At 41.5% G+C, this 57,387-nt stretch carries 58 protein-coding genes, 2 tRNA genes and 2 rRNA genes; 59 read left to right on the forward strand and 3 right to left on the reverse strand.

Annotation, left to right across the window (positions count from 1 at the left end):
• The first annotated feature begins 99 nt into the window (after positions 1 to 99).
• The 12 genes from rrf to rsmI all read left to right on the forward strand — a co-directional run bounded on the left by rrf (position 100) and on the right by rsmI (position 8,184).
• Positions 100 to 215, forward strand: a 5S ribosomal RNA gene (gene rrf, locus AC1DVB_RS09775).
• A gap of 211 nt (positions 216 to 426) precedes the next feature.
• Positions 427 to 645 carry a sigma factor G inhibitor Gin gene (locus tag AC1DVB_RS09780; RefSeq protein ID WP_082609258.1) on the forward strand — a complete coding sequence of 73 codons (219 nt, stop codon included), beginning with the start codon at positions 427 to 429 and terminating at the stop codon, positions 643 to 645.
• A gap of 239 nt (positions 646 to 884) precedes the next feature.
• Positions 885 to 2,339: an aminotransferase class I/II-fold pyridoxal phosphate-dependent enzyme gene (locus tag AC1DVB_RS09785; protein ID WP_057276485.1), complete on the forward strand. Its 1,455-nt coding sequence runs from the start codon at positions 885 to 887 to the stop codon at positions 2,337 to 2,339.
• A 39-nt stretch (positions 2,340 to 2,378) separates the two neighbouring features.
• Positions 2,379 to 3,020 (forward strand): dTMP kinase, encoded by a 642-nt coding sequence (gene tmk, locus AC1DVB_RS09790; protein WP_034316371.1) that lies wholly within the window; start codon positions 2,379 to 2,381, stop codon positions 3,018 to 3,020.
• An 85-nt stretch (positions 3,021 to 3,105) separates the two neighbouring features.
• Positions 3,106 to 3,435 carry a cyclic-di-AMP receptor gene (locus AC1DVB_RS09795; RefSeq protein WP_477589112.1) on the forward strand — a complete coding sequence of 110 codons (330 nt, stop codon included), beginning with the start codon at positions 3,106 to 3,108 and terminating at the stop codon, positions 3,433 to 3,435.
• Between the two features lie 24 nt (positions 3,436 to 3,459).
• Positions 3,460 to 3,900, forward strand: coding sequence for a YaaR family protein (locus AC1DVB_RS09800; protein ID WP_057276486.1), 441 nt, complete (start codon positions 3,460 to 3,462; stop codon positions 3,898 to 3,900).
• An 8-nt stretch (positions 3,901 to 3,908) separates the two neighbouring features.
• Positions 3,909 to 4,913, forward strand: a complete 1,005-nt coding sequence (holB, locus tag AC1DVB_RS09805; protein WP_477589114.1) for a DNA polymerase III subunit delta' — start codon at positions 3,909 to 3,911, stop codon at positions 4,911 to 4,913.
• A 1-nt stretch (position 4,914) separates the two neighbouring features.
• Complete coding sequence (locus AC1DVB_RS09810) at positions 4,915 to 5,745, forward strand: PSP1 domain-containing protein (protein WP_095679968.1); 831 nt, start codon at positions 4,915 to 4,917, stop codon at positions 5,743 to 5,745.
• A 14-nt stretch (positions 5,746 to 5,759) separates the two neighbouring features.
• The gene (gene yabA / locus AC1DVB_RS09815) at positions 5,760 to 6,134 is read left to right on the forward strand and encodes a DNA replication initiation control protein YabA (protein ID WP_034316364.1); all 375 of its coding nucleotides are present in this window, start codon (positions 5,760 to 5,762) and stop codon (positions 6,132 to 6,134) included.
• A 176-nt stretch (positions 6,135 to 6,310) separates the two neighbouring features.
• On the forward strand, positions 6,311 to 7,054 hold the full coding sequence (locus AC1DVB_RS09820; protein ID WP_034316362.1) for a tRNA1(Val) (adenine(37)-N6)-methyltransferase: 744 nt from the start codon (positions 6,311 to 6,313) through the stop codon (positions 7,052 to 7,054).
• Positions 7,041 to 7,301 (forward strand): GIY-YIG nuclease family protein, encoded by a 261-nt coding sequence (locus AC1DVB_RS09825; RefSeq protein WP_034316360.1) that lies wholly within the window; start codon positions 7,041 to 7,043, stop codon positions 7,299 to 7,301. Before AC1DVB_RS09820 ends, AC1DVB_RS09825 begins: the two co-directional genes overlap by 14 nt.
• 1 nt (position 7,302) lies before the next feature.
• Positions 7,303 to 8,184 (forward strand): 16S rRNA (cytidine(1402)-2'-O)-methyltransferase, encoded by an 882-nt coding sequence (gene rsmI, locus AC1DVB_RS09830; RefSeq protein ID WP_057276488.1) that lies wholly within the window; start codon positions 7,303 to 7,305, stop codon positions 8,182 to 8,184.
• 46 nt (positions 8,185 to 8,230) lie between these two features.
• Here rsmI and AC1DVB_RS09835 read toward each other — a convergent pair whose 3' ends face one another.
• Positions 8,231 to 8,515 carry an AbrB/MazE/SpoVT family DNA-binding domain-containing protein gene (locus AC1DVB_RS09835; protein WP_034316356.1) on the reverse strand — a complete coding sequence of 95 codons (285 nt, stop codon included), beginning with the start codon at positions 8,513 to 8,515 and terminating at the stop codon, positions 8,231 to 8,233.
• A 618-nt stretch (positions 8,516 to 9,133) separates the two neighbouring features.
• Here AC1DVB_RS09835 and metG point away from each other — a divergent pair.
• The 30 genes from metG to AC1DVB_RS09985 all read left to right on the forward strand — a co-directional run bounded on the left by metG (position 9,134) and on the right by AC1DVB_RS09985 (position 38,906).
• A complete protein-coding gene (gene metG, locus AC1DVB_RS09840; protein WP_095679967.1) occupies positions 9,134 to 11,095 on the forward strand; it encodes a methionine--tRNA ligase in 1,962 nt (653 codons plus the stop codon).
• A gap of 209 nt (positions 11,096 to 11,304) precedes the next feature.
• Complete coding sequence (locus AC1DVB_RS09845; RefSeq protein ID WP_057276490.1) at positions 11,305 to 12,072, forward strand: TatD family hydrolase; 768 nt, start codon at positions 11,305 to 11,307, stop codon at positions 12,070 to 12,072.
• Between the two features lie 278 nt (positions 12,073 to 12,350).
• Positions 12,351 to 13,505 (forward strand): G5 and 3D domain-containing protein, encoded by a 1,155-nt coding sequence (locus tag AC1DVB_RS09850; protein WP_241637883.1) that lies wholly within the window; start codon positions 12,351 to 12,353, stop codon positions 13,503 to 13,505.
• Between the two features lie 244 nt (positions 13,506 to 13,749).
• Positions 13,750 to 14,313: a ribonuclease M5 gene (gene rnmV / locus AC1DVB_RS09855; protein ID WP_034316348.1), complete on the forward strand. Its 564-nt coding sequence runs from the start codon at positions 13,750 to 13,752 to the stop codon at positions 14,311 to 14,313.
• A complete protein-coding gene (gene rsmA / locus AC1DVB_RS09860) occupies positions 14,306 to 15,184 on the forward strand; it encodes a 16S rRNA (adenine(1518)-N(6)/adenine(1519)-N(6))-dimethyltransferase RsmA (RefSeq protein WP_034316346.1) in 879 nt (292 codons plus the stop codon). The genes rnmV and rsmA overlap by 8 nt, the downstream gene beginning before the upstream one ends.
• Before the next feature lie 202 nt (positions 15,185 to 15,386).
• The gene (gene yabG, locus AC1DVB_RS09865) at positions 15,387 to 16,265 is read left to right on the forward strand and encodes a sporulation peptidase YabG (RefSeq protein ID WP_048689999.1); all 879 of its coding nucleotides are present in this window, start codon (positions 15,387 to 15,389) and stop codon (positions 16,263 to 16,265) included.
• A gap of 314 nt (positions 16,266 to 16,579) precedes the next feature.
• Positions 16,580 to 16,831 carry a biofilm formation stimulator Veg gene (veg, locus tag AC1DVB_RS09870; RefSeq protein WP_034316343.1) on the forward strand — a complete coding sequence of 84 codons (252 nt, stop codon included), beginning with the start codon at positions 16,580 to 16,582 and terminating at the stop codon, positions 16,829 to 16,831.
• Positions 16,832 to 16,982: 151 nt separating this feature from the next.
• The gene (locus AC1DVB_RS09875; RefSeq protein WP_034316340.1) at positions 16,983 to 17,159 is read left to right on the forward strand and encodes a small, acid-soluble spore protein, alpha/beta type; all 177 of its coding nucleotides are present in this window, start codon (positions 16,983 to 16,985) and stop codon (positions 17,157 to 17,159) included.
• 323 nt (positions 17,160 to 17,482) lie between these two features.
• Positions 17,483 to 18,352 (forward strand): 4-(cytidine 5'-diphospho)-2-C-methyl-D-erythritol kinase, encoded by an 870-nt coding sequence (gene ispE, locus AC1DVB_RS09880; RefSeq protein WP_034316338.1) that lies wholly within the window; start codon positions 17,483 to 17,485, stop codon positions 18,350 to 18,352.
• A 61-nt stretch (positions 18,353 to 18,413) separates the two neighbouring features.
• Complete coding sequence (gene purR / locus AC1DVB_RS09885; RefSeq protein ID WP_057276492.1) at positions 18,414 to 19,238, forward strand: pur operon repressor; 825 nt, start codon at positions 18,414 to 18,416, stop codon at positions 19,236 to 19,238.
• A gap of 13 nt (positions 19,239 to 19,251) precedes the next feature.
• A complete protein-coding gene (locus AC1DVB_RS09890) occupies positions 19,252 to 19,626 on the forward strand; it encodes a RidA family protein (RefSeq protein WP_477589121.1) in 375 nt (124 codons plus the stop codon).
• A gap of 190 nt (positions 19,627 to 19,816) precedes the next feature.
• Positions 19,817 to 20,113, forward strand: coding sequence for a septation regulator SpoVG (gene spoVG / locus AC1DVB_RS09895; protein ID WP_034316332.1), 297 nt, complete (start codon positions 19,817 to 19,819; stop codon positions 20,111 to 20,113).
• 576 nt (positions 20,114 to 20,689) lie between these two features.
• A complete protein-coding gene (gene glmU, locus AC1DVB_RS09900) occupies positions 20,690 to 22,063 on the forward strand; it encodes a bifunctional UDP-N-acetylglucosamine diphosphorylase/glucosamine-1-phosphate N-acetyltransferase GlmU (RefSeq protein ID WP_057276494.1) in 1,374 nt (457 codons plus the stop codon).
• Between the two features lie 15 nt (positions 22,064 to 22,078).
• Positions 22,079 to 23,032, forward strand: coding sequence for a ribose-phosphate diphosphokinase (locus AC1DVB_RS09905; RefSeq protein ID WP_057276495.1), 954 nt, complete (start codon positions 22,079 to 22,081; stop codon positions 23,030 to 23,032).
• A 314-nt stretch (positions 23,033 to 23,346) separates the two neighbouring features.
• Entirely contained in the window at positions 23,347 to 24,327 is a 981-nt protein-coding gene (locus AC1DVB_RS09910) for a sulfonate ABC transporter substrate-binding protein (RefSeq protein ID WP_377331462.1), read from the forward strand.
• Between the two features lie 12 nt (positions 24,328 to 24,339).
• Positions 24,340 to 25,506: an FMNH2-dependent alkanesulfonate monooxygenase gene (ssuD, locus tag AC1DVB_RS09915; protein WP_477589124.1), complete on the forward strand. Its 1,167-nt coding sequence runs from the start codon at positions 24,340 to 24,342 to the stop codon at positions 25,504 to 25,506.
• Complete coding sequence (ssuC, locus tag AC1DVB_RS09920) at positions 25,481 to 26,254, forward strand: aliphatic sulfonate ABC transporter permease SsuC (RefSeq protein ID WP_221408431.1); 774 nt, start codon at positions 25,481 to 25,483, stop codon at positions 26,252 to 26,254. Before ssuD ends, ssuC begins: the two co-directional genes overlap by 26 nt.
• A gap of 13 nt (positions 26,255 to 26,267) precedes the next feature.
• A complete protein-coding gene (locus tag AC1DVB_RS09925; RefSeq protein WP_063574554.1) occupies positions 26,268 to 27,020 on the forward strand; it encodes an ATP-binding cassette domain-containing protein in 753 nt (250 codons plus the stop codon).
• A gap of 170 nt (positions 27,021 to 27,190) precedes the next feature.
• Positions 27,191 to 27,829 (forward strand): 50S ribosomal protein L25/general stress protein Ctc, encoded by a 639-nt coding sequence (locus AC1DVB_RS09930; protein ID WP_477589127.1) that lies wholly within the window; start codon positions 27,191 to 27,193, stop codon positions 27,827 to 27,829.
• Between the two features lie 263 nt (positions 27,830 to 28,092).
• The gene (gene pth, locus AC1DVB_RS09935; RefSeq protein ID WP_034316321.1) at positions 28,093 to 28,653 is read left to right on the forward strand and encodes an aminoacyl-tRNA hydrolase; all 561 of its coding nucleotides are present in this window, start codon (positions 28,093 to 28,095) and stop codon (positions 28,651 to 28,653) included.
• Between the two features lie 105 nt (positions 28,654 to 28,758).
• A complete protein-coding gene (locus AC1DVB_RS09940; RefSeq protein ID WP_034316319.1) occupies positions 28,759 to 28,989 on the forward strand; it encodes an anti-sigma-F factor Fin family protein in 231 nt (76 codons plus the stop codon).
• A gap of 152 nt (positions 28,990 to 29,141) precedes the next feature.
• Complete coding sequence (gene mfd, locus AC1DVB_RS09945) at positions 29,142 to 32,678, forward strand: transcription-repair coupling factor (protein ID WP_477589129.1); 3,537 nt, start codon at positions 29,142 to 29,144, stop codon at positions 32,676 to 32,678.
• Positions 32,679 to 32,865: 187 nt separating this feature from the next.
• Entirely contained in the window at positions 32,866 to 33,402 is a 537-nt protein-coding gene (spoVT, locus tag AC1DVB_RS09950) for a stage V sporulation protein T (protein WP_034316314.1), read from the forward strand.
• A 178-nt stretch (positions 33,403 to 33,580) separates the two neighbouring features.
• Positions 33,581 to 35,203 (forward strand): putative polysaccharide biosynthesis protein, encoded by a 1,623-nt coding sequence (locus tag AC1DVB_RS09955; RefSeq protein WP_063574549.1) that lies wholly within the window; start codon positions 33,581 to 33,583, stop codon positions 35,201 to 35,203.
• Positions 35,196 to 36,668 (forward strand): bifunctional methyltransferase/pyrophosphohydrolase YabN, encoded by a 1,473-nt coding sequence (gene yabN, locus AC1DVB_RS09960; protein WP_057276505.1) that lies wholly within the window; start codon positions 35,196 to 35,198, stop codon positions 36,666 to 36,668. The genes AC1DVB_RS09955 and yabN overlap by 8 nt, the downstream gene beginning before the upstream one ends.
• A 23-nt stretch (positions 36,669 to 36,691) precedes the next feature.
• Positions 36,692 to 36,955, forward strand: coding sequence for an RNA-binding S4 domain-containing protein (locus tag AC1DVB_RS09965; protein WP_057276517.1), 264 nt, complete (start codon positions 36,692 to 36,694; stop codon positions 36,953 to 36,955).
• Between the two features lie 76 nt (positions 36,956 to 37,031).
• Positions 37,032 to 37,340 carry a sporulation protein YabP gene (yabP, locus tag AC1DVB_RS09970; protein ID WP_034316308.1) on the forward strand — a complete coding sequence of 103 codons (309 nt, stop codon included), beginning with the start codon at positions 37,032 to 37,034 and terminating at the stop codon, positions 37,338 to 37,340.
• Positions 37,337 to 37,969: a spore cortex biosynthesis protein YabQ gene (gene yabQ, locus AC1DVB_RS09975; RefSeq protein WP_057276506.1), complete on the forward strand. Its 633-nt coding sequence runs from the start codon at positions 37,337 to 37,339 to the stop codon at positions 37,967 to 37,969. Before yabP ends, yabQ begins: the two co-directional genes overlap by 4 nt.
• Positions 37,970 to 37,982: 13 nt before the next feature.
• The gene (locus AC1DVB_RS09980; RefSeq protein ID WP_034316305.1) at positions 37,983 to 38,369 is read left to right on the forward strand and encodes an FtsB family cell division protein; all 387 of its coding nucleotides are present in this window, start codon (positions 37,983 to 37,985) and stop codon (positions 38,367 to 38,369) included.
• An 81-nt stretch (positions 38,370 to 38,450) separates the two neighbouring features.
• The gene (locus AC1DVB_RS09985; protein WP_034316303.1) at positions 38,451 to 38,906 is read left to right on the forward strand and encodes a S1 domain-containing RNA-binding protein; all 456 of its coding nucleotides are present in this window, start codon (positions 38,451 to 38,453) and stop codon (positions 38,904 to 38,906) included.
• A gap of 166 nt (positions 38,907 to 39,072) precedes the next feature.
• On the opposite strand, the gene AC1DVB_RS09990 is transcribed toward AC1DVB_RS09985, so the two are convergent.
• Both AC1DVB_RS09990 and AC1DVB_RS09995 read right to left on the reverse strand, forming a co-directional pair.
• A tRNA-Glu gene (locus AC1DVB_RS09990) sits at positions 39,073 to 39,144 on the reverse strand.
• 20 nt (positions 39,145 to 39,164) lie between these two features.
• Positions 39,165 to 39,238: transfer RNA gene (locus AC1DVB_RS09995), tRNA-Met, on the reverse strand.
• A 327-nt stretch (positions 39,239 to 39,565) separates the two neighbouring features.
• Between AC1DVB_RS09995 and spoIIE the strand changes: the two genes are divergently transcribed.
• From spoIIE to AC1DVB_RS10080, 17 genes are all read left to right on the forward strand, one after another.
• Positions 39,566 to 42,040 carry a stage II sporulation protein E gene (spoIIE, locus tag AC1DVB_RS10000; protein ID WP_057276507.1) on the forward strand — a complete coding sequence of 825 codons (2,475 nt, stop codon included), beginning with the start codon at positions 39,566 to 39,568 and terminating at the stop codon, positions 42,038 to 42,040.
• Positions 42,041 to 42,231: 191 nt separating this feature from the next.
• Positions 42,232 to 42,969 carry a VWA domain-containing protein gene (locus tag AC1DVB_RS10005; RefSeq protein WP_034316300.1) on the forward strand — a complete coding sequence of 246 codons (738 nt, stop codon included), beginning with the start codon at positions 42,232 to 42,234 and terminating at the stop codon, positions 42,967 to 42,969.
• Positions 42,935 to 43,933, forward strand: a complete 999-nt coding sequence (locus AC1DVB_RS10010) for a protein kinase domain-containing protein (protein ID WP_377332395.1) — start codon at positions 42,935 to 42,937, stop codon at positions 43,931 to 43,933. Before AC1DVB_RS10005 ends, AC1DVB_RS10010 begins: the two co-directional genes overlap by 35 nt.
• 93 nt (positions 43,934 to 44,026) lie before the next feature.
• Positions 44,027 to 45,421, forward strand: a complete 1,395-nt coding sequence (gene tilS / locus AC1DVB_RS10015; RefSeq protein WP_230134831.1) for a tRNA lysidine(34) synthetase TilS — start codon at positions 44,027 to 44,029, stop codon at positions 45,419 to 45,421.
• 32 nt (positions 45,422 to 45,453) lie between these two features.
• Positions 45,454 to 45,993, forward strand: coding sequence for a hypoxanthine phosphoribosyltransferase (gene hpt / locus AC1DVB_RS10020; protein WP_057276519.1), 540 nt, complete (start codon positions 45,454 to 45,456; stop codon positions 45,991 to 45,993).
• Positions 45,994 to 46,110: 117 nt separating this feature from the next.
• The gene (gene ftsH / locus AC1DVB_RS10025) at positions 46,111 to 48,171 is read left to right on the forward strand and encodes an ATP-dependent zinc metalloprotease FtsH (RefSeq protein ID WP_082609260.1); all 2,061 of its coding nucleotides are present in this window, start codon (positions 46,111 to 46,113) and stop codon (positions 48,169 to 48,171) included.
• Between the two features lie 166 nt (positions 48,172 to 48,337).
• Complete coding sequence (locus tag AC1DVB_RS10030; RefSeq protein WP_057276508.1) at positions 48,338 to 49,117, forward strand: type III pantothenate kinase; 780 nt, start codon at positions 48,338 to 48,340, stop codon at positions 49,115 to 49,117.
• A gap of 26 nt (positions 49,118 to 49,143) precedes the next feature.
• Complete coding sequence (gene hslO / locus AC1DVB_RS10035; RefSeq protein WP_057276509.1) at positions 49,144 to 50,025, forward strand: Hsp33 family molecular chaperone HslO; 882 nt, start codon at positions 49,144 to 49,146, stop codon at positions 50,023 to 50,025.
• 18 nt (positions 50,026 to 50,043) lie between these two features.
• The gene (locus AC1DVB_RS10040; RefSeq protein WP_095679959.1) at positions 50,044 to 50,940 is read left to right on the forward strand and encodes a peptidyl-prolyl cis-trans isomerase; all 897 of its coding nucleotides are present in this window, start codon (positions 50,044 to 50,046) and stop codon (positions 50,938 to 50,940) included.
• Positions 50,941 to 51,070: 130 nt separating this feature from the next.
• A complete protein-coding gene (cysK, locus tag AC1DVB_RS10045; RefSeq protein ID WP_063574543.1) occupies positions 51,071 to 51,997 on the forward strand; it encodes a cysteine synthase A in 927 nt (308 codons plus the stop codon).
• Between the two features lie 163 nt (positions 51,998 to 52,160).
• Entirely contained in the window at positions 52,161 to 52,997 is an 837-nt protein-coding gene (folP, locus tag AC1DVB_RS10050; protein ID WP_239859918.1) for a dihydropteroate synthase, read from the forward strand.
• Position 52,998: 1 nt separating this feature from the next.
• Positions 52,999 to 53,358, forward strand: a complete 360-nt coding sequence (folB, locus tag AC1DVB_RS10055) for a dihydroneopterin aldolase (protein WP_095679957.1) — start codon at positions 52,999 to 53,001, stop codon at positions 53,356 to 53,358.
• Between the two features lie 2 nt (positions 53,359 to 53,360).
• Positions 53,361 to 53,888, forward strand: coding sequence for a 2-amino-4-hydroxy-6-hydroxymethyldihydropteridine diphosphokinase (gene folK / locus AC1DVB_RS10060; RefSeq protein WP_034316285.1), 528 nt, complete (start codon positions 53,361 to 53,363; stop codon positions 53,886 to 53,888).
• Positions 53,840 to 54,052, forward strand: coding sequence for a helix-turn-helix domain-containing protein (locus AC1DVB_RS10065; protein ID WP_034316283.1), 213 nt, complete (start codon positions 53,840 to 53,842; stop codon positions 54,050 to 54,052). Before folK ends, AC1DVB_RS10065 begins: the two co-directional genes overlap by 49 nt.
• A gap of 24 nt (positions 54,053 to 54,076) precedes the next feature.
• Positions 54,077 to 55,075, forward strand: coding sequence for a tRNA dihydrouridine synthase DusB (gene dusB, locus AC1DVB_RS10070; protein ID WP_095679956.1), 999 nt, complete (start codon positions 54,077 to 54,079; stop codon positions 55,073 to 55,075).
• Positions 55,076 to 55,261: 186 nt separating this feature from the next.
• Positions 55,262 to 56,761, forward strand: a complete 1,500-nt coding sequence (gene lysS / locus AC1DVB_RS10075) for a lysine--tRNA ligase (protein ID WP_170946992.1) — start codon at positions 55,262 to 55,264, stop codon at positions 56,759 to 56,761.
• A gap of 422 nt (positions 56,762 to 57,183) precedes the next feature.
• A 16S ribosomal RNA gene (locus AC1DVB_RS10080) occupies positions 57,184 to 57,387 on the forward strand; the annotation flags it as partial.

Here is a 57,387-nt window from a genome sequence, read left to right on the forward strand (position 1 = left end):
GACGACTGATACTAATAGATCGAGGACTTAACCAACGCTTTTTAAAAAATGAAATACCTTCTTATTATCTAGTTTTGAAGGAACAACGTTCCTTTTATGTTTGGTGGCGATAGCGAAGAGGTCACACCCGTTCCCATTCCGAACACGGCAGTTAAGCTCTTCAGCGCCGATGGTAGTTGGGGGTTTCCCCCTGTGAGAGTAGGACGCCGCCAAGCCATTTAAAAAGATCAGCCATCCGGCTGGTCTTTTTTTTGCTTAATGCAAAGAAAAATCATTGGATATAAAGGGATTATCAATTATGGAAACTTTTATGAAGACATACACGTATTGAAATTCTTCATCATACATTGTTAAAAGCATCCCCGGGTTCTCTTAAACTATTTAAATCAATGTATGCGAACAATGGTTTTTGGGGAGAATGCATGTATGGAGGTGGAGATGTTGGGGACAACAACAACCAAAACAACGGCAGGGGAAACGTGCGCGGTTTGTGAACAAGTAAAAGGGATGGGTATACATCTATATACGACTTTTATTTGTGAGGAATGCGAAAGGGATATGATCGGGACGGATACGAACGATCCCAAGTACCAATATTACTTAAAGAAATTAAGAAAAGTCACTAATCCTGAAATATTATCATGAAAAAATAGTTTGTGGAAAGTTAAAGAATCAGAGATAAAAGAAATGTGTGTTTCTTTAGTCTCTGATTCTTTTTTTGGTACTTTAGAAGAATGCTTGGCAACATGCTCCCATGTTTCTATGAGTTCCCTCCAAACAGACTGTTCAGAGATGCATAATTGCCTTTCTGTCGACGCAATATGAGATAAAATTATACTTATTTGATAAAATGAAAAAATACTATGATATGAGGGAAGAGAAAAATGAATCAATCACAGACACCATTGTTCGATGCAATGAGTGCTTTTCATAAAAAAAGCTCCATATCCCTGCATGTCCCAGGGCATAAAAATGGACGGGTGTTTAATAAAAAGGGCCAAGCCTTATACAACCCCCTGCTTGGTATTGATGCCACGGAAATAAGCGGCTTAGATGACCTGCATGCTCCAGAGGGGGCCATTTTAAAGTCCGAGCAACTACTCGCTGATCTATATGGGGTAAAGCGGAGTTATTTTCTCGTTAATGGGTCCACAGTAGGCAACATTGCCATGATTCTTGCTGCCTGCCGGGAAGGTGATAAAGTCCTTGTCCAAAGAAACTGCCATAAGTCAATTTTACATGGATTGATGTTAGCGAATGTACAACCGATTTTTTTGCAACCGGATTATTATGAGAAATGGGGCATTGCCGGCGGTGTGGGATCAAATTTAATTGAAGAAGCCTTGAGTGTACATCCAGATGCAAAAGCCATCATTATTACCTATCCTAATTATTATGGAATTGGTGAAGACTTGACGGAAATGGTAAGACTCGCACATCAAAGGGGGATCCCAGTGCTGGTGGACGAGGCACATGGCGCTCATTTTCAGTTAGGAAGTCCGTTTCCCAAGTCGGCTATTTTGGCAGGGGCAGACGCCGTTGTCCATTCAGCGCATAAAACACTGCCGGCCATGACGATGGGGTCATTTCTTCATGTGAATTCATCCTTAATTGATGTTGGCCAAGCATCATTCTATTTACAAATGCTTCAGTCCAGCAGTCCATCTTACCCAATTATGGGTTCGCTCGACTTGGCCAGGGCCTATTTAGCCGCTTATACATCAGAAGATAAAAAATTCCTTATTGAAAAGATATCGGACTTCAGAGGAAAACTGGGTGCCCTGCAGACAGTAAGGGTGTTGGAGGCGCCGCCAGGCACCTTGGCAGACCCGCTAAAAGTAGTCATTCAATCAACAAATGGTTTAAGTGGATTTGAGTTACAGCAGCTATGTGAAGCCAAAGGCATTTTTACGGAGTTGGCTGATCCTGATAATTTATTAATGATTTTACCCTTATTAAAAAGGGGTACCGATTTTCCTTTTCATGAAATCATACAAACTATAAAAAGTGCCACTCAAGACAGAATTGGAAACAAGGAAGCAGTTCTTCGGGTCCTCTGGCCTGATGGAAGGTCAATGGCAGGGCTTGAAATGCCCTACTCCGTCATGAAGCATAGCAAAGCAAGACCTGTCGCATTACGGAAAGCAATCGGAGAGGTATCCGCCGAGATGGTCATTCCTTATCCGCCGGGCATCCCTTTAATTATGTCCGGGGAAATGATTACTCCTGAACATATATCCAATTTGCGGAGACTGCTGGAAATGGGATCAAGGTTTCAAGGTGGTTCCTCCCTTTCAAATGGAGAATTAATCGTTTATGAAAGCGGGCAGACGGGTTAAAATGATATACTACATACAAAGAACCTTGGAGGTACATCGATGAAACGTGGTATTTTTATAACAATGGAAGGGCCAGAGGGTGCCGGGAAAACAACCATTACCCAAATGCTTGGCAAGGCTCTGCAACAAGAAGGCTATCAAGTTCTATTAACCCGTGAGCCAGGGGGAGTTCCCATTTCGGAGCAAATTAGGGAAGTGATCCTTAATAAAGATAATACAGCCATGGACTCGAGGACAGAGGCTTTATTATACGCAGCAGCAAGGCGTCAGCATTTAGTGGAAGTGGTCATGCCTGAGCTGGAACGAGGGGGAATTGTCCTCTGTGACCGGTTTATAGATAGCTCGTTAGCCTATCAGGGTCATGCAAGAGGTTTGGATATAGAAGAAGTTTACAATATCAATAAATTTGCAATTGGAGATATGATGCCAGATGCCACGCTCTTTTTTGATATCGACCCAGAAGAGGGATTGAGACGCATCCAGTCCAATGGGGAACGGGAAGTGAACCGGCTGGATCTTGAAGCCCTCGACTTTCATAAAAAAGTTTGTGAAGGGTATCAGTTCATTATAAATAGATGGAAAGAACGTTTCATTATCGTGGATGCTGGCCGGTCAATAGATGAAGTCTTTGAGGAAACGAAAGCCGGCCTATTGGATTTTTTAGCGAAGGCGGGAAACTGATTATATAGGTTTCCATATTATTCAACCAATACTATTTGATATAATGTAGTTAGTAAAAATTCAGAGTAACCGGAGGATGATGAGAATGAAAATGATCATTGCTGTCGTTCAAGACAAGGATAGTCATCGCCTGCTGAATCAATTAGTGGAAAATAATTTCGGAACGACCAAGCTAGCCAGCACTGGCGGGTTTTTAAAATCAGGTAATACGACTTTTATGATTGGAACAGAGGATGAACGTGTTGACCAAGTCATCCAGATCATCAAACAGAATTGTCAGTCACGATCCCAATTAGTTTCACCGGTTTCACCGATGGGTGGGAATGCCGAGTCATATGTACCTTACCCAGTGGAGATCCAAGTGGGCGGTGCGACCATTTTTGTTCTGCCGGTTGAAAACTTTTTACAATTTTAACGGTTAGTTTCAGGGAGGTTCATTATGAAAATCAACCATGATATCCCTATTAAGCCGGATAAATCGCGTCAGGATGCCAAACAGTTTCAAACCGGAAATGGAAGGTTTCAACAAATGGTCCAGACACAGGATCAAAAGATGCAAATCCAAACATTAAACCGTTTGATAGGCGATATTGAAGGGGCGGGTCAGCGTTTAGTAAGGTCACGTACTTTTAGGGAATTGGCAAAATATAAAGCATTGGTGAAACGATTTGTTAAAGAAGCGGTTGAATATGGACTGGAACTGAAGCAATCAACGAGCTGGAATGAATATGGACAGAGCCGGCCATTGAAAACCGTGGAAACGATAGATGCAAAATTAGTTGAGTTAAGCGAGGAAATTCTTAATAAAGAGAAAAGTTCGCTTGAAATATTGGAAATGATTGGTGAGATTAAAGGTCTTCTGATTAATTTATATACCTAAGTGAGTTGATGGTTTTGGATAAAACATGGCAGGACATGAGTGAAATTCAGCCGCAGGTAATGACGATGCTGCAAAATAGCATAACGAAGAACAGGGTGGCTCATGCGTATTTATTTGAAGGAGAAAAAGGGACAGGCAAGCAAGAGATAAGCTATGCCTTTGCCAAAAGCTTACTATGTGAAGCCCCGACAGCAGGTTATGAGCCATGCGAACTTTGTCGGAATTGCAAACGGATTTCAAGTGGGAATCATCCAGATGTCCATTTGATAGAAAAAGACGGTCTCTCAATAAAGAAAGAGCAAATCAAGGGGCTTCAGGAAGAATTTTCGAAAAAGAGCGTAGAGGCAGATCGGAAGGTTTATATGATTGCCGATGCTGACAAAATGTCGGTGGGGGCAGCCAACAGTCTATTGAAATTTTTAGAAGAACCTTCGGCTGATACTGTAGCAATATTGATGACCGAACAGCTTCAGAGGATTCTGCCGACTATATTATCAAGGTGCCAAGTGATTTCGTTCAAGCCATTATCTCCGGAGAATGTGAGACGGAAGTTGATAGAACAGGAGTTAGAACCACAGCTGGCCTCAGTTATTGCCCACATCACACAGAATGTGGAAGCTGGAATCGAGCTTAGCCATGATGAATGGTTTGTACAAGCTCAAAAAATAGTGGTAAAATTATATGAAGTGTTAAAACTTAATTCCTTGAAGGCAATGCTGTACCTTCAGACGGATTGGTTCACACACTTTAAAGAAAGAGAACAGGTTGACAGAGGTCTTGATTTGTTACTTCTTATATATAAGGATTTATTATACATTCAGTTGGACAAAAAGGACTTCGTTGTGTTCCAAAATAAACTGAAGGAATTTGAAACTCACGCTCTTCATCTTTCCCCAAGACGCCTTGCTGAACATATGGGTTGCATTTTGGAAGCAAAAAGGAAGCTGATGTCCAACACGAATCCACAGCTGTTGATGGAACAGCTTGTGCTGAATTTGCAGGAGGGATCATGATTTGTATGATGTTGTAGGTGTCCGTTTTAAAAAGGCGGGCAAAATATACTACTTCGATCCGGGTGAATTCGCAATTCCTAAGGACGATTTTGTAATAGTGGAGACTGTCCGCGGTGTTGAATTCGGTAAAGTCGTTACAGCCCGTAAACAAGTAGATGAAAACGATGTTGTCCTGCCATTGAAAAAAGTACTTCGGGTCGCTGATTCAAAAGATAAGCTGATTGTAGACGAGAATAAGGCGGCTGCAGAAGAGGCTTACACTATATGTTGTCAAAAGGTTGTGGAACATAAGCTGGATATGAAGCTGGTTGATGTGTCATATACTTTCGACAGAAATAAAGTCGTGTTTTATTTTACAGCGGATGGTCGCGTGGATTTCCGTGATTTAGTCAAAGATTTAGCTGCCATATTCAGAACTCGCATAGAACTGCGCCAAATCGGGGTAAGGGATGAGGCAAAGATGCTTGGTGGCATCGGACCTTGTGGCAGAATGCTTTGTTGCTCCACATTTCTTGGAGATTTTGAACCGGTTTCCATCAAAATGGCGAAGGATCAGAATTTATCATTAAACCCTACAAAAATCTCAGGTTTATGCGGTCGATTGATGTGCTGTCTGAAATATGAAAATGATGAGTATGAAAGTGCGAAGGAAATGCTTCCTGATTTAGGTGAAATGATTAATACGCCTGGTGGCAAAGGCAAGGTAGTGGGGCTTAATATTCTAGAACGCGTACTTCAGATTGAACTAATCGGGCAAGAAAGAGTATTAGAGTATACTCTAGATGAGATTCTAAAAGAGGGAGCCGTTTCTATTCAAGCCACAGATTATTAAGGTGGTGGGAGAGCGTGGATAAGAAAAATATTTTTGATTCGGTGACCAATATGGAAACMCAGATAGGCCAATTATATAAGCAGCTTGGAGAATTGAAGCAGAACTTAGCTGAAATCCTTGAGGAAAATCAGTCGGTCAAGCTGGAAAACGAGCATTTGCGCCATCGGTTGGGCCTTGTGGAAGTCGAAAGTGCGCCTGCTGCAGTTAAGGTCAAACAAAAAGTGAAAAACCGTACTCCAAGTGCGGAAAAGGTTATGGATATCGGGGAAGGCTATGATAACTTAGCCCGTATCTATCAAGAAGGCTTTCATATTTGCAATCTGCATTTTGGCAGTTTACGAAAAGAAGGGGATTGCCTGTTCTGTTTATCTTTTTTAAACAAGAAGTGATAATGGATAATATAAAAGATGTTCCATCTCTTTTACGTGATAGATAGACCGTTTACAATATATAGTGATTCGGGGTCTGACGCATACTATGAGTCAGGCCCCTTTTTGTACGACAGTAACTTAGAAGCATGGTCCCTAAACATGCTTTTTCATACATGATTAGGAGGGTAACAGCAATGGTAGAACTTAATGGAGATGAGCGCCTGGATTATCTTTTGGCTGAGAATTTAAGGATCATCCAGAGCCCATCGGTGTTCTCTTTTTCATTAGATGCCGTTTTATTATCAAGGTTCGTGAATGTACCGATTCAAAAAGGGAAAATCGTCGATCTTTGCTCAGGCAATGGGGTCATACCTTTGCTGCTGAGTACAAGAACAAAAGGGACAATTACCGGTGTTGAAATTCAAGAGCGGTTATATGACATGGCCCAGAGGAGCATGGACTATAATGGCGTGACCTCCCAAATCGAGATGATTCATGGAGATATAAAAGAAATTCCAAAGCAGATAGGGTATAGCAAATATGATGTCGTTACTTGCAATCCACCCTATTTCCCGACGCCATCCATCGAGGAAATTAACAAAAATGAGCACTTTGCAATTGCCCGACATGAAATCATGTGTAATCTTGAGGATGTCATGCGGGTTTCAAGCCAATTGCTGCGTCAAGGTGGGAAAGCCGCATTCGTTCATAGACCGGGCCGTCTTATGGATATCCTGCATTTCATGAGGATGTACAGAATTGAACCGAAGCGACTGCAATTCGTTTATCCTAAGAGTTCAAAAGAAGCGAATACGATTCTTATTGAAGGGATAAAGGACGGCAACCCTGATTTAAAGATTCTTCCCCCGCTTGTTGTATATAATGATCAAAATGAGTATAATCCCGAAATCAGAAGGATTCTATATGGAGAGGAATAAGCATTATTTTTATGTTTTAAAGTGCAGGGACGGCAGCTATTATGCTGGGTATACCAATGATTTGCACCGCAGGATTGATGTTCATAATCAAGGCAGGGGCGCTAAGTATACACGTGGCCGGACACCGGTTGAACTGATTTATCATGAAATATTCGAAACACGGACATTGGCCATGCAGGCTGAATATAAATTTAAGCAATTAACAAGAAAACAAAAGGAAAAGTGGATGGCAAAGGAGGATACATGATATGTGGCAGCAAAAGAGTTTTGAAAAAGAAGGATTGGAGCCGGCTCTATATCTGGTTCCTACACCGATAGGAAACCTTGAGGATATGAGTTTCCGGGCTTTAAGAATCTTAAAGGAAGCGGATGTCATTGCTGCTGAGGACACGCGAAATACGAAGAAATTATGTAACTACTTTGAAATTTCGACACCTATCGTCAGCTATCATGAACATAATAAGGAATATAGCGGGAAGCAAATGCTTGAGAGGCTTCGATCTGGAGAGGTCATCGCATTAGTAAGTGATGCTGGCTTGCCGACAATATCCGACCCGGGATATGAACTCGTCAAAGATGCCATTGCCGAGCAGTTTAAAGTCATTCCGTTGCCGGGGGCAAATGCTGCATTAACTGCATTGATCGCATCTGGACTGGTTCCCCAGCCTTTTTACTTCTATGGTTTTTTACAAAGGGGAGCAAAAGAAAAAAAGCAGGAACTGGAAAAGTTGAAAAAAATGGAATCAACTTGGATCGTTTATGAATCGCCACATCGATTGAAAGAAACATTGAAACATATGCATGAAATTTTAGGTGACCGTCGTATAGTATTATGCCGGGAGTTAACCAAGAAATTTGAAGAGTTCATTCGAGGGACTGTGAGTGAGGCCTTGACATGGGCGGTGGAGTCCGAAATTCGCGGTGAGTTCTGTTTAATAATTGAAGGCGGGCAATGGTCGGAGGATGAATCGGAAGAAGCTTGGTGGATGGCCCTAGATATCGTCGGTCATGTTAATCATTATATAGAAACCAAGGAGTTCACTTCAAAGGACGCAATCAAGCAGGTCGCAAAAGATCGCAATATGCAAAAACGCGATGTATATCAAGCTTTTCACATTGATATACAATAATAATAAGCATAAAAAAACTTCCGAAGAACGGAAGTTTTTTTATCATTTATTTAGAAGCAGTGAAGCTTTGTTGAATTTCTTGAATAAGTAATTCTGCACCTTCACGACTAAGAATCAATTTACCATTGGCAAGTGTAAGGTTGTTATCGGAAACTTCACCTGTAACTTGGCAAGTCATGTTTGGTTTGTATTTTTTCAAGATGATGCGCTCATCATCCACATAGATTTCAAGAGCGTCCTTCTCAGCGATACCCAATGTACGACGAAGTTCGATTGGAATAACCACCCGGCCTAACTCATCAACTTTACGAACAATACCTGTAGATTTCATTTAAAAAATTCTCCTCTCAGTTACAATCTAGTACCCTATTTCTATTTTTTTCGCCATTATTCGACAAATTTTTTTATAAATTTATAATACCAGCCATTCCCAAATTCGTCAATGATTTATTTTCATTTTTTTGTAAGAAATAGCAGGGGCCATTTAGTGTGACAAAATGGCTTTTAAAGAGAAAAAACCGGTTATGCCTTTAAAAGTAAAGAAATGCAGGATACAAAGAAATGCTCCCTTCACCACATTTCGACAAAGTATGCATATGAAAACATACTTCCCTATTATATGATTAAATATATTTTAGTTTCAAAACAAAAGTTCTGAATTAAGGATAATTTTCTGAAAAAGTTTACGAATATGTGAGTTGTTGCACAAAAAAAGAAATTTAGGTATATTTTGTTGAGGTAAGAGGTAATGCTGACAGAAGGGAAGTACTCTTATTTTTAAGTTGAGTCTATTTATTATTTTTTTATTCTATTAACATGATGATTAGATTAGTGATTATTGTCGCACAGAATTGTATATAGCGTTAAAATAGAGATAATAGCTTAAATATATTCTTATGGCTTGGGCCAGTCCCATAGCCGGTTTTTCAAATGATGAGGAGGGAACGAAGTGCAAGATAAATTAAAAACATTCTATATCACGACACCCATATATTATCCGAGTGGCAATTTACATATAGGGCACGCGTATACGACAGTGGCAGGGGATGCCATGGCTCGTTATAAAAGGATGCGTGGCTTCGATGTCATGTATTTAACAGGAACTGATGAACATGGTCAAAAAATCCAGCGTAAAGCGGCTGAGGAAGGAATCACTCCACAGCAATATGTAGATAATATCGTATCAGGGATCAAAGAACTCTGGGAAAAGCTTGATATTTCATATGATGATTTCATCAGGACGACGGAAGATCGCCATAAAGAGGTCGTAGCCAAGATTTTCAAAAGGTTATTGGACCAGGGTGATATATATTTAGACCAATATGAAGGATTATATTGTACACCTTGCGAATCTTTCTTCACGGAACGTCAAGTCGAAGAGAGCAATGGAAACTGTCCTGATTGCGGCAGGCCTGTTGAAAAGGTGAAAGAGGAATCTTATTTCTTTAAGATGAGTAAATATGCGGATCGGTTACTTAAGTTTTATGAGGAAAACCCGGATTTCATTCAGCCGGAATCCCGCAAAAACGAAATGATCAATAACTTCATCAAGCCTGGATTGGAAGATCTGGCCGTTTCACGTACTACTTTCGATTGGGGCATCAAGGTGCCGGGAGATCCAAAGCATGTCATTTATGTATGGATAGATGCTTTGACCAATTATATAACGGCATTAGGGTATGGAACGGACAATGATTCTAAATACTTGAATTATTGGCCGGCAGATGTACATCTGGTCGGAAAGGAAATCGTTCGTTTCCATACAATTTATTGGCCGATCATGTTAATGGCTCTTGACGTGCCGCTTCCAAAGAAAGTCTTCGCCCACGGATGGCTTCTCATGAAAGATGGTAAAATGTCCAAATCAAAAGGAAATGTAGTGGATCCCGTTACATTGATCGATCGTTACGGTTTGGATTCTTTACGCTACTATTTATTGCGTGAAGTACCATTTGGTTCCGATGGGGTATTTACACCGGAAGGGTTTGTGGAACGGATCAATTTTGACCTGGCCAATGATTTAGGGAATTTATTAAATCGAACAGTTGCAATGGTCAATAAATATTTTGATGGTGTGATTCCAAATTACGAAGGATCCAATGGCGAATTCGAAAAAGCTTTGCTTGAAATGAACCAAGAAACGGTTGGCAAGTATGAGGAAGCAATGGAAAACATGGAATTTTCAGTTGCACTGACATCCATTTGGCAACTCGTGAGCAGAACAAATAAATTCATTGATGAGACCCAGCCATGGACTCTTGCTAAAGATGAATCAAAGAAACAAGACCTTGCCAGTGTCATGGTTCATTTGGCGGAATCATTACGCAGGACGGCAATCCTTTTGAAACCATTCTTGACGCAAACACCGGAAAAGATCTTTGCTCAGCTTAGCATCAAAGATGATGTGTTGAAATCCTGGGACAGTTTAGCGGAGTTCGGTCAAATTCCTGCTGAAACAAAAGTCTTGAAGGGAGACCCGATCTTCCCTCGTTTGGATATGGAAGAGGAAGTTTTATATATTAAAGAACAAATGCAGGGGGATGCCCCTAAGGCCGAGGAAAAAGTGGAAGAGACGATTCCCGAGGTTGATGAAATCACTATTGATGACTTTACAAAAGTGGAGCTGCGTGTTGCTGAGGTAATGGCAGTTGAGCCTGTAAAGAAGGCGGATAAGCTTCTTAAACTTCAGCTTGATTTGGGTTATGAGAAACGGCAAGTCGTATCAGGCATTGCACAGCACTATAAACCAGAAGATTTAGTAGGCAAAAAAGTGATATGTGTCACGAATTTGAAACCTGTTAAACTTCGTGGCGAGCTCTCTCAAGGAATGATTTTGGCGGGAAGCCAGGATGATGTGCTCTCAGTCGCTACAATAGATTCATCGATTCCAAATGGTTCAAAGGTGAAATAAACGGATGAAAACATAAAGGTGTTTCATATGAAACATTTTTATGTTTTTTTCTTTATGCTTTTGGAAAAAGTAACGTAATATAGGTTTAGTTTTTGGTTCTACATTTATTAATTGGGCATACTGCCTCTTTTGTAATCTGTTTGTTACCTAAATGTGAAACATAAAACTTTCATTTTTTTATAAAATAGTGCTAGAAAGGAAGAAAAATAATGTTATTTGACACACATGTACATGTTAATGCGGAACAATTCAACGAGGATCTCGAAGACGTAATAGAAAGAGCTAAGGAAGCAGGGGTCGATAATATGGTAGTCGTCGGTTTTGACCGGCCTACCATTATAAGGGCAATGGAATTAATAGAAACTTATGATTTCATGTATGCCGCAGTCGGATGGCATCCTGTGGATGCTATAGATATGACAGAAGACGACTTACAATGGATCGAGGAATTATCCAATCATCCAAAGGTTGTGGCCATTGGGGAGATGGGCCTGGATTATCATTGGGATAAATCTCCGAAAGATGTTCAAATGGAGGTGTTCAGGAAGCAGATTCGATTGGCCAAAAAGGTGGGGCTGCCCATTATCATCCATAATCGGGAAGCGACCGCGGATATCGTGAACATACTGAAGGAAGAAGAGGCATCAAGGGTTGGGGGCATCATGCATTGCTTTAGCGGAAGTGCAGAAACGGCTATGGAGTGCATCAATATGAATTTTTATATTTCATTGGGAGGCCCTGTGACCTTCAAGAATGCAAAAAAACCTAAGGAAGTGGCAGCAGCCGTACCTTTAGACCGTTTACTGATTGAGACCGATTGTCCATACTTGGCTCCACATCCATATAGAGGGAAGCGTAATGAACCTTCATATGTGAAACTTGTCGCTGAACAAATTGCAGAAATCAAACAGCTTACAATAGAGGAAGTTTCCCAGGCAACAACGGAAAATGCCAAGAAATTATTCGGCATTAACTGACATTTTTTTTTACAATATCTCCCGGGGTTTGCTAGCTAAAATCGATTTTTTTAAGGTTTCAACAAATTTCACTCCAACTATAGGCTTATTATGTCGAGAAGTCGCCCTTTCCTTTTCAATATGGAATAYGCATAATAGGTAGTAATTTCCTGAATGAGAAGTGAATGGGTTGACAGCTTGATAACTAAGTCTATATAATCACCGGGAGGAAGGAGGAGTTTTTCATTCTATTAAAAACTATGAAAAACCTTATTCCCAAACCTTTTGGGAAGAAGAGAATGGCAATGGCCATTTGCAGTGCTATTCTTGTTTCTACAGCATTGGGAATACTTATATATCAAGGAACAAAGGATACAGTAACAATCATGCTAGATGGAAAAAAAGAGGTAGTGCGTACACACGCGGCTACTGTAAATGATATGTTGGAAGATTTAGAGATTAAGGTTCAAGCCGCAGATTATGTCCACCCATCAAGAGCCACAAAGGTTGATGATGATTTGGAGGTGGTTTGGAAGCCTGCACAAAAAATCGTCATGGTACAGGATGGTAAGAAGAAGGAAGTCTGGTCCACCGCAGATACGGTAGATGAACTTTTAAAAGACCAAAATCTAAGTGTGAAGGAACAGGATAAGATCACCCCTTCAAAAAGTACGAAGCTGAAAGCGAATATGGAAGTTGCCATAGACAAAGCCTTTTCACTGAAATTAGTGGTGGGTGGAGACGAAAAGCAGGTATGGTCAACTTCGACTACTGTCGCTGACTTTTTAAAGCAACAAGGAGTAAAACTCAATGATTTGGATCGAGTTGAGCCAGAATTAACCGAAAAAGTTAAAGCTGAGAATACGGTAAACGTAGTTCGAATTGAAAAAGTCACCGATGTAGTGGAAGAACCAGTTGACTTTGCTGTCATAACTAAAAAAGATGACTCTTTATCAAAAGGGAAAGAGAAAATTGTCAAAGAAGGAAAAGATGGACTCGTTTCCAAGAAATATGAAGTTGTTAAAGAAAATGGCAAAGAGGTCAAAAGAGAATTACTTTCAGAAAAAGTAGTTAATAAAAAGCAGGATAAAGTTGTAACGGTCGGAACTCGAACGACGGTTGCACAGGCATCACGGGGAGTAACTAACGTTAGTTCTTCAAGTGGAAAGGAAATATACGTATCTTCAACAGCTTATACTGCCAGTTGTAAGGGCTGTTCCGGAGTCACGTCCACAGGAGTAGATCTAAAGAGTAATCCGGGTGCGAAAATCATTGCTGTCGATCCAAGCGTAATTCCCATGGGGTCGAAAGTATATGTAGAGGGATATGGCTATGCTGTAGCAGCTGATAAAGGCGGAGCAATAAAGGGAAATAGGATTGACGTCTTCTTTTCTTCAAAAAACGATGCCTATCGCTGGGGTGTAAAGAGAGTAAAGATTCGCGTATTGGACTAATAAGGTTTCTCTCGCAGGAGATGAATTCGTCTCCTGTTTTTTGCGTTTTATTTTCCATTTGTTGAAAAACCCCATGTAAAACTGTTTTAATAAGATAGACGTCTCACCATTCCATAAGATTTCAATATATGCGTGTAAACTTTCATAAATGATCTTCTTTACCCAAAAAAGTTTTTTACGGGGGACCGGTTACGTTTATCCAAGAGCTAATCAAAGCGTTGCGCTTTTCTGTATGGAGGAAACCATGAAAAAGATTAAAGAAATTATTATTGTAGAAGGAAAAGACGATACGGTGGCGATAAAAAGGGCTGTTAATGCTGATACAATAGAAACCAACGGATCAGCGGTGAATGAGTCCTGTATTGAACAGGTGAGGCTTGCACAAAAGACACGTGGAGCCATCATTTTCACTGACCCTGATTTTCCAGGTCAAAAAATCAGGAATATCATTTCAGAACAAGTAAAAGGGTGTAAACACGCCTTTCTAACGAAGAAGGAAGCCCTTCCTAAGTCAGGTAGAGGAATTGGTGTGGAACATGCTTCTCCTGAGGCAATTCGTAATGCTTTAAAGGATGCCCAAATAATGGATGAAGAGGCTTCAGAAGAGATTTCACAGCAGGATTTAATAGATGCAGGTTTAATCGGGGGATCCGGTGCCAAGGAACGAAGGGAAAAACTTGGATCTATATTAAAAATCGGGTTTACCAATGGTAAACAGTTATATAAGAGACTAAAAATGTTCCAAATATCAACTGAGGCTTTTGAAAAAGCGATGGTACAGATAATTCAGGAGGAAAAAAATGAATAAGGATATTGCAACCCCTGTCAGAACGAAAGAAATATTAAAGAAGTACGGATTCTCCTTTAAAAAAAGCTTAGGCCAAAACTTTTTAATCGATACGAATATCTTGAAACGTATTGTCGAACATGCCAACTTGACAGAGGAAAGCGGCGCCATCGAAATTGGGCCGGGAATCGGGGCATTGACGGAACAACTGGCGAAAAGCAGCAAAAAGGTTGCGGCCTTTGAGATTGATCAGCGTCTACTGCCCATTTTATCGGATACACTGTCTCCCTATAACAATGTAAACATCATTCACGGGGATGTTCTTAAGGCTGATGTCAAGAAGGTCATCGAGGATGAATTTGCTGGATTCTCGGACTTGATGGTTGTTGCAAACCTGCCATACTATGTCACGACACCGATCATTTTAAAGCTATTGTCCGAGGACTTGCCCATTAGAGGCATCGTGTGCATGCTGCAAAAAGAAGTGGCTGACCGAATTGCCGCAAAACCTGGGACAAAGGAATATGGTTCTTTATCCATTGCCATTCAATATTATACAGAAGCCGAAACAGTGATGATCGTACCAAAAACGGTATTCATGCCTCAGCCTAATGTTGATTCAGCTGTAATCCGCCTTACTAGGCGTGTGAAGCCAATTGTCGAGGTCCTGGATGAGGATTTCTTATTCACTGTGACCCGGGCGTGCTTTGCACAGCGTCGGAAAACGATTTTAAATAACTTAACCAGTCAGATGCCAGATGGTAAATCAAAAAAGGAACACATACTTGCCGCTCTCGAAGCCGCGGAAGTGGATCCTTCCAGACGGGGCGAAACATTGAGCATCAAAGAATTTGGCCGCTTAAGTGATGCGTTATTGCCGAACTTCAAATAAAGAAAATGTGAAAGGATTCAAGTCGGAATGGGGTCACGCCCAGCTTCCGGCTTTTTTTGTTTTGAAATTGCTCCATCATCATGGAACATACCCGAAAATGTAACCAATCTCCACCTTTCACCATTCAAGATTGATTCGCATAACTTAAGAATGAAAATAAACTAGGGCGGGCTGAAAATAAGTCTTCTCATGGGGTGGGGCCATGAATATTCAAATAAACGATATTGTTGGTCGGGTTTCTTATAAATGCGACGTGTTGTTCCGGGTAATTGATATCCGTGATATTGACGGAAGGCGTGAAGCTATTCTTTATGGGGAAGATATCCGACTGATTGCAGATGCACCTTTTCAAGATTTAATGATTATTAATGATAATGAAAGAAATGATCGACAAAGGTCGAATGAGGTACTACAAGAACAATCTGACCGCTTATTAACGCAAGATCTAGAGCTGCAACAACAAAAAAACGGCTATCAATCCAGTAATGGCTATCGGTATAGCGGTGAATATTTCCAAATACCAGGGAGGGTGCTCCATGTTGATGGGGATGCATCTTACTTAAGGAAATGCATGGATCTATATCAGAAATTCGGTATTCCGGTCAATGGCATCTATTGCAATGAAAAGGAAATGCCCCAAAGGATCGGGGGGTTGCTGGATCATTATCGGCCGGACATTCTTGTTGTCACCGGTCATGATGCCTATTCAAAATCAAAAGGACCGATGTCCGATATTAATGCCTACCGTCACTCAAAGGATTTTGTACAGACAGTTAGAGAAGCGAGAAGGAGGGTTTCTCATTTAGACCAACTGATTATATTTGCCGGGGCTTGTCAGTCGCATTTTGAATCGCTGATCCAAGCGGGTGCAAATTTCGCAAGTTCTCCTTCCCGAGTTAATATACATGCTCTTGATCCGGTATATATCGTCGGAAAGATAAGCTTTACGCCTTTTTCCGATCATATTCATGTATGGGATGTCCTTCGGAATACATTAACGGGAGAGAAGGGGCTGGGGGGAATTGAGACAAAAGGGGTGTTACGGACCGGGCTGCCTTTCAAGCCATTTCAGGAAGAATGAACGAGCTGCATTTTGAAAGAATGCAGCTTGCTTTTGGCAGGGGGAGAATTCGGATATCCTCACAAAAAAATGGGTTATTTGTGGAGCGATGTTCGTAGGCAATGATTTAATTACGAAAATTCGGCTTAATAAATAATGGAATAGTTCGTTTACATAATTTTTCATTTCCCAGGATATAATAAAATTGTTCGCGATTTTGCCGAATTTCAGATAAAAATATATTGACTACATTTTTAAGTGCTGATATAATTTATTATTTTGTTTGCGTATATTTCTAAATTGTGATATACTTAACTTAGTGAGGTGGACCGAAAATGCCAAAAACTCTAGCTGATATTAAAACTGCACTTGATTCAAACCTGGGTAAAAGATTGCTCTTAAAAGCAAACGGTGGAAGAAGAAAGACTGTAGAACGATTTGGAACTTTGGCGGAAACTTATCCGGCTGTTTTTGTAATTGAGCTCGACCAAGATGAAAATGCGTTTGAAAGAGTATCTTACAGCTATGCGGATGTTTTAACGGAAACCGTAGAACTAACATTTTTAAACAAACAACAAGAGATGTAACTTAGACGAGGCAGCTAACAATTTTGTTTGCTGCTTTTTGTTTTGTATAAAATATCCTGTGAGTCCCAATAAAGGCTTAAAAAGGATGTAATGAAATAGAGTATGTTGCAAACACTAGGCATGTGACGGCATGTGAAAGGGGTTGCTTCGCTTGAGCAGGAAAAAAGGGATTATGTCAAATGATCTTAAAGAGGAATTGGCTAAGGAACTTGGATTTTACGATGTTGTCCAGAAAGAAGGCTGGGGAGGAATCCGGGCCAGGGATGCAGGAAACATGGTAAAACTTGCTATCGAAAAAGCACAACGTCAATTGGTGAACAAAGAGTAAGATAAAACACTTAATTGTATCATGCCGTCATGTTGATGGAAGCCGGACTCTTTATACAATGTATAGCTCTATTCATTTTTGCTTACATTGTAGTTAAGGAGTCTGGTTTTTTTATGTATCGGTGAATGCCATATGGATATGTAGCAAGTCTTTTGGGATGCAGGAAGTGGCTGCTCCCCAATGAGCCTACATGTGTCTATTCTCCTCTAAGGGCCAATCTTAGTTTCATTACATTGAAATTACGATGAAAAAACCTTTAGAATATAAACAAATATGATAGAATAGGACAAGAACTTTTAAGAACGTTAAAGTAGGTGGACATATTGAAGCTTATGGAAAAAGCCCCGGCTAAAATTAATTTGGCTTTGGATGTGCTTTTCAAACGGCCTGATGGGTATCATGAGGTGGAAATGATCATGACGACAGTCGACCTTGCCGATAGAATTGAACTAAAGGAAATAACGGGAAATCATATTCAAATTCTATCCCATAATCGATTTGTTCCGGATGATCATCGGAATTTGGCTTATCAAGCTGCATTTATTCTAAAGGAACGTTTTGGGATCAATAAAGGTGTTTCCATAACTATAGAGAAAAATATACCTGTAGCCGCAGGACTTGCTGGTGGCAGCAGTGATGCCGCAGCAACCTTAAGAGGCTTAAATAGACTGTGGAAGCTTGGTCTTTCCATGGATGAACTTGCGGAAATCGGAGCTGAAATTGGCTCTGATGTTTCATTTTGTGTATATGGAGGTACGGCATTGGCAAGAGGGCGCGGGGAAAAAATCACGCATCTTCCTGCACCGCCAAAGTGCTGGGTCATCTTGGCCAAACCGACGATCGGCGTTTCGACTGCCGATATATACAAAAGGCTCCAAACTTCAAAAATGGAGCATCCGGATGTACCTGGAATGATTTCGGCTATTATGGAAAACAATTATCACGATGTATGTGAAGGGTTGGGGAATGTTCTTGAACAAGTGACATTGCAGTTATACCCGGAGGTTGCGAACATTAAAGATCAAATGAAGACATTTGGAGCAGATTCGGTCTTGATGAGCGGAAGCGGTCCGACCGTTTTTGGTTTGGTGGAACATGATTCGCGAATGCAGAGGATTTACAATGGTCTTCGCGGATTTTGTGATCAAGTCTATGCGGTCCGTTTGTTAGGTGATCGAAACAATCTTGAATAGAAACGTACATTAATGGTATAGTTGCTATATAATATTCGGAATTCACAAAGGGGGTGTCTCAATGAAATTTCGTCGCAGCGAGAGGCTAGTCGATATGACCAATTATTTATTAGAACATCCAGGGGAACTTGTTTCGCTGACTTATTTTGCGGAAAGATATAGTTCGGCAAAGTCCTCGATCAGTGAAGATTTGACAATCATCAAAGATACCTTTGAACAACGCGGGATAGGTTCTTTGACAACCGTTCCAGGTGCGGCCGGTGGAGTGAAATATATTGTTTCCATCAAGGAAGAAGAAGTCAATGCCTTCATTGATGGATTATGCGATACGATCGCTAGTCCCGAAAGGCTGCTTCCTGGCGGTTATCTATATATGACAGACATCTTAGGACATCCGCAAACCGTGAATAAGGTTGGAAGGATAATCGCCTCAATGTATGCCAAGAAAAATGTCTCAGTCATCATGACAATGGCAACCAAAGGGATATCATTGGCATACGCCGTGGCAAATTATTTGAATGTTCCAGTTGTCATTGTAAGCAGGAATAATAAAGTAACGGAAGGTTCTACAGTGAGCATCAATTATGTTTCAGGCTCTTCAAAGAGGATCCAGACTATGGTACTCTCTAAGAGAAGCTTGGTTGAGGGTTCGAATGTATTGATTGTAGACGATTTCATGAAGGCTGGGGGTACCATTAACGGTATGGTCAGTCTATTGGATGAATTCAAGGCAACAGTTGCCGGAATTGCGGTGCTGGTCGAATCCGAACATACGGAGGAGTGCCTTGTCGAGGACTATGTTTCTTTAATCAAGTTGACACAGGTGGTCGAAAGAGACAAGGAAATCAAGGTCAGCCGTGGGAATTATTTTACGAAAAAGGAATAGGGGGAATCATTTCATGAAAACGATACATACGGATGATGCACCGGCAGCGATCGGACCATATTCACAAGGTGTGATCGTGGATACGTTATTTTTCAGTTCGGGACAGATCCCGCTTACTGCTTCTGGTGAGATGGTGACAGGGGATGTCAAGGAACAAACACACCAGGTCTTTAAGAATCTCCAAGCTGTATTGAAAGAAGCCGGGGCTTCATTGGAAACTGTCATTAAGGCTACAGTATTCATTAAAAGTATGGACGATTTCGGTTCGATTAATGAAATATACGGAAAATACTTTTCTGCTCACAAACCTGCCCGCTCTTGTGTAGAGGTTGCTCGCCTTCCTAAAGATGCACTAGTGGAAATAGAAGTGGTAGCGCTCGTTAAATAAACGGGCGTTTTTTTATTTTTCAGGGCATTCGTAATGGGTAATTATCCTGCAATATATGGGTGATTTTTAATATTTTTAAAAACTAGGCTGAATTTTCTAAAAAAATTACAGATAATAGAAGGAGTTCACGTTTTTTTGTTGAATATGTACTTTAAGTTTTAACAACAACAAAAAGGGATGGTGAGCTTAAATGGAAGTAACTGACGTAAGATTACGCCGTGTGAATACGGATGGTCGTATGAGAGCTATCGCATCAATTACACTGGATAATGAATTTGTGGTTCATGATATTCGTGTGATCGACGGAAACAATGGTTTATTTGTAGCAATGCCAAGTAAACGAACTCCAGATGGAGAATTCCGGGATATCGCTCATCCAATCAATTCCTCGACACGCGGGAAAATTCAAGAAGCTGTCTTGACAGAATATCATCGATTGGGAGAACTTGAAACTGAATTAGAGGAAGCTGGAGCAGGTGCTTCTTAAAATAACCTTACTTTTAAACTTTAAATTTATAAGTCGTGCATCTAGAGCCTACTTCATAAGTAGTGCTCTTTTTTATTTATTCAAAAACAGATAAGTTTAGAACTTATCCGCTCATCATACAGACATTTGCTTAAATGAATTGTAAAACTTACGTGTTATCTAAAGTTTAAGTACCCATCCTTTTTATTTTTAAAACCTTTTTGCTCAACGGAAATTGAAATTTCTGTAAGGGGATCTCTCTAATGACCTGAATCGGTAACCTGATCTCGGAATGGGAGTAAACAACGGGTGCAGTGCTGCCAGATGGCTTGTACATAGGCATGGCGCGGTCGTGGCGGTATTTTGGGATAAAGGGGAGGAAACATGTTTCTGTACATTGACCGGGCATATATCATTCATTTCATGATGCCAAATAATGCTCCAAGGTCCAATGCTGGCATTTGTAAGCTGTCGGATAACGGAAATTTTTCACCCGATTGGTTGACAATTATATGTACTTTTAATTGTTACCTTGAAAAGAATCACTATTTGAGATAATATTTTTAGTGGATAAAAAGGTGAAAATGGAGGCCTGTTATGAGTAATCGCTATGCAATAATATTGGCCGCTGGGCAAGGTACTAGGATGAAATCTAAGCTTTATAAGGTTTTGCACCCTGTTTGCGGGAAACCAATGGTACAACATGTTATCGATCAAGTCAATCAACTTCAAATAGAAGATATTGTAACAGTCATCGGCCATGGTGCTGAAAAGGTTCAAGATCAACTTGGTGATTCATGCAAGTATGCCTTACAAGAACAGCAATTAGGTACGGCACATGCTGTAATGCAAGCGGAAAGCGTTTTATCCGCAAAAAGTGGCACGACCCTTGTTATTTGCGGTGATACGCCTCTGATTAAAGCGGAAACAATGAAAGAGCTTATAGCCTTGCATGAGCAAAGTCAGGCTAAAGCAACAATCTTAACAGCATATGCAGATAATCCTGCTGGCTATGGAAGGGTCCTTCGCGGTGAAGGCGGACTTGTAGAAAAAATCGTCGAGCATAAGGATGCTTCGGAAGAAGAAAGATATGTTAAGGAAATAAATACCGGTACATATTGCTTCGACAACCAAGCATTATTCAGCGCGCTGAAAAAGGTTTCGAATGAAAATGTCCAGGGAGAATATTACTTACCGGATGTTATTGAAATCTTAAAAGAAGAAGGCGAAGTGGTGACGGCTTTCCAATCCAGTGAATTCGAGGAGACATTGGGTGTGAATGACCGTGTGGCTTTATCGCAGGCTGAGCAAATTTTACGGAAACGCATCAATGAAAAGCATATGAGGAACGGTGTAACGATCATCGACCCGCTTACAACTTTCATTGAAGCGGATGTGCAAATCGGACAGGATACAGTCATTAACCCTGGGTCATTCATTAAAGGAAAAAGTATTATCGGGCAGGACTGCTTGATTGGCCCGAATACGGAAATCAGTAATTGTGAAATTGGTGATGGAACGGAAGTCCTCCAATCGGTTGTGCACGAAAGCAGTATTGGAAGTTTTGTTAAAATCGGTCCATTCGCACATGTTAGACCTCAATCAGATATTAAGGATTCCGTTAAGATCGGTAATTTTGTCGAAATCAAAAAAACCGTTTTTGGCAAAGGAAGCAAGGCCTCACATTTGAGTTATATTGGTGATGCAGAGGTTGGGGAGAATGTTAATATAGGCTGTGGATCTATTACCGTGAATTACGACGGGAAAAATAAATATTTGACGAAGATTGAAGACAATGTCTTCATAGGCTGCAATTCTAATCTGGTTGCACCTGTGACAGTAGGAGAAGGGGCATATGTAGCTGCTGGTTCAACCATCACGGAAGATGTACCGCAGCAAGCCCTATCCGTTGCCCGGGCTCGTCAAGTTAACAAAGAAGATTATGTCAAGAATTTGAAATTTAATAAATAACCGACGGAGGTCATCATGTCAAATCAGTATTTAGATCCTAATTTAAAAGTATTCTCTTTAAATTCAAACTTCGATTTAGCTCAGGAAATTGCTGCAGCAATCGGTGTTGAACTTGGAAAATGTAGCGTAACAAGTTTCAGTGACGGTGAAGTTCAAATTAATATTGAAGAAAGTATTCGTGGCTGTGACGTATACGTAATCCAATCAACAAGCCAACCAGTCAATGAAAATTTAATGGAACTTTTAATTATGATCGATGCTCTTAAACGTGCTTCAGCTAAAACGATCAATATTGTAATGCCATATTACGGTTATGCCCGCCAAGATCGTAAAGCGCGTGCGCGTGAACCAATTACAGCTAAACTTGTCGCAAATCTTTTAGAAACGGCTGGTGCCCACCGTGTCATCACATTGGATCTTCACGCACCTCAAATTCAAGGTTTCTTCGATATTCTGATCGATCACCTTGTTGCTGTTCCGATTTTAGCTGATTTCTTCAAGGAAAAAGATTTAAGTGATATCGTCATCGTTTCCCCAGATCATGGCGGTGTAACACGTGCCCGTAAAATGGCCGATCGCCTAAAAGCGCCGATCGCCATTATCGATAAGCGCCGTCCAAGACCGAACGTGGCTGAAGTCATGAACATCATTGGTAATATTGAAGGGAAGACAGCAATACTGATTGATGACATCATCGATACTGCAGGAACTATTACACTAGCTGCCAATGCCCTTGTGGAGAATGGCGCTAAAGCGGTGTATGCTTGTTGTACACACCCAGTCCTTTCAGGTCCTGCCATCGAAAGGATTCAAAATTCAACGATCAAGGAATTGGTCGTGACTAACTCGATTGCCCTATCTGAAGATAAGAAAATCGATAAAATCACTGGACTTTCTGTAGCACCTTTGATTGCAGAGGCAATCATTCGCGTGCATGAGGAACAATCAGTCAGTACATTATTCGATTGATAACAAAATAAAAAGAAACACGGCGGGCCTTTCGGGCTCGCCGTGTTTTCGTTTAAAAGTTTCAGAAAATATTTAATTCTTAGTTGACAGATGAGAATAGTAATAATAAAATAACCATACAAAATACAATTCATCTTCATGGAATGAAAACCTGTACGAATGTAATTGCATAATGGTTAACGCCGATCGGACTACCGAAGGCTCCTTTTCATTTACCATTAGAACATTAGGCATCTTTTTGCCCTATTGTCCTATTGGTGAAGGAAAGGAGCCTTTTATTTTTATATAAATAGTTTAAGAAGGGTGTGCAGAATATGAAGAAAAAAAGAAAGATATGGCTCCTGTCCATCTTCAGCATCTTCATGCTGATAGTAAGTGCATGTGGGCAGGAAAAGAACAATTCCACAAGTGCTGACGCAAAAGAATCAGATAAAACCATCCAGATCGGTTATCAAAAATTCGGGACATTAAATATTTTAAAATCAAAAGGCAATCTGGAAACACGTTTAAAAGAAGTGGGGTATACGGTCGATTGGACTGAATTCCCAGCAGGACCTCAGCTGCTTGAAGCCTTGAATGTCGGCAGCATTGATTTTGGGCACACAGGGGAGGCGCCGCCGATATTTGCACAAGCAGCCAATGCACCACTTGTCTACATTGCTAATCAGCCGGCAAACCCATCAGGGGAGGCTATAGTCGTGCAAAAGGATTCACCCATTAAAAATGTGAAAGATTTAAAAGGTAAGAAGGTTGGCTTGAATAAAGGTTCAAATGTTCATTATCTATTGGTCAAAGCGTTAGAAGAAGCAGGTCTTACTCTTGATGACATTCAGCCCGTCTACTTGCCGCCGGCTGATGCGCGAGCGGCTTTTGAAGGAAACCAAATCGACGCCTGGGTAATATGGGATCCGTTTTTATCAGCGGCGGAATTGGAGCTTGAAACGAAAACGATCCGGGATGGAGAAGGACTGGTGGCGAATCGAGAATTCTTCTTGGCAACTGATTCATTTGCCGGGAATGAAGAGGCGTTGAAGATCATCAAAGAAGAACTGATAAAAGTTGATAAATGGATTGAAGAAAACCCAAGGGATGTCGCTGAGTTTTTATCTCCGGAAATCGGAATGAGTGTGGAGGCATTGGAAAAAACATTAAATAGAAAAGAATACGGACTTGAGGAGATTTCCAGTAAAGTTTTGGATGATCAACAAAAGATTGCCGATACATTTTACAATCTTAAATTAATTCCAAGCAAAATTAATGTTCTAGATGCATCTGCAGATGTTAATAAAAATTAAGGGGGAAATAAAATGAAAGTATTTTGGTTTTTGCCATCACATGGGGAAAGTCGCTATTTAGGATCGACAAAGGGAGGGAGAGCGATTACACTTCCTTATTTAAAACAAATTGCACAGGCTGTCGATCATTTAGGTTTTGAAGGGGCTTTGCTTCCGACAGGTCGGTCTTGTGAGGATGCTTGGGTAGTTGGTTCTTCATTGATTTCTGCAACGGAAAGAATGAAATTTTTAGTTGCTATCCGTCCAGGTTTAATGTCGCCAACCTGGGCTGCGCGTATGGCTTCAAGCTTCGACAGGTTGTCGAATGGCCGTCTTTTGATCAATGTTGTAACTGGGGGGGACCCGGTCGAATTGGCAGGTGATGGCGTTTTTCTGAATCATAAGGAACGTTATGGGCAAACAGATGAATTCCTTGATATCTGGAGAAAGGAAATGTCCGGGGATAAAGTGGACTTTGAAGGGAAGCACCTAAAGGTTGATGGCGGGAATATCCTGTTGCCGCCTGTACAAAAACCGTATCCACCACTATATTTCGGAGGTTCTTCCGACCCGGCCATCGATATATCAGGAAAGCATATAGATGTGTACTTGACTTGGGGTGAGCCCGTGGTGCAAGTGGCTGAAAAAATTGAAAAGGTGCGTAAAAAGGCAGCAGAATATGGACGTGAGGTCAGGTTTGGCATACGGATGCATGTCATTGTAAGAGAAACGGAAGAAGAAGCTTGGCAGGCAGCGGACGAACTCATTAAATATGTGGATGATGAAATGATTGAAAATTCACAAAAGATTTTTGAACGATTTGATTCAGTGGGTCAGAAGAGGATGTCGCAACTTCATAAAGGAAGCAGGGATTCGCTCGAAATCAGTCCAAACTTATGGGCGGGTGTTGGTTTAGTGCGCGGGGGCGCCGGTACGGCACTAGTCGGGAGTGCAGAAAATGTTGCTGCCAGAATGAAGGAATATGAAGAAATCGGAATAGAATCCTTTGTTTTATCCGGATACCCTCATCTTGAAGAAGCGTACCGTGTGGCGGAACTATTATTCCCGTTACTCCCTGTCGAACAGCAGCAAGTGCCCGTTTCGAAAGCGACGAGTCCATTCGGTGAAATACTGGCAAATGACCACTACCCTACAAAAGGAAGTGAAATTGAAGATGAAATTAAACAAAAAGTTCAATAGTTTGCACCTCATATCATGGATTGTGCCCATTCTGCTTTTGGTAACGTGGCAGCTGTTGTCCTTGTGGGGGATTCTGTCGGAACGGATATTGCCTGCCCCGACTGAAGTCTTTCGAGCTGGCGTCGCTTTATTGAAAACAGGGGAACTTATAGATTATATCGGCATCAGTGCTCAGCGGGCATTCATCGGTTTTTTAATCGGCGGGATTATTGGTTTTGTACTAGGGTTGTTAAATGGCTTATCAACCATTGCTGAAAGCTTATTCGATACATCGCTTCAGATGTTGCGTAACATTCCGCATTTAGCTTTAATACCACTGGTGATTCTATGGTTTGGTATAGAAGAAGAAGCGAAAATCTTCCTTGTCGCTTTAGGGGTTCTATTTCCTATCTATTTAAATACATTTCATGGTGTGAAATCGGTGGATAAGGGATTAATCGAAGCGGCGAGGGTTTATGGGTTAAGTGGTTTTTCTTTATTCTGGAATGTGATTCTCCCTGCGGCCTTTCCATCCATTTTGGTGGGTATCCGCTTCTCCCTTGGAATCATGTGGGTCACATTAATTGTCGCAGAAACAATATCCGCTAATTCCGGAATTGGATATATGGCTATGAATGCCCGTGAATTCATGAGGATGGATATTGTTGTTCTCAGTATTCTCTTATATGCCTTATTAGGAAAAATATCGGACGTTGCGGCCAAATTAATTGAAAAAAGATGCTTAAAGTGGCATCCGTCATACCAATGAGGAGGTCATTAACATGAAAAATGGAAATTCGTTGGAGTTGCAGGGTGTAAGAAAGGATTTTGGGGAGTTTGAAGTATTAAAGGGGCTGGACCTGACATTTAAAAAGGGAGAATTCATAGCCATTGTCGGTAAGAGTGGATGTGGAAAGAGCACCTTGCTTCGTCTTGTGGCAGGACTGGAAAGGCCGACGGGCGGGCAGATACTGGTGAATGGAAAACCATTGAATGGGCTAAATAAATCATCACGTACGATGTTTCAGGATGGCAGGCTTTTTCCTTGGAAAAAAATCCTTCAAAATATTGGCGTAGGCTTGAAAGGGGATTGGAAGTCAAACGCTATGGAATTACTGGAGCAAGTGGGCCTTGCAGATCGAGCAAATGATTGGCCGTCCGTTTTATCTGGGGGGCAAAAACAAAGGGTTGCATTAGCGAGGGCATTGGTGAACCAACCTGACATTCTCCTCTTGGATGAGCCGCTAGGGGCATTGGATGCTTTAACGAGGATTGGCATGCAAAGGCTGATTGAAGAACTATGGAGAAAAAGGGACTTTACTGCCTTACTCGTTACACATGATGTTGAAGAAGCTGTAATGCTTGCCGACCGTGTCATATTAATCGAAGAAGGCAAAGTCGTCATGAATAAGGAAATCAATCTGCCGAGACCACGGAAAAAGGATAGTATTCAATACTCATCACTAGCAGCCCAAATCCTTGACCGAGTGATGCAAGTTGAGGGGGAAATGGAAAAAAAAGCGATTCACGCTTGAATTAGAGAAAAAGAATGAAAAAAGATTTTGCAGGGAATTCCTAAGTTTACCATATGTTTATCGCCTTCTTGCTCCCGTCGGATTTTACCTTTCATGTTTAATGATTCACCATTTAGGGAAATGTTAAATATAGAGAAACTTGTAATTCATATTAGGAAGGCGGAGGATGTATGAGTAATATATTAGCTGCAAAAGAACGTACGGATTCAAAACACTCTAATTTAAGGAATTTGAGGGAAAGCGGCGAAATCCCGGCGATAGTATATGGCAATAAAAATGACAGTACGGCCATTTCCGTCAATAATATCGAGCTTCAAAAGACAATCAAGGAAATAGGCCGTAATGGGATCATTTCTCTGGACTTGGAAGGTAAGAGTTATGAAGTCATGCTCTCCGATTATCAAAAGGATCCACTAAAAAACTCCATTTATCATGCAGACTTTTTAATTGTGGATATGTCCGCTCAATTACAGGCACAAGTTCGCATCAATCTTGTCGGTGTGTGTAAAGGCGTGAAAGACGGTGGGGTCCTCCAGCAGTCTCTTCATGAAGTGACGGTCACGGCTAAACCTAATGACATTCCTGACGCCATCGATGTTGACGTTACCGAACTTCAGGTAGGGGATACAATCTACATATCGGATATCCAAACGAATAAGCAAGTTACAATCGGCCACGATGGTGAAGAAGTTGTTGCATCTGTTTTGGCTCCTCGCCAGGAAGAGGAAATAAGTACAGGTGAACAGCAGGATGGCGGTATCCCTGAAAATGAAGAAGGCAGGGAAACCAAGGCATCACCAGAGTCATGATGCCGGGATTAAACAAGTGAATCGTGTTATAATAGGCGTAGCTCTTAACGAGTTACGTCTTTTCAATCTCTGGATGCATCCATTTAAATCGGACAGATTTTTTTCGAAATGGAATCCTTTAATTTGGATTTTACCTAATTAGTTCTCCGGTCGCTTGCAGTCCAGCTTGAAATTAGGGTACTATTTTTCTAAGGTCGATGGATCTTGGAAAAACTTCGTCCCAGTGTAACTCCTTAAATAACCGTAATGACGGAGTGTGAATCATGAAAATTATTGTAGGGTTAGGGAACCCCGGTAAACAATATGAAAAAACCCGGCATAACGTCGGTTTTGAAGTAATAGATGAGTTATCCAGGAGATGGTCGATCCCTCTTGATCAAGCAAAACATAAGGGGATATATGGTTCAGGAATGGTAAAGGGAGAAAAAGTTTTATTGCTTAAACCTTTAACCTATATGAATTTGTCAGGAGAATCCATTTCGGCTGTCATGCATTTCTTTAAGGTGGATATCGCGGATGTGGTCATAATATATGATGACCTTGATTTGCCTCCAGGAAAGCTTCGCCTTCGTCAAAAAGGAAGTGCAGGCGGTCATAACGGGATAAAATCTTCAATTGCCCATTTGGGTACACAGGAATTCAATCGAATCAGAATAGGCATTGGCCGCCCGATTGGCCGCATTCCGGTATCTGACTATGTATTAGGGCGTTTTTCGCCTGAAGAATGGGATCATGTCGGAGCAACGATCGAAAAAAGCGCAGCATCATGTGAAGCCTGGTTGGAAAAACCATTTATACAGGTCATGAACGAATATAACCAATAAGCAGAGAGTAGATATAAGTAAAGAATAATATCTTCCTGTTTCGCTGAATAAAAACCCTCCACTTTTGTACATACTAACACTATTACAAAAATAGGGGGTTACCAAATGGCTCTCCATTATCGATGCCGACATTGCGGAACTAAGCTGGGCTCAATCGAGGCACACTCACTGAGTACGGAGCAGTTAGGTTTTAATCAACTTACCGATGAAGAGCGACAAGAGATGATCGTTTATGATTCTGAAGGGGATATGCATGTAAGGGCGATATGTGAAGATTGCCATGAATCGCTGCAAAGAAACCCTGATTTATATGAAAACGATTATATTATTCATTAGCGGGAGAGGGCTTTGGACAAAATCCAAAGCATTTTTCCGTTTGTCTGGAATACCAGGGCACATAAAAGTTGCCGTTAAAGAGGATCTTGGTGATGGCCAAGTTCAAATACAGCAAATGGTTTTTCGCACGTTAAAGAGAGGGGGGAAAGAAAATGAATGGATTGCAGAACTTGTTCTCCAAACAAGATGATGTTCATTCGTTAATAGCCGGCATCGATGAAGGGCTTAAGGAGCAAATCGTCTCTGGTCTCACAGGTTCCTCGAGATCGCTATTGCTGGCTTCCGTATATGAAAAGACGAATAGGCCTATTTTATTGGTTACCCATAATTTATTGCAAGCACAAAAATTCCATGAGGACTTATCAAGTTTCATTCCTGAGGAAGAATTATATATATATCCAGCCAATGAATTGATTGCGGCTGATTTGAGTGTTGCAAGCCCGGAATTAAGGGCCCAACGCGTTGAGGCATTGAATTTTTGGGCAGAGGGAAAGAAAGGGATTGTCATTGCCCCGATTCCTGGGGTGCGTCGTGTGCTTCCTCCAAAGGATATTTGGAAGAGGCATCAGCTAGCGTTTAATCTAGGGGAAGACATCGAGCTTGAACCAACGCTTAATAAATTCATTGCCATGGGTTATAACCGGTCTGAAATGGTTGCTTCTCCAGGTGAATTCAGTATCAGGGGCGGTATCATCGATATTTACCCGATCACTGAACCTAATCCAATACGAATTGAATTATTCGATACCGAAATAGATTCAATAAGGACTTTTTCAAGTGAAGATCAGCGATCCATCGAAAAACTCAAGAAAGTGACGATCGGTCCCGTCAGTGAGGCTTTGCTAGAGACGGAGCATATCGAAAGAATCATAACCAGGCTCGAGAGCGGATTAAGTAAAAGCTTGAAGAAACTTAAGGACGAGAAAACCAAGGAACAGCTGGTCCAAACGATCAGTTATGAACTTGAACAGCTGAAAATGGGGGACATACCCGACAAAATCTTTAAATACTTAAGTTTAGCGTATGAAGATCCAGCTAGTTTAATAGATTATTTACCGGTAAATGGTTTGGTTTTCTTAGATGAAATCAGTAGAATCCAGGAAATCAATGATTCTTTGGAAAAGGAAGAGGCTGGTTGGTACACGGACCTTTTAAGTCAGGGACAAATTATCCATGACATTAAATTGGCTCATCCCATGCAGGAATTAATCATGAAATCCAGCAGGCCGTTTGTATACCTTTCATTGTTTTTACGGCATGTACCGCATACGAATCCTCAGAATATCCTGAATTTTGCCAGTAAACAAATGCAAAATTTCCATGGACAGATGAATGTGTTCAAAGCTGAACTGGAACGTTGGAAAAAAGGGAAATATACAGTCGTCATACTTGGACAGGATGAAGAACGGGTAAAAAAGCTGCATTCGGTTTTAGCCGACTATGATATAGAGGCAGCAGAACTGTTTAATGCTGACAGCATCCTTCCAGGTAAAGTACAGATTTTACGCGGCAGTCTGAATAGCGGCTTTGAATTGCCTATGCAAAAATTCAGTATCATCACGGAAACGGAATTGTTTAATAAGAAGTCAAAGAAATCGGTACGGAGACAGAAACTATCGAATGCTGAACGAATCAAGAGTTATTCCGAACTGAAGATCGGTGACTATGTCGTTCATGTTAACCACGGTATCGGTAAATACTTGGGTATTGAAACCCTTACAATAAATGGGGTCCATAAAGATTACCTGAATATTCGTTATCAAGCGGATGACAAATTGTATGTTCCTGTCGACCAAATTGATCTTGTCCAAAAATATGTCGGTTCTGAAGGAAAAGAGCCGAAGCTTTATAAGCTAGGCGGTACGGAATGGAAACGTGTCAAAAGCAAGGTTCAATCATCCGTTGAGAACATTGCCGATGATTTAATCAAGTTATACGCAGAAAGAGAAGCGGCAAAGGGCTATGCCTTTTCACCTGATGGTGATATGCAGAGGGAATTCGAAACATCATWCGCTTATAACGAAACGGAAGATCAATTACGTTCCATAGTCGAAATCAAAAAGGATATGGAACGGGAACGGCCGATGGATCGTTTATTATGCGGCGATGTTGGTTATGGGAAGACAGAGGTGGCGATCCGGGCCGCTTTTAAAGCCATAATGGATGGGAAGCAGGTTGCGTTTCTAGTTCCGACCACAATCCTTGCCCAGCAGCATTATGAAACATTAAGGGAGCGTTTTCAGGATTATCCGATTTCGATTGGCCATATGAGCCGCTTCCGGACTAAAAAGCAGCAAACGGAGACGATAAAAGGATTGAAGGCCGGCACGGTGGATATAGTGGTTGGCACGCATAGGATTTTATCCAAAGATATCGTGTACCGCGATTTGGGATTGCTTATCATTGATGAAGAACAGCGCTTTGGCGTTACACATAAGGAAAAGATCAAACGGTTAAAAACTAATGTGGATGTACTGACTTTGACTGCGACACCGATTCCGAGGACCCTTCATATGTCGATGTTGGGCGTGAGGGATCTGTCCGTCATCGAAACTCCGCCTGAGAACCGGTTTCCGATCCAAACTTATGTCATGGAGTATAATGGCTCATTGGTAACGGAAGCGATAGAACGGGAATTGGCCAGGGGCGGTCAGGTTTATTTCCTTTACAATCGGGTAGAGGATATAGCAAGAAAAGCAGAAGAAATTTCCATGCTTGTGCCCGATGCCCGTGTTACCTATGCTCATGGGCAAATGACAGAGCAAGAACTGGAAGCCGTCATGTTCGGCTTTTTGGAAGGCGAATATGATGTTTTGGTAAGTACAACCATTATAGAAACGGGTGTTGATATCCCGAATGTAAATACGCTTATCGTGAATGAAGCGGATAGAATGGGACTTTCACAGCTCTATCAGCTGCGTGGCCGTGTAGGTCGATCCAATCGGGTGGCATATGCATTCTTCACTTATAGGAAAGATAAAGTGTTGACTGAAGTGGCAGAAAAGCGTCTTCAATCCATTAAGGAATTTACAGAATTGGGTTCAGGGTTCAAAATCGCGATGCGTGATTTATCCATCAGGGGAGCTGGAAACATTCTAGGGGCTCAACAACATGGCTTCATCGATTCGGTTGGTTTTGATCTGTATTCACAAATGCTGAAAGAAGCGGTGGATGCGAAACGTAATGACCAACCAGCCGAAGAGAAGAACACACTGGAAATTGACGTTGAAGTGGATGCTTATATCCCTGATGCCTACATAATGGATGGACATCAGAAAATAGAAATGTATAAAAGGTTCAGAGGTGTCGCTTCACTTGAAGAAGTGGAAGAATTACAGGATGAAATGATCGATCGTTTCGGAGAGTATCCAGAAGAGGTTTCCTATTTATTCATGATTGCCGAAATGAAGGTATATGCTGAAAAGGCCGGAATTGAAAGCATTAAACAATTAAAGCAGGAAATCAGCATTCTCCTTAGGGAAAAGGTCAGCAGCGATGTGGATGGACAAAAAGTGTTCGAGCTGGGATCGAAGTATGGCCGTATGGTGGGCTTCGGCATGGACGGCAATCGAATGAAGCTGGTCCTGCACATAAAAGGCGTGGAACAAAGCAAATGGCTCAATATCTTATTTGAGATGGCCAAGGGGTTACAGTATGTAAAAAAAGAGACGCAAGCCACTAAAAACTAGAATTGATGATTGTCCTCTTGAAGAAATTTTTTTAGGTACCATGGTAAAAAAATGCAACAAAAAGAAAAATTTTTTCAAAGTGCATAGAACTTACCATTAGAAAAATACTAAGTACAATAGCTGGTGATGATTTTGCTACAAAATGAGGATTTATCAAATCAATTAGATGAAAGTGAGGCAACATTAGATGAAAGCAACTGGTATCGTTCGCCGAATTGATGATTTAGGAAGAGTAGTCATCCCGAAGGAAATTCGCAGGACACTCCGTATTCGTGAAGGAGATCCACTGGAAATATTCGTGGATAGAGATGGTGAAGTCATCCTAAAGAAATACTCTCCAATTAGTGAATTAGGCGATTTTGCAAGGGAATATGCAGAAGCACTATATGATAGCCTTGGAAACCCAGTTATGATTTGTGACAGGGATACTTACATTGCGGTGGCAGGCGGCTCCAAAAAAGAATACTTAAACAAAAGTGTTAGTGACCTAGTGGAAAAAATCATGGAAGAAAGAAATCCTGTTTTGGAGTCTCCGAACGGACAAGTCTCATTCGTTGATTCCAATGATGAAGAGGTCCAATCTTATACTGCAGCTCCGATCATTGCGAGTGGGGACCCGATTGGTGCCGTCTTGATTTTCTCTAAAGACAGCACCATTGGTGAAGTGGAACAGAAATCGGTTGAAACAGCAGCAAGCTTCCTAGCTAGACAAATGGAACAGTAACCTTGGACATGCATTTATATCTTAAAAGATGGAAAGGGCAGCATTCGCGCTGTCCTTTTTGCACTTTCTAAAAAAGAAACGGAAATGGAAAATAATTAACAGTATGGATGGGATTGAAAAATAACCATTAGAATTATGCTATAATAACTACCACATATGAGTGAAAAGAGGAAAAAGAATGGCTGAAAAGCCTAATAAAACATCAAATGAACTTTTTCGAGGTGCGCTGATTTTGAGCGCTGCAGCGATTATCGTAAAAGTTTTGAGCGCGGCCTATCGCATACCATATCAGAACATTGCGGGTGACATCGGGTTTTATATCTATCAACAGGTTTATCCCTTCTACGGTGTTGCTTTTACATTATCGACAATCGGCTTTCCGGTAGTCATATCCAAACTTATTGCAGAACGGGAGTCTTCCAAAAATAACTTTGCGGTCAAGGATATATTGGTGACATCATTCGTCGTCTTAAGTTCGATAAGTGTCATGATGTTTGCTGCACTATTCCTTGGCGCCGATTGGATTGCAGGATGGATGAAGGATCCGCATTTAGCCGGTCTGCTGAGAATCGTTGCCTATTCCTATTTATTAATGCCCATTTCTTCTCTATTAAGAGGCTATTTTCAAGGAATAAACGACATGTTACCGACGGCAAGTTCGCAGGTCGCTGAACAATGCATCCGGGTATTGACGATACTGGTCCTTTCCACAATATTTGTGCATCAGGGCTACTCTGATTATGTTGTCGGCAAGGGGGCGGTCCTCGGTTCGATAACAGGCGGCATTACTGGCCTGGTACTGCTTATTGCTTTCGTTATTTTAAGAGAAGAATGGAAGCTTTTTTTACGAATGAGAATCAAACCGGTGAATTTTATCAAAATTTCCAAAGCCCTGGTTTTCCAAGGGTTGGCCTTTTGCATTACGGGTTTGATCCTTATCTTGTTTCAGTTTGTCGATTCACTGCACCTGTACTCCCTGCTGAGGGAAACGGGGATGGGGGAAAGGGAAGCCAAAGAATGGAAAGGGGTATATGATCGAGGACAGCCTTTGCTTCAGCTAGGTACAGTCGTGGCTAATTCTTTTGCATTGGCGCTAGTACCTGTCATATCCGGATTCGTTCAGAGTAAAAGTCAATTTGAATTATTGAATAAGATCAAATTGGCGCTTCGTGTAAGTGCGACGATCGGGGTCGCTGCTGCGATCGGGCTGGTGGTGACGATGAAGCCTGTCAATCATATGCTGTTCACTGATGTTAAAGGGACGATTACTTTAGCAATTTTCTCTTTATCGATTTTATTCACATCCCTCATAATGGCGGAAGCGGCAGTGATTCAAAGTTTAGGCCATTCGTTCGTGCCGGTGATCATCACGATTGTGGGGGTGGGCAGCAAGTGGGCTTTGAACCTTGTCCTGGTGCCGCATTACAAAATCGCGGGGGCAGCCTCGGCAACAGTACTTGCGTATATGATCATGACGGTACTATTTTATGTGGTATTGAGAGTACATATCAAAAAGACATTAATTGAAAAGCGACATGTGCTAATAATCTTGAAGAGTACGGTGTACATGGGAACGGCGGTTGTTTTATTCAATTGTTTATTCGAATGGATGACCTCAGGCGAGAGTCGGTTGTTAGCTACGGTCCAAGCTTTGACCGGTGTAGGGATCGGTGCAGCCGTGTTTGTGATGACCGCCATTCGTGCAGGCTTATTTGGTGAAGAAGAACTTTCACTTATACCTGCAGGTTCAAAGCTTAAACGATTAATAATAACGAATAGGAGTATACGAAATCATGAATGAGATTACGATAATAGGCCTTGGTGCTGGGGATTTAGAGCAGCTTCCACTAGGGATTTATAAAAAATTGATTCAAACGGGACAATGCTATGTCAGAACGGCTGATCATCCGGTAATCGGGGATTTGAAAAGGGAAGGAATAAATTTCACGGCGTTTGACGGGATATATGAAAAGCACGACCAATTTGAAGACGTATATGAAGAAATTGCCGAAACATTATTAGACGAGGCCTCGAACCGTTCCGTTTTATACGCAGTTCCGGGGCATCCGATGGTTGCGGAAAAAACGGTACAGCTTTTGCTTGAAAAGGGTCCGGCTCTTGGAATAGCCATTAAGCTCGAAGGCGGGCAAAGTTTCCTTGACCCATTGTTTCAGGCTGTTAGGATCGATCCAATTGAAGGGTTTCAGCTATTGGATGGAACAGATCTTTCACCGGATGATTTACACATTACCCAGCATATGATAATCGGACAGGTGTATGACGCATTCAGTGCATCCGATGTGAAGCTGACTTTGATGGAAAAGCTACCGGATGACTACGAGGTATATATCGTAACTGCGGCAGGCAGCAGTCAGGAAAAAGTGACAAAATGCGCCCTCTTCGAACTCGACCGTCAGATGGAGTTAAGTAACTTGACGAGTGTTTATGTTCCGCCCGTTAAAGATGAAGCTTTACGGTATAGGGAGTTTTCTAAGCTGCGGCGGGTCATCGCAGAACTTAGAGGTCCTGACGGATGTCCGTGGGATAAGAAACAAACTCATGAAAGCTTGAAGAAATATCTAATAGAAGAAGCATATGAGCTGATTGATTCCATCGATGAAGGTGACGATGAGGGTATGGTTGGTGAACTTGGGGATGTCCTGCTTCAGGTGATGCTTCATTCACAAATCGGTGAAGATGAGGGCATGTTCACGATAGATGATGTGATTGAAGGCATTACGGCAAAAATGATTCGGCGCCACCCGCATGTATTCGGAGATGTTGAAGTGAACGGTGAGGAAGATGTATTGGTGAACTGGCAAAAAATCAAAGAAGGTGAAAAGGGGGGCGAATCAAAAGCTCTGAAATCCATACTGGATGGTATTGAGAAATCGCTGCCAAACTTACTTCGGGCCGAAGAGTATCAAAAAAGGGCTGCGAAGGTTGGATTTGATTGGGATGAGGTTTCCGAAGCCTGGAAGAAGGTCAGGGAAGAAGTGCAGGAATTGGAAGAGGAAATATTAAGTCCGAACAGGGATGCCGAAAGAATAAAATCAGAGCTGGGCGACCTCTTTTTTGCGCTTGTCAACATTTCACGTTATTATGACATACAAGCGGAAGAAGCCGTCTACAAAGCAAACCAGAAATTCCACCAGCGTTTTACATATATAGAAGAGTGCATTCAAAGGGCAGACAAAAAATTTGAGGATTATACATTGGAAGAATTGGATTCATATTGGGATGAAGCAAAAGCAAAAGGACTTTAATTAAGGGAGAGATTTGAATGTCGATGAGATTGGATAAATTCCTAAAGGTTTCAAGGTTGATCAAGCGCCGCACACTTGCGAAAGAAGTTGCGGATAAAGGGAGAATCTCGATTAACGGACAACAGGCCAAAGCAAGTTCGAATGTGAAAGATGGCGATGAGCTGACAGTAAGATTCGGTCAAAAGCTTGTTACGGTACGTGTCGATAAAATTCAAGAAACGACGAAAAAAGAAGCGGCTGCAGATATGTATACCATCGTAAAGGAAGAAAAGCTAGCGGAGGAGTAAGGACAGGCTTGGTTCTAATTCCACTCTTACGGACATACACTTGTACAAAATCAGTGGTACTGTGAGGGATGATAAAATGAGCCAATATATTGATCCGAATGCTGGTTACACAAAGGGAACGACCCAAGAGCATGATGTAACGATGAAAGGCCGCCGTTTACTTGATATTACCGGTGTCAAACAAGTCGAAAGCTTTGATAATGAAGAGTTTCTGCTCGAAACGTCAATGGGATTCTTATCTATCCGGGGCCAAAACTTGCAAATGAAGAATTTGGATGTTGATAAAGGCATCGTTTCCATTAAGGGAAAGATTTTCGACCTTGTTTATTTAGATGAGCAATCAGGGGAGAAAGCTAAAGGATTCTTTGGCAAGTTGTTCAAATGACCTTAACGATCCAATTTTATACGTTGCTTGCGATGATAGGCATGGGCAGTGGCTTTGGAGCTGCCCTGGATACGTATAGCCGGTTCCTGAATCGTTCAGAAAGGAAAAGGTGGATTGTATTCATCCATGACTTCCTTTTCTGGATCATTCAGGGTCTCCTTATTTTTTATGTTTTGTTTTTAGTGAATGAGGGAGAGTTTCGCCTCTATTTATTTTTGGCCTTATTATGCGGTTTTTCAGCTTATCAAGCACTTTTCAAAGGATTCTATCAACGTTTTTTGGAGTTTTTGATAATACTTGTGATAAAGCTGGCGAGATTTATAGCGAATTCGGTTCACATGCTGATATTTCTACCGATAAAATGGGTAATAGTATCCATATTGGCCATCATCATCGGGATAGGTAAGTTCGTTTTGGCCTTATTAAAATGGGCGGGGAAAATACTTCTCTTTATTTTGAATATATTCTGGAGACCATTAAAATGGATTCTGACTTATATATGGAATTTATTGCCGGTTTTTGTTACGAAAAACGTCGGGAAGTTTTATAATAAAGGAAAAGGGATTTTATTGAAAATAAAGAATTCTATATTTAGAACGCTAAATGGATGGAGAAATAAAAAGAAATGAGGAGCGATAAAAAATGAGTAGCCTGCGTAAAAGGAAAGTGGCAAAAATAGAAAATCCCTACGTCGCTCAACAAGAGAAAAAAGTACAAACCGTAGAAAAAAAGAAGCGTGGTCTAATGCGTAGATTAACCCTTTACTCAGTTTTCGCCGCTGTCTTTTTGATTTTTGCCGTTTCCACCCTCATAACGCAAAATGTTGCACTGGATGAGAAAGTTCAGCAAAAGCAAGAATTGAAGGGAAAGTTAGCTGAATTGAAAAAAGACGAGACCCTTCTTAAAGAAGAAATCGTAAAGCTTAATGATGACGACTATATAGCAAAAATAGCAAGACGGGATTATTTCTTGTCTGAAAAAGGTGAAATCATTTTTACCCTTCCAAAAGGGAAGGAAGATAGTGACTAATATTGACACTGTTTTTTTACTTTCGTTATAATATAGGGTGAAGAGATTTTTTTAACATTTCTAAGGAGGAACATTTTTTTTATGTCAATCGAAGTAGGCAGCAAGTTACAAGGTAAAGTAACAGGCATAACTAATTTTGGTGCATTTGTAGAGCTACCTCAAGGTTCAACCGGTCTTGTCCATATCAGTGAAGTGGCTGATAACTATGTCAAGGATATCAATGATCATTTAAAAGTGGGCGATACAGTTGAGGTGAAAGTCATCAACGTTAAAGATGGCAAGATTGGCTTGTCCATAAAAAAAGCGATAGACCGTCCTGAAGTTGAGCAAAAACCTGCATACACACCACGTCCGCGCCAAGGTAGAGGGAATGACAGCCGTTCCAAAGACTTCCGCTCGAAAGGCAATGGTTTCCAACCGAAAGAAAACTTTGAGCAAAAAATGGCTAAATTCTTAAAAGATAGCGAAGACCGCTTAACGACCCTAAAACGTAGCACCGAAACGAAACGGGGAGGTCGAGGAGGAAGACGCGGATAAAACTGCTGCTGAAAAATAATAGTTTAGCAACTTTTCCTGTGAAATTATTCATAGTGTAGATAAAGGCAAGCTTGCCGGCTTGTCTTCTTTTATTATAGTACGACATGAAAAAAGCGCCTCCGTACACTTACTGATATAAGTGTGCAGAGGCGCTTTTTGTATTTGATGACCCGTACGGGATTCGAACCCGTGTTACCGCCGTGAAAGGGCGGTGTCTTAACCGCTTGACCAACGGGCCGTAAGTTTCATGATAAAAGATAGCGGCAGAGGGGATCGAACCCCCGACCTCACGGGTATGAACCGTACGCTCTAGCCAGCTGAGCTACGCCGCCATAATGGTAAGTGCTACTGAAGCACAAGTTATATCTTACATTCGTGAAGAAAAAATGTCAACAAAAATATTAAAGTTTGTCGGTTTCCATTTCCTGATTATTTATTCGTGTTATTTTCCGCAAAAATAACCTAAAAACTTTGCTTTTCTTCAAAAAAAAAAGAACACCCGTTTCTGTATTGGGAAAAATGGCACAAAAACCTGTATACAAATGATTATTCAAGAAGAATTTCGTCGAACGTTTTTCTTATCCGCTTATAAAATTCTGACAAAAAAATAGACAAGCCCTCTTTATAATAAAAATCACTAATACGAATGGGGTGTTGAAATGGAAAAAGTGGAAAGACCTATGATGGAACCTCTTGGAGATGTTCAGTTAAAAGAAGCGAAGGCAGGGGCCATCAATTGGATCCAACAACTGCAAATGAAGAGTGAAGACATATTCATAAAAAAAGGTATCTCTTTAGCAATTATCGGTTTTTTATTAGGAAGGGCTTTAATTCTTTCGCAGCTGGCACCATTTGGACTTCCGTTTTTCGCAGCCGTGTTTCTCATGAGACGTGATAGGGCTCCACTGGCTTTATTCGGATTGATTGCAGGTGGGCTGACCGTTCACTATTCGAATAGTTTAGTCATCTTTGCATCGGCGTTCCTGCTCCTGTTATTTCATAAGATCAAGAAGCCCGCCGTGGAAGGACAATTCAAGACGATGTCGATGTACGTCTTCGCTTCACTATTCCTGGTCAACCTGGCCGAGCAATATCTGGTATTTCGAACGATTCAGCTGTACGACTTGATGATGATAGGAGTAGAGGCGGGACTCGCGATGATTTTAACTTTAATCTTCATACAGTCCATCCCGATGCTGACCGTTAGGACAAAGTCCCAGTCATTAAAGACGGAGGAAATTGTCAGCATCATCATCTTGCTTGCTTCGGTGATGACCGGAACCATCGGCTGGATGATATACGATTTATCACTCGACCATATATTCTCGCGATACCTGGTCCTCCTCTTCGGGCTGGCGGGAGGGGCCGCCATAGGCTCCACTGTAGGTGTTGTTACTGGATTGATATTCAGCTTGGCGAGTATTGCCAGTCTATATCAAATGAGCCTTCTCGCATTTTCAGGGCTTCTGGGCGGACTGTTGAAGGAGGGAAGAAAGATAGGGGTTGCTAGCGGCCTCTTGATTGCTACATTACTGATAGGTTTATATGGTGAGGGCACCAATAATATTATGGTGACCCTTTATGAATCACTTATAGCTGTGGCCCTATTTATATTGACACCGTCATCCATCATCAACAAAATAGCGAAACATATACCGGGAACAGTCGAGAATTCTGATGAACAGCAGCAGTATGCCCGAAAAGTGAGGGATGTCACCGCTCAAAGGGTGGAGCAATTCTCACATGTATTTGAGGCGCTCTCTAATAGCTTTTCCCAAGTGGATGAAAGGGGAAGATTGGAGGAAGATGAGAAAGAATTCGACTACTTCTTAAGTAATGTAACGGAAAAGACGTGCCAGCTTTGTTTTAAAAAGGAACAATGCTGGTCCAAGAACTTTAATACAACCTATGACGGCATGCAGGAAATCATGCTTCAATTAAGTGAAAATAATGGTCAGCTCCCACAAAAAACTTCGAAAGAATGGGGGAAATATTGCAGTCGCGGGCCTCAGGTGATTGGGGCGATATCACAGGAGCTCACTTATTTTGAAGCTAACCAAAAATTAAAAAGGCAGGTGAAGGAAAGTCGGAAGCTAGTGGCGGATCAACTGCGGGGCGTTTCGGCAGTAATGGATGATTTTGCAAAAGAAATACAAAGGGAAAGGAAGAATCATCATGTACATGAAGAATCCATTTTGGAAGCCATCCAGGATTTTGGCCTGCACATAGGCCATGTGGAAATATACAGTCTAGAACAAGGAAATGTTGATATAGAGATGAGTGTCCCATACTGCCAGGGCAGAGGGGAATGTGAAAAGTTGATTGCACCTATGCTTTCAGACATTTTAGGGGAAACGATAGTCGTACATTCAGAAGAGTGTGCAACGTATCCAAGCGGGCAATGTGAGGTGATATTTAGGTCAGCAAAAAAATTCACGGTCGAAACGGGTGTGGCTCATGCTGCCAAGGGGGGAGGGCTTGTATCAGGAGATAGTTTTACGACCATGGAAATTGGCTGCGGCAAATTCGCAATAGCCATCAGTGATGGAATGGGAAATGGGGAAAGGGCCCATTTTGAAAGTACAGAAACATTGAAGCTGCTACAAAAATTTTTACAATCGGGAATAGAAGAAAAAATAGCCATTAAATCCGTAAACTCCGTATTATCTCTACGCACTACCGATGAAATATTTTCGACTCTTGATTTGGCAATGATTGATCTTCAGGACGCAAAGGCTAAGTTTTTAAAAATCTGTTCGATACCGAGTTTCATTAAAAGGGGGGATAGGATAATAAAAATTGAATCAAGTAACCTCCCCATGGGGATCATCCAGGATTTCGATGTTGATGTAGTATCAGAAGAGCTGAAGGCAGGGGATATATTAATCATGATGAGCGATGGAGTGTTCGATGGCCCCTCACATGTCGAAAATATCGAGTTCTGGCTAAAACGAAAAATCAAGGAAATGGAAACTGACGATCCGCAGGAAATCTCTGATTTAATATTGGAAGAGGTCATCCGAACGAAAGGCATCATAGATGATGACATGACAGTGGTAACATCGAAAATAAAGCATAACACACCGAAATGGGCATCCATTCCCGTTTCCCCAAAACGTAAAAAGGCCCAGTAGGGGCCGTTTATATATAAAATAAATAAAACCCAAAATGAGGTGGTGTAAATGGAAGAAGGATAAAAGGTGAAGGGATGAACTCTTTTCAATCATTACTCTCCATGATATGACTTGATGTAATGTCCTTTGCGTATAATTTCCCCTTTTTTAGTCAATTATGGTAACAAATTGATAGGAAGGGAGAGCGAAACATGAAAGCAGGAACATTAAGACAGATTTTGCTTATAACCGACGGATGTTCAAATCATGGTGAGGAGCCGTCTGCCATGGCTGAATTAGCAAGGGAGCAAGGCATAACCATCAATGTCATAGGTGTAATGGAAAATGATGTGATAGATGAAAAGGGACTTAAGGAAATCGAGAAGATTGCTGGTTCAGGAGGTGGCGTAAGTCAAGTAGTCTATTCGCAGCAGTTGTCCCAAACCGTCCAGATGGTGACACAAAAGGCGATGACTCAAACGATACAGGGAGTTATCAATCGCGAACTTCAACAAATACTAGGAGATTCAAAAACGATGGAGGATCTTCCGCCGGATAAACGGGGAGAGGTGATGGAGGTGGTCGATGAGCTTGGGGAAACAAGCAAGCTCGAAGTACTGATTCTTGTTGATACCAGTGCAAGCATGAAACATAAATTGCCTACAGTAAAAGATTCCTTATTAGATCTTTCCCTTAGTATGAATGCAAGGATGGGTGACAGCCGTTTTTCCGTATTCGTATTTCCTGGGAAAAGAAATGACGTTGAAAAGTTGCTGGATTGGACCCCGAACCTCGAAGCCTTGACGGCAACTTTTCCTAAGCTCAGTACAGGGGGACTCACTCCGACAGGTCCAGCCATTCGTGAAGCTTTAACTCATTTCAATAAAAAACGTTCATTGAGGGGATTGTTATCACATGATGATGAACAATACTTTGAGGAATCAATGTAAACTTCTGCCTGGCAGTTTGGTCACTGGAAAATGGAATAAAAACCAGTACAAAATAATTAAGGAATTGGGGTGTGGAGCGAACGGGATCGTTTATTTGGTTGAAAGCGGAAATCGTCATTATGCTTTAAAGCTCAGTGATAATGGGACGTCCATTATTTCGGAGATGAATATCCTAAAATCCTTTTCAAAGGTCCAGGGGTCTACCCTTGGACCTTCCTTTTTGGAAGCGGATGATTTCATGAAAACAGGAAAGCAGCTCCCTTTTTATGTCATGGAATATATCCATGGACACGATTTTTTGCGTTTCATTGATAAGAAAGGGTCGTCATGGATTGGAGTCTTGATGCTTCAGCTCTTAACAAGCTTGTCTGCCTTGCATTCCAATGGCTGGGTGTTCGGTGATTTGAAACCCGAGAATTTGATCGTGACATCACCAGCCTATAAGGTACGGTGCGTGGATGTTGGCGGAACCACCTTGATCGGGCGGTCTGTTAAAGAATTCACCGAGTTTTTTGACAGGGGGTACTGGGGACTTGGATCAAGAAAGGCCGATCCGCAATATGACTTGTTCGCTGTAGCAATGATTATAATCAATTCTGCCTATCCCGGACGTTTCCAGAAGAAAGGGGAGGGGTATAAACAGCTTAACGACTTAATTAAGCAGAAAAAGGAATTGCATCCATACAGGAAGATGTTGGATAAGGCGCTCCGCGGACAGTATGACTCAGCCATCCAAATGCGGGAGGATCTGGTAACGGTGCTAAGTAAGCAAAATCATTCGAAGAAAAAGGACCCGAACCAGACAGCGACGGGTCAGCAGCAAACCGTGCAGCCTTCAACAAGACAAGCAAGAAGGTCCCAAAACCAATCAAAAAAGAAAAGCGGCGGTTTTTTTGAAACGTTTTTGCTGGTTGCCATCATATCGATGCTCTATGTTCTTTACATATATGAACAGTTGTTATGATATAGTTATTAGGTGAATGCCATGAAATGGTTGAAACCATTTCAGGATTCAATCGTATAAAACTAATGCCTGTCCATAAAGAAGGAAGATTGTATGTTAAAGGAAAAAGTTCTGAGCACCATTTATAGAAACGAATTGATTAAGGAAAACTCGAAGTTGCTAATAGGCGTTTCCGGAGGACCGGACTCGCTGGTGCTTCTCCATATCCTTAAGGAAATTCAACCTCTTTTTCATTACGAGATGATCGTGGCAAGTGTTGACCATATGTTTCGTGGTGAAGAATCCTATGGGGATTATAAATATGTCGAGCATATTTGTGAACGGTGGGGCATTACATTTGAGGGAAAAAGGATCGATGTTCCTGCCCGGATGGAACAGACGGGGGAAAGTTCACAAATAACGTCAAGAAAGCTGCGTTTTGCTTTCTATGAGGAAGTGATGGATAAGCATCAAGCCTCCACGCTTGTCCTGGGGCATCATGGAGATGATCAAATAGAAACGATGCTCATGCGTTTAACAAGAGGGGCGACAGGCAAGGCAAGAGCGGGTATTCCTATAAAGAGACGTTTTCATACAGGGGATCTGATCAGGCCTTTTCTTGAAATCACGAAAAGTCAAATAATCGAATATGCGGGCCTTCATGATATTGAACCAAGGTTTGATCCGAGCAATGAAACGGGTGTCTATGCAAGAAATCGTTTTAGACATGAAGTTCTTCCGTTTTTAAAGAAAGAAAATGGAAAGGTTCATGAGCATTTTCAACGATTCAGTGAAGAGCTATATGAAGATGAAGAGTTTTTTTTGAACCTGGTTTCAAGCAAAATGTCCGAGGTTTGGATCCAGCAGGATAAAGATCAAGCGGTTATTCAGATTGATAAGGTTCTCGCGATGCCTAAACCTTTACAAAGAAGGGCGATTCAACTAATATTAAACTATCTTTATTTGGAGAGACCTTCATCGCTTTCGGCATTACATATTGACCAACTTTTAGTTTTGTTTTTGAATCCTCAACCATCTGCAGAATTGCATCTTCCGGAGGGCCTTATTGCGGAAAAATCATATCAAACTTGCACGTTTAGATTTTTTCGACAAAAAAGCCGTGAATATTCCCTAAAATTACAAATTCCCGGTGAGACTATTCTTCCGAATGGATATAAGATTAAAGCGCACTATATAAAAGAAGAAATTCCGGTACTTAGGGGAAATCATTCTTTTATTCTTCCCGAATCAGCTGTTCAGTTTCCGCTTACAGTCCGAACCAGGAATGAAGGCGAACGGATGGCCGTCAAGGGATTAGGTGGAACTAAAAAGTTAAAGGATATTTTTATTAATGAAAAGATCCCGATGCTAGAAAGAAATGTGTGGCCGGTCATCATCGATCAAACGGGAACGGCGATTTGGCTGCCCGGTTTAAAGAAGTCGAATGTTGAGCCGGATATAATTTCTGATGAAAAATCTTTAATTTACTTAGAATATAAAAAAGCTTAATTCTTCATGGGGGGCAATTAATTACAATGACCATGCAAAACGACATTGAAAAAGTTTTAATATCAGAGGAAGAACTTCAAATGAAAATAAGGGAATTGGGTGCGCAGCTTGAAGCTGATTACCAAGGTAAGTTCCCGTTGGCCATCGGAGTGCTGAAAGGCGCCATGCCATTTATGTCAGATTTACTGAAACGTGTGGATACACATCTTGAAATGGACTTTATGGATGTTTCGAGCTATGGTAACTCCACTGTATCGTCCGGTGAAGTGAAAATCATCAAGGATCTTGATACATCGGTTGAAGGCCGGGATATTTTAATCATCGAAGATATTATCGACAGCGGTTTGACTCTTAGCTATCTTGCGGAACTTTTCCGTTATCGAAAAGCAAAATCAATTAAAATCGTTACCTTATTGGATAAACCAACAGGCAGGAAAGTGGATATCGCTCCGGACTATGCCGGGTTCATCGTTCCGGATGCATTTGTTGTCGGATATGGTCTTGATTTTGCGGAAAAGTATCGTAATCTCCCGTATATTGGCATATTGAAGCCCGAAATTTACTCGAATTAATCGTACCTGTTTGAAAGGGAAGACCAGATAAAAACAGCGGTGTTAAATTATTGTAATTCATTAATTTTATATGATAGTATTTACTATAGTTTGTTTACCCGTGGGAGGAGGTAAGGGATGAATCGGATCTTCCGTAATACCATATTTTATTTACTGATCTTTTTGGTCATCATTGGGATTGTAAGCATTTTTAATAATAACAATGAACCAACGGAGAAAATGACCCAAGATGAATTCTATAAGCATTTGGAGAATGGGGACGTTACTGCACTGACGATGCAGCCCGAAAGCAGTGTATTTGAAATCACAGGAAAGCTCAAAGGTTATGAGGAAAACAAATTCTTTGTGACGTACGTGCCTTTCAGTGAATATTCGCAAAGTCGGATAAATGATGCCGTAACCAAGTTGGGTAAGGACATCGTCACTGTGGAACCTCCAGAAAAAACAAGTGGCTGGGTGACATTTTTCACTTCCATCATTCCATTTGTAATCATTTTTATCCTCTTCTTCTTTTTACTTAACCAAGCTCAGGGCGGCGGTGGTGGCCGTGTCATGAACTTCGGGAAAAGTAAGGCGAAATTGTATAATGATGATAAGAAAAAAGTTCGCTTCAATGATGTTGCCGGGGCGGACGAAGAAAAGCAGGAACTTGTCGAGGTCGTTGAATTCTTGAAAGATCCTCGCAAATATGCCGAGCTTGGAGCCCGTATTCCTAAAGGGGTACTTTTAGTCGGGCCTCCTGGTACAGGTAAAACTTTACTTGCACGAGCAGTAGCTGGTGAAGCCGGAACTCCTTTCTTCTCAATCAGTGGTTCTGATTTTGTTGAAATGTTTGTGGGTGTCGGTGCATCCCGTGTTCGTGATTTGTTTGAAAATGCTAAGAAGAACGCACCATGTATCATCTTCATCGATGAAATTGATGCAGTCGGTCGTCAACGTGGCGCAGGTCTAGGTGGCGGTCACGATGAACGTGAACAGACATTGAACCAATTACTGGTGGAAATGGATGGTTTCGGTGGTAATGAAGGAATCATCATCATTGCTGCGACTAACCGTGCTGATGTATTGGATCCGGCATTATTGCGTCCGGGACGTTTTGACCGTCAAATAACGGTAGGCCGCCCTGATGTTAAAGGCCGTGAAGAAGTGCTGAAAGTGCATGCACGCAATAAACCATTAGCGGAAACAGTCGATTTGAAAGCGATCGCTCAGCGTACTCCAGGATTTTCTGGTGCAGATCTTGAAAACTTACTGAATGAAGCGGCGCTTGTTGCTGCCCGTCAAGATAAGAAGAAGATCGACATGTCCGATTTGGATGAAGCTTCGGATCGCGTTATTGCCGGACCTGCCAAGAAAAACCGTGTCATTTCCAAAAAGGAAAGAAATATCGTAGCATGGCATGAAGCAGGCCATACCATTATTGGGCTGGTTCTGGATGATGCCGAGGTCGTTCATAAAGTTACGATTGTCCCTCGTGGTCAAGCCGGCGGTTATGCAGTTATGCTGCCGAAAGAAGATCGTTTCTTCATGACGGAACCTGAGCTAAAAGATAAAATCGTAGGACTATTGGGTGGCCGTGTAGCCGAAGAAGTTACATTCGGAGAAGTGAGTACCGGTGCGCATAACGACTTCCAGCGTGCAACGGGCATAGCTCGTAGCATGGTTATGGAATATGGAATGAGCAAGCTCGGACCGCTTCAATTCGGTAATTCTCAAGGTCAGGTCTTCCTAGGCCGCGATTTCAACAATGATCAAAACTATTCAGATGCAATAGCATATGAAATCGATCTTGAAATTCAACGTATCATCAAGGAAGCTTACGAAAGATGTAAGAAAATCCTTACTGAAAATCGTGAAAAACTTGATTTGGTTGCAAAAACCCTGCTTGAAGTGGAAACACTTGATGCTGAACAAATCAAAGGTTTATTCCATAATGGTAAATTGCCAGATCGGGATTATACGGCCCTGAATGGGAATCTCACCACTGATGAGAATGTCAAGGTGAACATCAATAAGAAGAAGGAAGAAAAAGAGGCCCTATTAGATCCATTGGATAAAAGAGGACCTGAGGACCTTGAAATAACGGAGGAAGGATTGAATACTCCTCCAATCAAAGAAGGTGCACCTCAAGATCAGCCGCTTTCCTTCCCGAACGAAGACGACAATAAAAAGTCTTAATCGACTAAATTCAAAAGGGTATTTCCGCCTCGGAAATACCCTTTTCTTAACTCTTAAATTAATTATGATAAAGTTCCTGGGATACCTTCCGAAAAGTGCGACTAATAGCGTGGGAAATAACAGTGTGGTATGATGTTGGAGAATAATTTACCGGAGTGATGAAACGATGATTTTTGTATTGGATGTTGGGAATACGAATACCGTATTAGGCGTATACGATCAAGATATTTTAAAATATCATTGGCGAATTGAGACTAACCGTCACAAGACAGAAGATGAGTATGGAATGATCATAAAGTCTTTACTGCAGCATGAAGGTCTTGCGTTTGATCAATTTGATGGAATCATTATTTCTTCGGTAGTTCCGCCAATTATGTTTGCGCTTGAACGCATGTGTAAAAAGTACTTTGGAATTAAACCGCTTATAGTTGGGCCTGGAATAAAAACTGGATTGAATATTAAATACGAAAATCCCCGTGAGGTGGGAGCGGACCGAATCGTTAATGCTGTTGCTGGCATTCAGGAATATGGAAGCCCTCTCATTATCGTGGATTTTGGTACGGCAACTACATATTGCTACATAAATGAGGATAAACAATACATGGGCGGAGCCATTGCCCCGGGTATAAATATTTCTACCGAGGCACTTTATTCAAAGGCAGCCAAACTTCCGAGAATAGAAATCAGCCGTCCGGAAGGGATTATTGGGAAAAATACGGTGTCCGCCATGCAGGCTGGCATTTTGTATGGGTATGTTGGGCAGGTAGAAGGAATCGTTAATCGAATTAAAGCGCAAAGTAATCTAGAACCAACGGTAATAGCGACAGGCGGACTGGCTACCTTAATTGCTAATGAGTCTACTGTTATTGACGTTGTGGAGCCATTTTTGACCTTGAAGGGTTTGCAGCTGATTTATAAACGTAATCGTGAGCAAGTGAAGAAGTAACACAAAGCATGAAAGGAGCAATATAAATGAAGGATTATCTAATAAAGGCGTTAGGTTATGAAGGACAGGTTCGTGCATATGCTGTTTCAACAACAGACACCGTAGGAGAAGCTCAGCGACGCCATTATACATGGCCCACTGCTTCGGCTGCCCTTGGACGGGCTATGACGGCAGGCGTTATGATGGGTGGAATGTTAAAAGGTGAAGAAAAGCTGACGATTAAAATCGAGGGTGGTGGTCCGATTGGATCCATCCTGGTCGACAGCAATGCAAAGGGGGAAGTCCGCGGATATGTCACACATCCGCAAACCCACTTTGATTTGAATGAGCAAGGTAAGCTGGATGTCAGGAAAGCGGTGGGTACCGATGGTTTGTTGACTGTTGTGAAAGATATTGGTCTTCGTGATTACTTTTCAGGGCAAGTACCGCTTGTATCTGGAGAACTGGGTGAAGATTTCACTTATTACTTTGTTACTTCCGAACAGGTGCCTTCATCAGTGGGTGTTGGGGTCCTGGTGAATCCGGATAATTCAATCCTTGCAGCGGGCGGATTTATCATTCAGTTGATGCCGGGTACATCCGAAGATACGATTTCGAAAATCGAAAAAAGACTAAGCACGATTACTCCTGTTTCCAAGATGATTCAAAACGGCATGACTCCTGAAGAAATCCTAACCGAAATTTTAGGTGAGGGCAATGTGAATATATTAGAAAAAATGGATGTCCAATTCTCCTGTCAATGTTCAAGGGAAAGAATTGCGACTGCATTGATCAGCCTGGGGCAGGCTGAGATTCGGGATATTATTGATACAGACGGACAAGCGGAGGCGCATTGTCATTTTTGTAATCAGACCTACCAATTCTCTAAGGAAGAACTTGAGGAACTGGAAGCGGAAACCAAAAAATAATGTACGGGGGATAAGGGTTTGCCAAAACACAAGCTTCGGGCGATTATTGCTGGCCTTGCCTTGTTGAACCTATTGACTATCATTATCTTTGTCATAAAACCACTAATCATTTCAAAAACCGTCATTGGGGAAGAAACGGCCGCGAAGGTCGGGTCGAAGGATATTTCCCGGGACGCATGGATGAATGAGCTCGAAAAAAGATATGGGGAAGATGTACTTGAGGAAATGGTCGATAAAGAGGTAGTGAAACAGGCAGCTGAAAAATACAAAGTGAAAATTTCGGATGAAGAGCTAGATCGTGAACTTAAAATGATGAAAACGATGTATGGGACTGCCGGTCAGAACCTTAATAAAAGTAACGATCAATTGAGGCAGGAAATTCAGTCGAGTCTCCTCCTCGAGAAGCTCCTCACCAAGGACGTTTCGGTTTCCAAAACGGCAATGCGGAATTATTATGATAATAATAAGGATATCTATAGAATCCCTACTGCTTTCCATATTTCCCATATTACCACGTCTACAAAAAAGCAGGCAGACCAAGTCATACGTGAACTGGAGAAAGGTGTCTCCTTTGAAGTCTTGGCGATGGAAAAGTCCCTTGATGAATTTACTGCCAATCAAGGGGGCGACATGGGTTATATATCACAGGATAACGAGCAAGTATCCAAGGAATACATTACCGCTGCCGAGAAATTGAAGGTTAAAAAGTGGAGTGATGCAATCCAAACGGAGGATGGCTGGGCCGTTCTCTACCTGCATGAAAGAATAGAGGGCAAGCAATATGAATATGACGAAGTTAAAGACAAGATTCGCCGCCAAATAGCTCTTGAACAGATTCAGGCACCGGTCTCAGGGAAAATTTTCTGGGACGAATTTGATGTAGAATGGTTTTATGGATTGAAGGAAGAAAAGTAGGTCAATGGTTGTGTGAGAAAATTTAGAATATAGTATATAATCATTGACAATGAACTATTAAAACTGGTAACTTTAAAATTATAAAACCAATAAACATACTCGGTATTGAAATGATAAGGGAGTGGAGAAAATGGCACGTATAGCTAATTCTGTAATCGATTTAATTGGACAAACACCTATTGTTAAGTTAAACAAGCTTCAAAATGAAAACAGTGCAGATATTTATTTGAAACTTGAGTATTTTAACCCAGGCAGCAGTGTAAAAGACCGTATCGCCCTTGCGATGATCGAAGCGGCAGAAAAAAATGGTACCCTTAAGCCAGGTGATACGATCATTGAACCTACAAGCGGAAATACTGGAATAGGCCTGGCGATGGTAGCTGCGGCAAAGGGCTATAAATCAATTCTGGTTATGCCGGAGACGATGAGCTTGGAACGCCGTAACTTGCTTCGCGCTTATGGCGCAGAATTAGTTCTTACTCCTGGGCCAGAAGGAATGAAGGGTGCAATCGCAAAGGCGACTGAGCTTTCTAAAGAAAAAGGTTACTTCATTCCACAGCAATTCGAAAACGAAGCCAACCCTGAAGTACATCGGAACACTACAGGCCCTGAAATCGTGGAAGCCTTTGGAGATGAAGGCCTGGATGCATTCGTTGCCGGAATCGGTACTGGCGGAACCATTACAGGTGCCGGTGAAGTCCTGCGTGAGAAATTCCCTGACATTAAAATTTACGCTGTTGAACCTGCGGATTCCCCAGTATTATCAGGAGGGACTCCGGGACCTCATAAAATCCAAGGAATCGGAGCAGGCTTCATTCCAACTATATTGAATACAGATCTCTATGACGAAATCATTCAAGTCAATACAGAGGAATCTTTTGATTATGCACGCCGCGCAGCAAAAGAAGAAGGAATCCTTGGCGGAATTTCTTCTGGAGGTGCAATCGCAGCTGCCGTTAAAGTGGCTGACAAACTGGGAAAAGGCAAAAAGGTACTTGCCATCATACCAAGTAATGGTGAACGCTACTTAAGTACGCCATTATATAACTTTGAGTAAGACAAGACGCTAAAAATGAGAAGCGAAGTTCCTTAGGGGCTTTGCTTTTCTTTTTGCAGTAATGTCTGCAGAAGTGTTCCGAATCTTCATGGAGCTTGCACTATGCCTGTGTAAATGGGTAAACTCGTATATATAGATTTCTTTAAGTGAAGGAGAACGTTGGATGTCATTAGCTGGAGCGTCAAAAATAAAATGCGGTTCATTTGATTTGGATTACAGCACTAAAACCTTAATTATGGGGATTTTGAATGTTACGCCGGACTCCTTTTCGGATGGCGGGAAATATAATCGGATAGATGCTGCTTTGAAGCATGCTGAACGGATGGTCAACGATGGAGCGGATATATTGGATGTAGGCGGAGAGTCCACCCGACCTAATTATGAGAGGATATCGGAGGAAGAGGAAATAGAGAGAGTCGCCCCGATTATAGAGGCCATATCCCGTAATATTGAGGTTCCAATATCGGTCGATACGTATAAATCAAGAGTGGCGGAAGCGGCGGTAAAAGCAGGAGCCCATATATTAAATGACATTTGGGGAGGTAAAGCCGATTCATTGATGTCGAAGGTTGCTGCGGAATATAAGGTGCCGATCATCTTGATGCATAACAGGGGTAATATGGAATATGGACATTTTGTTCGGGATGTACTTCAAGATTTATTCGAAAGCATCATGTTGGTGAAGGATGCAGGTGTCAAGGATGAAAACATCATACTCGATCCAGGAATTGGCTTTGCGAAAGATTTAAAGTTAAATTTAGAAATGATGAGGAATCTTGATAAGCTGGTATCGTTAGGTTATCCAGTTCTGTTAGCCACATCAAGAAAGTCCATGATTGGTCATGTTCTGGACCTGCCGCCTAGTGAGCGAATGGAAGGAACGGCCGCCACAATCTGTCATGGCATTCAACAAGGCTGTCAAATGGTTCGCGTACATGATGTGAAGGAAATGGCACGGACTGCAAAGATGATGGATGCTCTATTAGGAAAAGGTGAATGATATGGATAAGATATATGTGAATAAAATGGAGTTTTACGGTTATCATGGAGTTTTTCCGGAAGAAACGAAGCTTGGTCAGCGATTTAAAGTGGATTTAATCGTCCAGACTGATTTAGCCAAGGCAGGAAAGAGTGACAACCTTGAAGACTCAATCAACTATGGCGAGTTATATGAAGTGTGTAAAAATGTTGTTGAGGGAAAACCTTTTAAGTTAGTGGAAGCTGTCGCTGAAAAAATTGCCTCTGAACTGCTTAATAAATATTCTTCCATCGAGACATGCACCGTCAAGGTTTATAAACCAGATCCTCCAATAGCAGGTCATTATGATTCGGTTGCTATAGAGATTGTAAGGGGACGCTGATTGTGAGAAATATTGCTTACCTTTCAATAGGGTCGAACTTAGGTGATCGCCTTGAAACATTCCGAAAGGCTTTCCAATTATTGTCTGAAAGCCCGCATATCAAATTGGTGTCATGCTCCTCTTTATATGAAACGGATCCGATAGGATATGAAGACCAGGACTGTTTTTTAAATGCTGTCCTTAAAGTGAAAACCGATTTAGAACCCGAACAATTACTTCACGCTTGTATGAAAATTGAACAGGATTTAGGGAGAAAAAGGGAAATCAGGTGGGGTCCTCGTACTTTAGACCTTGACATTTTGTTATATAATCATGAAAATATTGAGACAGAGATTCTTTCAGTCCCGCACCCTCGTATGCGCGAGAGGGCTTTTGTTATCGTGCCTTTAATGGAAGTGGACCCAGATATATCACTTCCGCAAATGCGTGCACCTTTGAGCGACCTGCTTGAACAGATTTCGGATAAAGAAGGAGTTCGATTATGGAAGGTGAAAAATGGGGAAGGCGTATTCGCGCTTTTCGAAAGTTAAAGGGTTATACCCAGGAAGGGTTTGCGAGGGAGATAGGTGTTTCCGTTTCCTTGCTGGGAGAAGTTGAACGAGGGAACCGTAACCCTTCAGAAGCATTTTTACTGGAAGTGGCGGAAATTCTTCATATTTCCATTGAGGAGCTTCAGCCACCTGAGGATAAATGAAAGAATGTTATAGGGGGTCACAACGTGTTAAGAATAGGCGATATAGAAATGAAGAACCAGGTAGTGCTGGCCCCGATGGCGGGAGTCTGTAACTCGGCATTCCGCTTGACTGTCAAGGAATTTGGAGCTGGTCTTGTTTGTGCGGAGATGGTCAGTGACAAGGGAATCGTTCTTAAAAATGCTAGAACGATGAATATGCTTTATATAGATGAAAGAGAAAAGCCGTTAAGTTTGCAAATCTTTGGCGGTGAGAAGAAATCTTTGGTTGAAGCTGCGCAATTTGTAGATAAAAATACAACTGCTGACATCATCGATATCAACATGGGCTGTCCTGTCCCTAAAATCACTAAATGTGATGCGGGTGCGAAGTGGCTTCTCGATCCAAACAAAATTTATGAGATGGTTGCAGCGGTGGTTGATGCTGTTGAAAAGCCGGTAACGGTAAAAATGCGCATAGGCTGGGATGATGAACACGTTTTTGCGATTCAAAATGCTCAGGCTGTTGAACGCGCAGGTGGTAAAGCTGTTTCCATGCATGGCAGAACACGAGTTCAAATGTATGAAGGCAAAGCTAACTGGGACATCATCCGTGAAGTGAAGAAATCGATTAATATTCCCCTTATCGGTAACGGTGATGTGGAAACTCCACAGGATGCGGAAAGAATGCTGAAGGAAACGGGTGTTGATGGAGTCATGATCGGCCGTGCAGCTCTAGGTAACCCGTGGATGATTTACCGGACTGTAAAATTTCTTGAAACCGGTCAACTGATGGATGAGCCTTCAGTACGTGAAAAGATGGATGTTTGCGTTCTTCATATGGATCGTCTGATTGCGTTGAAAAATGAAAATGTCGCCGTTCGTGAAATGCGTAAGCATGCTTCCTGGTATTTAAAGGGTGTTAAAGGGAATGCTACGGCTCGCAAAGGAATTAATGAATGTGAAACAAGGGAAGATGTTGTTAAGCTTCTTTATGGACTAGTTGATGAAGTGGAAGCGAAGCAACAAAATATCCAAATGGTCTGAATTTGACATCACCTTCCTATTTTCCTATAATACGCTTATCTTAAACTGCCAGTTATCCTGGCAGTTTTTATATGTACATAAACAATGTTTTATGATAAAAAGCTGTTGAATTCCTTTACTTTATGTAAGAATAAATATTATGCAAAAGAATTTCTGATTAATTATATAAAGCATTTATTAATAAAGATGGAGATGATTTTCGTGAGTCATGAAGAATTGAATGACCAACTGCAGGTAAGACGCGATAAAATGCAAGCGATGATGGATAATGGACTAGACCCTTTCGGGAGCAGATTCGAGCGCACACATAACACTCAAGAGTTAATCAGTGCTTATGGTGAATTAGAAAAAGAAGATCTTGAAGAAAAAGAAATTGAAGTTACGATCGCTGGCCGTGTCATGACGAAGCGCGGAAAAGGAAAAGCGGGATTTGCCCATATCCAGGATATTAGCGGCCAAATCCAAATCTACGTCCGTTTGGATAACATAGGGGAAGATTCTTACCAAATTTTCAACCAAACGGATCTTGGTGATCTTGTAGGGGTAACTGGCGTTATCTTCAAAACGAAAGTCGGGGAACTTTCCATTAAAGCTAAAGAATATGTGTTCCTTGCTAAAGCGCTTCGCCCGTTGCCTGATAAATTTCATGGCTTGAAGGATGTTGAAGAGCGTTACAGGAAACGCTATGTCGATTTAATTACAAATGAAGAAAGCAAAAATACGTTGATCATGCGCAGTCGCATTGTACAAGCCATGAGAAGGTATTTGGATGATCATGGATACCTTGAAGTGGAGACGCCGCTATTGCACTCTGTTGCTGGTGGAGCAGCTGCACGACCTTTCCTTACTCACCATAATGCTTTGGATATGCCTTTGAATTTAAGGATTGCCATTGAACTTCATCTAAAACGCTTGATCGTTGGCGGATTGGAGAAAGTTTATGAAATTGGCCGGGTTTTCAGAAATGAAGGGGTGTCCACAAGGCATAATCCTGAATTCACATTGATCGAATTGTACGAAGCTTATGCGGATTACCAAGATATCATGAGCTTAACGGAAAACTTGATTGCCCATATAGCTCAAGAAGTTCTTGGGACGACTACCATCCAGTATGGGGAGTATGAGATAGAGTTAAAACCGGAATGGAAACGACTTCACATGGTTGACGCTGTAAAAGAATATACCGGTGTGGACTTCTGGACTGAAATGAGTAAAGAAGAAGCCCAGCAGCTTGCTAAAGAAAATGGGATTGAAGTTAAGGAATCCATGGAGTTCGGCCATATCGTAAATGAATTCTTTGAACAAAAGGTCGAAGATAAGTTAATTCAACCTACATTCATCTATGGGCATCCAGTGGAAATCTCTCCTTTAGCAAAGAAAAATCCGGAGGATTCCCGTTTCACAGATCGTTTTGAGTTATTCATAGTAGGTAGGGAGCACGCAAATGCCTTCACTGAACTTAATGATCCTATTGATCAACGTCAACGCTTTGAAGCTCAATTGAAAGAACGAGAGCAAGGTAATGATGAAGCTCATGAAATGGATGAAGATTTCTTGGAGGCATTAGAATACGGAATGCCGCCGACTGGCGGACTTGGAATTGGTGTTGACCGTTTGGTTATGCTATTGACCAATTCTCCTTCCATACGTGACGTCCTGTTATTCCCTTTAATGAGACATCGCTAAATATAAGCAAAATGGTTTTGATTGCAGTGCCGAATTCGGATGGCTGGGATCATGGGCGTAGCTCCTGATCCTGGTAAGTCCAATTCGGTTTTTGTTTTTTAATTATAATTTCATGCCTTTCAATAGAGTGGATTCTAGGGTTTAAAAGAAAAACAACATTATCTCAAAAAAACTTTATAAAAGGTATTGCACAGTTAACGTAATGGTGTTATATTTATATCTGTCGTTACGAACGAGTTGCAAACAGATTACAAACTTTAAAAAGTTTTAAAAAAGTTGTTGACTTGCAGTAATGAAAATGTTATTATAAATAAGCTGTTCCGAAAGACATTGCTCTTTGAAAACTGAACAAAACAAAGCGCCAACGTTAAATTTTAAGTGAGCACACACTATGGAAAAAGCAAATGAGCAAGTCAAACATTTCTTCGGAGAGTTTGATCCTGGCTCAGGACGAACGCTGGCGGCGTGCCTAATACATGCAAGTCGAGCGAATCGACGGGAGCTTGCTCCCTGAGATTAGCGGCGGACGGGTGAGTAACACGTGGGCAACCTGCCTATAAGACTGGGATAACTTCGGGAAACCGGAGCTAATACCGGATACGTTCTTTTCTCGCATGAGAGAAGAT

The organism is Peribacillus sp. P4_D6 (genome assembly GCF_056401795.1).

Coding starts and splice junctions, on each gene's coding strand:
- AC1DVB_RS09780 (WP_082609258.1), top strand. CDS start 427: ATGGAGGTGGAGATGTTGGGGACAACAACAACCAAAACAACGGCAGGG.
- AC1DVB_RS09785 (WP_057276485.1), top strand. CDS start 885: ATGAATCAATCACAGACACCATTGTTCGATGCAATGAGTGCTTTTCAT.
- tmk (WP_034316371.1), top strand. CDS start 2,379: ATGAAACGTGGTATTTTTATAACAATGGAAGGGCCAGAGGGTGCCGGG.
- AC1DVB_RS09795 (WP_477589112.1), top strand. CDS start 3,106: ATGAAAATGATCATTGCTGTCGTTCAAGACAAGGATAGTCATCGCCTG.
- AC1DVB_RS09800 (WP_057276486.1), top strand. CDS start 3,460: ATGAAAATCAACCATGATATCCCTATTAAGCCGGATAAATCGCGTCAG.
- holB (WP_477589114.1), top strand. CDS start 3,909: ATGGTTTTGGATAAAACATGGCAGGACATGAGTGAAATTCAGCCGCAG.
- AC1DVB_RS09820 (WP_034316362.1), top strand. CDS start 6,311: ATGGTAGAACTTAATGGAGATGAGCGCCTGGATTATCTTTTGGCTGAG.
- AC1DVB_RS09825 (WP_034316360.1), top strand. CDS start 7,041: ATGGAGAGGAATAAGCATTATTTTTATGTTTTAAAGTGCAGGGACGGC.
- rsmI (WP_057276488.1), top strand. CDS start 7,303: ATGTGGCAGCAAAAGAGTTTTGAAAAAGAAGGATTGGAGCCGGCTCTA.
- AC1DVB_RS09835 (WP_034316356.1), bottom strand. CDS start 8,515: ATGAAATCTACAGGTATTGTTCGTAAAGTTGATGAGTTAGGCCGGGTG.
- AC1DVB_RS09845 (WP_057276490.1), top strand. CDS start 11,305: ATGTTATTTGACACACATGTACATGTTAATGCGGAACAATTCAACGAG.
- AC1DVB_RS09850 (WP_241637883.1), top strand. CDS start 12,351: ATGGCAATGGCCATTTGCAGTGCTATTCTTGTTTCTACAGCATTGGGA.
- rnmV (WP_034316348.1), top strand. CDS start 13,750: ATGAAAAAGATTAAAGAAATTATTATTGTAGAAGGAAAAGACGATACG.
- rsmA (WP_034316346.1), top strand. CDS start 14,306: ATGAATAAGGATATTGCAACCCCTGTCAGAACGAAAGAAATATTAAAG.
- yabG (WP_048689999.1), top strand. CDS start 15,387: ATGAATATTCAAATAAACGATATTGTTGGTCGGGTTTCTTATAAATGC.
- veg (WP_034316343.1), top strand. CDS start 16,580: ATGCCAAAAACTCTAGCTGATATTAAAACTGCACTTGATTCAAACCTG.
- purR (WP_057276492.1), top strand. CDS start 18,414: ATGAAATTTCGTCGCAGCGAGAGGCTAGTCGATATGACCAATTATTTA.
- AC1DVB_RS09890 (WP_477589121.1), top strand. CDS start 19,252: ATGAAAACGATACATACGGATGATGCACCGGCAGCGATCGGACCATAT.
- spoVG (WP_034316332.1), top strand. CDS start 19,817: ATGGAAGTAACTGACGTAAGATTACGCCGTGTGAATACGGATGGTCGT.
- glmU (WP_057276494.1), top strand. CDS start 20,690: ATGAGTAATCGCTATGCAATAATATTGGCCGCTGGGCAAGGTACTAGG.
- AC1DVB_RS09905 (WP_057276495.1), top strand. CDS start 22,079: ATGTCAAATCAGTATTTAGATCCTAATTTAAAAGTATTCTCTTTAAAT.
- AC1DVB_RS09910 (WP_377331462.1), top strand. CDS start 23,347: ATGAAGAAAAAAAGAAAGATATGGCTCCTGTCCATCTTCAGCATCTTC.
- ssuD (WP_477589124.1), top strand. CDS start 24,340: ATGAAAGTATTTTGGTTTTTGCCATCACATGGGGAAAGTCGCTATTTA.
- ssuC (WP_221408431.1), top strand. CDS start 25,481: ATGAAATTAAACAAAAAGTTCAATAGTTTGCACCTCATATCATGGATT.
- AC1DVB_RS09925 (WP_063574554.1), top strand. CDS start 26,268: ATGAAAAATGGAAATTCGTTGGAGTTGCAGGGTGTAAGAAAGGATTTT.
- AC1DVB_RS09930 (WP_477589127.1), top strand. CDS start 27,191: ATGAGTAATATATTAGCTGCAAAAGAACGTACGGATTCAAAACACTCT.
- pth (WP_034316321.1), top strand. CDS start 28,093: ATGAAAATTATTGTAGGGTTAGGGAACCCCGGTAAACAATATGAAAAA.
- AC1DVB_RS09940 (WP_034316319.1), top strand. CDS start 28,759: ATGGCTCTCCATTATCGATGCCGACATTGCGGAACTAAGCTGGGCTCA.
- spoVT (WP_034316314.1), top strand. CDS start 32,866: ATGAAAGCAACTGGTATCGTTCGCCGAATTGATGATTTAGGAAGAGTA.
- AC1DVB_RS09955 (WP_063574549.1), top strand. CDS start 33,581: ATGGCTGAAAAGCCTAATAAAACATCAAATGAACTTTTTCGAGGTGCG.
- yabN (WP_057276505.1), top strand. CDS start 35,196: ATGAATGAGATTACGATAATAGGCCTTGGTGCTGGGGATTTAGAGCAG.
- AC1DVB_RS09965 (WP_057276517.1), top strand. CDS start 36,692: ATGAGATTGGATAAATTCCTAAAGGTTTCAAGGTTGATCAAGCGCCGC.
- yabP (WP_034316308.1), top strand. CDS start 37,032: ATGAGCCAATATATTGATCCGAATGCTGGTTACACAAAGGGAACGACC.
- yabQ (WP_057276506.1), top strand. CDS start 37,337: ATGACCTTAACGATCCAATTTTATACGTTGCTTGCGATGATAGGCATG.
- AC1DVB_RS09980 (WP_034316305.1), top strand. CDS start 37,983: ATGAGTAGCCTGCGTAAAAGGAAAGTGGCAAAAATAGAAAATCCCTAC.
- AC1DVB_RS09985 (WP_034316303.1), top strand. CDS start 38,451: ATGTCAATCGAAGTAGGCAGCAAGTTACAAGGTAAAGTAACAGGCATA.
- spoIIE (WP_057276507.1), top strand. CDS start 39,566: ATGGAAAAAGTGGAAAGACCTATGATGGAACCTCTTGGAGATGTTCAG.
- AC1DVB_RS10005 (WP_034316300.1), top strand. CDS start 42,232: ATGAAAGCAGGAACATTAAGACAGATTTTGCTTATAACCGACGGATGT.
- AC1DVB_RS10010 (WP_377332395.1), top strand. CDS start 42,935: ATGATGATGAACAATACTTTGAGGAATCAATGTAAACTTCTGCCTGGC.
- tilS (WP_230134831.1), top strand. CDS start 44,027: ATGTTAAAGGAAAAAGTTCTGAGCACCATTTATAGAAACGAATTGATT.
- hpt (WP_057276519.1), top strand. CDS start 45,454: ATGCAAAACGACATTGAAAAAGTTTTAATATCAGAGGAAGAACTTCAA.
- ftsH (WP_082609260.1), top strand. CDS start 46,111: ATGAATCGGATCTTCCGTAATACCATATTTTATTTACTGATCTTTTTG.
- AC1DVB_RS10030 (WP_057276508.1), top strand. CDS start 48,338: ATGATTTTTGTATTGGATGTTGGGAATACGAATACCGTATTAGGCGTA.
- hslO (WP_057276509.1), top strand. CDS start 49,144: ATGAAGGATTATCTAATAAAGGCGTTAGGTTATGAAGGACAGGTTCGT.
- cysK (WP_063574543.1), top strand. CDS start 51,071: ATGGCACGTATAGCTAATTCTGTAATCGATTTAATTGGACAAACACCT.
- folP (WP_239859918.1), top strand. CDS start 52,161: ATGTCATTAGCTGGAGCGTCAAAAATAAAATGCGGTTCATTTGATTTG.
- folB (WP_095679957.1), top strand. CDS start 52,999: ATGGATAAGATATATGTGAATAAAATGGAGTTTTACGGTTATCATGGA.
- AC1DVB_RS10065 (WP_034316283.1), top strand. CDS start 53,840: ATGGAAGGTGAAAAATGGGGAAGGCGTATTCGCGCTTTTCGAAAGTTA.
- lysS (WP_170946992.1), top strand. CDS start 55,262: ATGGAGATGATTTTCGTGAGTCATGAAGAATTGAATGACCAACTGCAG.